This window comes from Streptomyces sp. NPDC048664, from assembly GCF_040650555.1.
Taxonomy (GTDB): Bacteria; Actinomycetota; Actinomycetes; order Streptomycetales; family Streptomycetaceae; genus Streptomyces.
Genome location: NZ_JBEZHK010000007.1, coordinates 115,344 through 171,422, shown reverse-complemented (window position 1 = coordinate 171,422; position 56,079 = coordinate 115,344). Strand labels below are relative to the sequence as shown.

General features: G+C 73.3%; 48 protein-coding genes (2 of these 48 running past the window's edge). 19 read left to right on the top strand and 29 right to left on the bottom strand.

From position 1 onward, the window contains the following. The 3 genes from AB0C59_RS10395 to AB0C59_RS10385 all read right to left on the bottom strand — a co-directional run. Positions 1–8,791: the start of a non-ribosomal peptide synthase/polyketide synthase gene (locus tag AB0C59_RS10395; RefSeq protein ID WP_363002688.1), read on the bottom strand. 9,896 nt of this gene lie to the left of the window's left edge; 8,791 of the gene's 18,687 nt are visible here — the first part of the coding sequence; it begins with the start codon at positions 8,789–8,791; the stop codon falls past the left edge of the window. Between the two features lie 280 nt (positions 8,792–9,071). Further along, positions 9,072–10,427, bottom strand: a complete 1,356-nt coding sequence (locus tag AB0C59_RS10390; protein ID WP_363002686.1) for a serine hydrolase domain-containing protein — start codon at positions 10,425–10,427, stop codon at positions 9,072–9,074. Positions 10,428–10,681: 254 nt separating this feature from the next. Further along, a complete protein-coding gene (locus tag AB0C59_RS10385) occupies positions 10,682–11,890 on the bottom strand; it encodes a cytochrome P450 (protein ID WP_363002684.1) in 1,209 nt (402 codons plus the stop codon). A gap of 1,382 nt (positions 11,891–13,272) precedes the next feature. Between AB0C59_RS10385 and AB0C59_RS10380 the strand changes: the two genes are divergently transcribed. From AB0C59_RS10380 to AB0C59_RS10370, 3 genes are all read left to right on the top strand, one after another. Further along, positions 13,273–14,661: a CoA transferase gene (locus AB0C59_RS10380; protein ID WP_363002682.1), complete on the top strand. Its 1,389-nt coding sequence runs from the start codon at positions 13,273–13,275 to the stop codon at positions 14,659–14,661. A gap of 101 nt (positions 14,662–14,762) precedes the next feature. After that, positions 14,763–15,044: a hypothetical protein gene (locus tag AB0C59_RS10375; RefSeq protein ID WP_363002680.1), complete on the top strand. Its 282-nt coding sequence runs from the start codon at positions 14,763–14,765 to the stop codon at positions 15,042–15,044. Positions 15,045–15,339: 295 nt separating this feature from the next. Beyond that, positions 15,340–16,035, top strand: a complete 696-nt coding sequence (locus AB0C59_RS10370) for a hypothetical protein (protein ID WP_363002678.1) — start codon at positions 15,340–15,342, stop codon at positions 16,033–16,035. A 61-nt stretch (positions 16,036–16,096) separates the two neighbouring features. Here AB0C59_RS10370 and AB0C59_RS10365 read toward each other — a convergent pair whose 3' ends face one another. Continuing rightward, positions 16,097–17,752 (bottom strand): arylsulfotransferase family protein, encoded by a 1,656-nt coding sequence (locus AB0C59_RS10365; protein WP_363002676.1) that lies wholly within the window; start codon positions 17,750–17,752, stop codon positions 16,097–16,099. Positions 17,753–18,099: 347 nt separating this feature from the next. Here AB0C59_RS10365 and AB0C59_RS10360 point away from each other — a divergent pair, with 347 nt between their 5' ends. Both AB0C59_RS10360 and AB0C59_RS10355 read left to right on the top strand, forming a co-directional pair. Next, entirely contained in the window at positions 18,100–19,605 is a 1,506-nt protein-coding gene (locus tag AB0C59_RS10360) for a cryptochrome/photolyase family protein (RefSeq protein WP_363002674.1), read from the top strand. A 121-nt stretch (positions 19,606–19,726) separates the two neighbouring features. After that, a complete protein-coding gene (locus AB0C59_RS10355; protein WP_363002672.1) occupies positions 19,727–20,377 on the top strand; it encodes a hypothetical protein in 651 nt (216 codons plus the stop codon). A gap of 31 nt (positions 20,378–20,408) precedes the next feature. Here AB0C59_RS10355 and AB0C59_RS10350 read toward each other — a convergent pair whose 3' ends face one another. The 3 genes from AB0C59_RS10350 to AB0C59_RS10340 all read right to left on the bottom strand — a co-directional run bounded on the left by AB0C59_RS10350 (position 20,409) and on the right by AB0C59_RS10340 (position 22,096). After that, on the bottom strand, positions 20,409–20,789 hold the full coding sequence (locus AB0C59_RS10350) for a peptidase inhibitor family I36 protein (RefSeq protein WP_363002670.1): 381 nt from the start codon (positions 20,787–20,789) through the stop codon (positions 20,409–20,411). A 279-nt stretch (positions 20,790–21,068) separates the two neighbouring features. Continuing rightward, the gene (locus AB0C59_RS10345; protein WP_363002668.1) at positions 21,069–21,566 is read right to left on the bottom strand and encodes a peptidylprolyl isomerase; all 498 of its coding nucleotides are present in this window, start codon (positions 21,564–21,566) and stop codon (positions 21,069–21,071) included. A gap of 137 nt (positions 21,567–21,703) precedes the next feature. Then, the gene (locus AB0C59_RS10340; RefSeq protein ID WP_363002666.1) at positions 21,704–22,096 is read right to left on the bottom strand and encodes a hypothetical protein; all 393 of its coding nucleotides are present in this window, start codon (positions 22,094–22,096) and stop codon (positions 21,704–21,706) included. Between the two features lie 259 nt (positions 22,097–22,355). Here AB0C59_RS10340 and AB0C59_RS10335 point away from each other — a divergent pair, with 259 nt between their 5' ends. Beyond that, positions 22,356–23,366, top strand: a complete 1,011-nt coding sequence (locus AB0C59_RS10335; RefSeq protein WP_363002664.1) for a hypothetical protein — start codon at positions 22,356–22,358, stop codon at positions 23,364–23,366. 71 nt (positions 23,367–23,437) lie between these two features. Beyond that, on the top strand, positions 23,438–23,884 hold the full coding sequence (locus AB0C59_RS10330) for a TIGR03618 family F420-dependent PPOX class oxidoreductase (RefSeq protein ID WP_363002662.1): 447 nt from the start codon (positions 23,438–23,440) through the stop codon (positions 23,882–23,884). A 32-nt stretch (positions 23,885–23,916) separates the two neighbouring features. Here the strand turns inward: AB0C59_RS10330 and AB0C59_RS10325 are convergent, their stop codons facing one another. Together AB0C59_RS10325 and AB0C59_RS10320 are read right to left on the bottom strand one after the other, a co-directional pair. Further along, a complete protein-coding gene (locus tag AB0C59_RS10325; protein WP_363002660.1) occupies positions 23,917–24,252 on the bottom strand; it encodes an Atu4866 domain-containing protein in 336 nt (111 codons plus the stop codon). 68 nt (positions 24,253–24,320) lie between these two features. Then, positions 24,321–25,757: a DUF1254 domain-containing protein gene (locus tag AB0C59_RS10320; protein WP_363002658.1), complete on the bottom strand. Its 1,437-nt coding sequence runs from the start codon at positions 25,755–25,757 to the stop codon at positions 24,321–24,323. A gap of 180 nt (positions 25,758–25,937) precedes the next feature. Between AB0C59_RS10320 and AB0C59_RS10315 the strand changes: the two genes are divergently transcribed. Continuing rightward, positions 25,938–27,122 carry a helix-turn-helix domain-containing protein gene (locus tag AB0C59_RS10315; RefSeq protein ID WP_363002656.1) on the top strand — a complete coding sequence of 395 codons (1,185 nt, stop codon included), beginning with the start codon at positions 25,938–25,940 and terminating at the stop codon, positions 27,120–27,122. A 60-nt stretch (positions 27,123–27,182) separates the two neighbouring features. Here the strand turns inward: AB0C59_RS10315 and AB0C59_RS10310 are convergent, their stop codons facing one another. After that, positions 27,183–27,689, bottom strand: a complete 507-nt coding sequence (locus AB0C59_RS10310; RefSeq protein ID WP_363002654.1) for a DUF6584 family protein — start codon at positions 27,687–27,689, stop codon at positions 27,183–27,185. Between the two features lie 155 nt (positions 27,690–27,844). On the opposite strand from AB0C59_RS10310, the gene AB0C59_RS10305 reads away from it, so the two are divergent. Next, entirely contained in the window at positions 27,845–29,149 is a 1,305-nt protein-coding gene (locus AB0C59_RS10305; RefSeq protein WP_363002652.1) for an FAD-dependent monooxygenase, read from the top strand. Positions 29,150–29,261: 112 nt separating this feature from the next. Here the strand turns inward: AB0C59_RS10305 and AB0C59_RS10300 are convergent, their stop codons facing one another. The 3 genes from AB0C59_RS10300 to AB0C59_RS10290 all read right to left on the bottom strand — a co-directional run bounded on the left by AB0C59_RS10300 (position 29,262) and on the right by AB0C59_RS10290 (position 32,710). Beyond that, the gene (locus AB0C59_RS10300) at positions 29,262–29,783 is read right to left on the bottom strand and encodes a transglycosylase SLT domain-containing protein (RefSeq protein ID WP_363002650.1); all 522 of its coding nucleotides are present in this window, start codon (positions 29,781–29,783) and stop codon (positions 29,262–29,264) included. A gap of 347 nt (positions 29,784–30,130) precedes the next feature. Continuing rightward, the gene (locus tag AB0C59_RS10295; RefSeq protein ID WP_363002648.1) at positions 30,131–30,958 is read right to left on the bottom strand and encodes an MOSC N-terminal beta barrel domain-containing protein; all 828 of its coding nucleotides are present in this window, start codon (positions 30,956–30,958) and stop codon (positions 30,131–30,133) included. A gap of 210 nt (positions 30,959–31,168) precedes the next feature. Further along, the gene (locus AB0C59_RS10290; RefSeq protein WP_363002853.1) at positions 31,169–32,710 is read right to left on the bottom strand and encodes an alpha/beta hydrolase; all 1,542 of its coding nucleotides are present in this window, start codon (positions 32,708–32,710) and stop codon (positions 31,169–31,171) included. Between the two features lie 338 nt (positions 32,711–33,048). Here AB0C59_RS10290 and AB0C59_RS10285 point away from each other — a divergent pair, with 338 nt between their 5' ends. Beyond that, positions 33,049–33,654: a lytic polysaccharide monooxygenase gene (locus AB0C59_RS10285; RefSeq protein ID WP_363002646.1), complete on the top strand. Its 606-nt coding sequence runs from the start codon at positions 33,049–33,051 to the stop codon at positions 33,652–33,654. A gap of 91 nt (positions 33,655–33,745) precedes the next feature. Here AB0C59_RS10285 and AB0C59_RS10280 read toward each other — a convergent pair whose 3' ends face one another. Continuing rightward, entirely contained in the window at positions 33,746–34,429 is a 684-nt protein-coding gene (locus tag AB0C59_RS10280) for an ABC transporter ATP-binding protein (protein ID WP_363002644.1), read from the bottom strand. Then, complete coding sequence (locus tag AB0C59_RS10275; RefSeq protein WP_363002642.1) at positions 34,426–35,514, bottom strand: ABC transporter permease; 1,089 nt, start codon at positions 35,512–35,514, stop codon at positions 34,426–34,428. The genes AB0C59_RS10280 and AB0C59_RS10275 overlap by 4 nt, the downstream gene beginning before the upstream one ends. Positions 35,515–35,685: 171 nt before the next feature. Here AB0C59_RS10275 and AB0C59_RS10270 point away from each other — a divergent pair, with 171 nt between their 5' ends. Then, on the top strand, positions 35,686–36,906 hold the full coding sequence (locus AB0C59_RS10270; RefSeq protein ID WP_363002640.1) for a sensor histidine kinase: 1,221 nt from the start codon (positions 35,686–35,688) through the stop codon (positions 36,904–36,906). Continuing rightward, positions 36,903–37,538, top strand: a complete 636-nt coding sequence (locus AB0C59_RS10265; protein WP_363002638.1) for a response regulator transcription factor — start codon at positions 36,903–36,905, stop codon at positions 37,536–37,538. The genes AB0C59_RS10270 and AB0C59_RS10265 overlap by 4 nt, the downstream gene beginning before the upstream one ends. 73 nt (positions 37,539–37,611) lie before the next feature. Here AB0C59_RS10265 and AB0C59_RS10260 read toward each other — a convergent pair whose 3' ends face one another. From AB0C59_RS10260 to AB0C59_RS10245, 4 genes are all read right to left on the bottom strand, one after another. Next, positions 37,612–38,553: a M56 family metallopeptidase gene (locus AB0C59_RS10260; protein ID WP_363002636.1), complete on the bottom strand. Its 942-nt coding sequence runs from the start codon at positions 38,551–38,553 to the stop codon at positions 37,612–37,614. Then, entirely contained in the window at positions 38,550–38,924 is a 375-nt protein-coding gene (locus tag AB0C59_RS10255; RefSeq protein WP_363002634.1) for a BlaI/MecI/CopY family transcriptional regulator, read from the bottom strand. The genes AB0C59_RS10260 and AB0C59_RS10255 overlap by 4 nt, the downstream gene beginning before the upstream one ends. A 150-nt stretch (positions 38,925–39,074) precedes the next feature. Continuing rightward, a complete protein-coding gene (locus AB0C59_RS10250; RefSeq protein ID WP_363002632.1) occupies positions 39,075–39,731 on the bottom strand; it encodes a helix-turn-helix domain-containing protein in 657 nt (218 codons plus the stop codon). A 93-nt stretch (positions 39,732–39,824) separates the two neighbouring features. Further along, complete coding sequence (locus AB0C59_RS10245; protein ID WP_363002630.1) at positions 39,825–41,030, bottom strand: cytochrome P450; 1,206 nt, start codon at positions 41,028–41,030, stop codon at positions 39,825–39,827. 169 nt (positions 41,031–41,199) lie between these two features. On the opposite strand from AB0C59_RS10245, the gene AB0C59_RS10240 reads away from it, so the two are divergent. Beyond that, entirely contained in the window at positions 41,200–41,682 is a 483-nt protein-coding gene (locus AB0C59_RS10240; RefSeq protein WP_363002628.1) for a MarR family transcriptional regulator, read from the top strand. After that, positions 41,679–42,137 (top strand): MarR family transcriptional regulator, encoded by a 459-nt coding sequence (locus AB0C59_RS10235; RefSeq protein WP_363002626.1) that lies wholly within the window; start codon positions 41,679–41,681, stop codon positions 42,135–42,137. The genes AB0C59_RS10240 and AB0C59_RS10235 overlap by 4 nt, the downstream gene beginning before the upstream one ends. 158 nt (positions 42,138–42,295) lie before the next feature. Here the strand turns inward: AB0C59_RS10235 and AB0C59_RS10230 are convergent, their stop codons facing one another. Then, positions 42,296–43,240, bottom strand: coding sequence for a zinc-binding dehydrogenase (locus AB0C59_RS10230; protein WP_363002624.1), 945 nt, complete (start codon positions 43,238–43,240; stop codon positions 42,296–42,298). A 158-nt stretch (positions 43,241–43,398) separates the two neighbouring features. On the opposite strand from AB0C59_RS10230, the gene AB0C59_RS10225 reads away from it, so the two are divergent. Further along, positions 43,399–43,998 carry a TetR/AcrR family transcriptional regulator gene (locus AB0C59_RS10225; RefSeq protein ID WP_363002622.1) on the top strand — a complete coding sequence of 200 codons (600 nt, stop codon included), beginning with the start codon at positions 43,399–43,401 and terminating at the stop codon, positions 43,996–43,998. 39 nt (positions 43,999–44,037) lie between these two features. On the opposite strand, the gene AB0C59_RS10220 is transcribed toward AB0C59_RS10225, so the two are convergent. Both AB0C59_RS10220 and AB0C59_RS10215 read right to left on the bottom strand, forming a co-directional pair. Beyond that, positions 44,038–45,456 (bottom strand): cellulase family glycosylhydrolase, encoded by a 1,419-nt coding sequence (locus AB0C59_RS10220; protein WP_363002620.1) that lies wholly within the window; start codon positions 45,454–45,456, stop codon positions 44,038–44,040. A gap of 89 nt (positions 45,457–45,545) precedes the next feature. Next, positions 45,546–46,145, bottom strand: coding sequence for a short chain dehydrogenase (locus AB0C59_RS10215; RefSeq protein ID WP_363002618.1), 600 nt, complete (start codon positions 46,143–46,145; stop codon positions 45,546–45,548). A gap of 118 nt (positions 46,146–46,263) precedes the next feature. On the opposite strand from AB0C59_RS10215, the gene AB0C59_RS10210 reads away from it, so the two are divergent. Next, positions 46,264–47,142 (top strand): LysR family transcriptional regulator, encoded by an 879-nt coding sequence (locus tag AB0C59_RS10210; RefSeq protein ID WP_363002616.1) that lies wholly within the window; start codon positions 46,264–46,266, stop codon positions 47,140–47,142. 45 nt (positions 47,143–47,187) lie between these two features. Here AB0C59_RS10210 and AB0C59_RS10205 read toward each other — a convergent pair whose 3' ends face one another. After that, on the bottom strand, positions 47,188–47,592 hold the full coding sequence (locus AB0C59_RS10205) for a VOC family protein (RefSeq protein ID WP_363002615.1): 405 nt from the start codon (positions 47,590–47,592) through the stop codon (positions 47,188–47,190). Positions 47,593–47,834: 242 nt separating this feature from the next. Here AB0C59_RS10205 and AB0C59_RS10200 point away from each other — a divergent pair, with 242 nt between their 5' ends. Beyond that, on the top strand, positions 47,835–48,905 hold the full coding sequence (locus AB0C59_RS10200; RefSeq protein WP_363002614.1) for a zinc-dependent alcohol dehydrogenase family protein: 1,071 nt from the start codon (positions 47,835–47,837) through the stop codon (positions 48,903–48,905). Positions 48,906–48,916: 11 nt separating this feature from the next. Here the strand turns inward: AB0C59_RS10200 and AB0C59_RS10195 are convergent, their stop codons facing one another. Continuing rightward, positions 48,917–49,366, bottom strand: coding sequence for a hypothetical protein (locus AB0C59_RS10195; protein ID WP_363002613.1), 450 nt, complete (start codon positions 49,364–49,366; stop codon positions 48,917–48,919). A 246-nt stretch (positions 49,367–49,612) separates the two neighbouring features. Between AB0C59_RS10195 and AB0C59_RS10190 the strand changes: the two genes are divergently transcribed. Continuing rightward, the gene (locus AB0C59_RS10190; protein ID WP_363002611.1) at positions 49,613–49,909 is read left to right on the top strand and encodes a sigma factor-like helix-turn-helix DNA-binding protein; all 297 of its coding nucleotides are present in this window, start codon (positions 49,613–49,615) and stop codon (positions 49,907–49,909) included. 13 nt (positions 49,910–49,922) lie between these two features. Next, positions 49,923–50,669, top strand: a complete 747-nt coding sequence (locus AB0C59_RS10185) for a peptidoglycan-binding domain-containing protein (RefSeq protein WP_363002609.1) — start codon at positions 49,923–49,925, stop codon at positions 50,667–50,669. A gap of 32 nt (positions 50,670–50,701) precedes the next feature. Here the strand turns inward: AB0C59_RS10185 and AB0C59_RS10180 are convergent, their stop codons facing one another. From AB0C59_RS10180 to AB0C59_RS10160, 5 genes are all read right to left on the bottom strand, one after another. Then, positions 50,702–51,055: a beta/gamma crystallin domain-containing protein gene (locus tag AB0C59_RS10180; RefSeq protein WP_363002607.1), complete on the bottom strand. Its 354-nt coding sequence runs from the start codon at positions 51,053–51,055 to the stop codon at positions 50,702–50,704. A 234-nt stretch (positions 51,056–51,289) separates the two neighbouring features. Beyond that, positions 51,290–53,287 carry a trypsin-like serine protease gene (locus tag AB0C59_RS10175; RefSeq protein WP_363002605.1) on the bottom strand — a complete coding sequence of 666 codons (1,998 nt, stop codon included), beginning with the start codon at positions 53,285–53,287 and terminating at the stop codon, positions 51,290–51,292. A gap of 267 nt (positions 53,288–53,554) precedes the next feature. After that, the gene (locus tag AB0C59_RS10170; protein WP_363002603.1) at positions 53,555–54,094 is read right to left on the bottom strand and encodes a DUF4232 domain-containing protein; all 540 of its coding nucleotides are present in this window, start codon (positions 54,092–54,094) and stop codon (positions 53,555–53,557) included. A gap of 496 nt (positions 54,095–54,590) precedes the next feature. Next, positions 54,591–55,589 carry an SDR family NAD(P)-dependent oxidoreductase gene (locus AB0C59_RS10165; protein WP_363002601.1) on the bottom strand — a complete coding sequence of 333 codons (999 nt, stop codon included), beginning with the start codon at positions 55,587–55,589 and terminating at the stop codon, positions 54,591–54,593. Between the two features lie 11 nt (positions 55,590–55,600). Continuing rightward, positions 55,601–56,079, bottom strand: partial view of a UDP-N-acetylglucosamine--N-acetylmuramyl-(pentapeptide) pyrophosphoryl-undecaprenol N-acetylglucosamine transferase gene (locus AB0C59_RS10160; protein WP_363002599.1) — the final stretch only. The gene runs 685 nt beyond the window's last position; the window shows 479 of its 1,164 coding nt (coding positions 686–1,164); the start codon falls outside the window, past its right edge; it ends in the stop codon at positions 55,601–55,603.

Sequence of the window (56,079 nt, the reverse complement as noted above, 5' to 3'; positions counted from 1 at the left end):
GGGTGTCGTCCAGCGGGCGGCCGATGGGCAGGGTGGCGGGCAGGGGGTCGCCGGAGCGGAAGGGGCGCCGGGTGGCGAAGGTGGTGGTCTCGGTCGGGCCGTAGCCGTCGACGACGGTGAGGTCGGGGCAGGCGTCCAGGACGGCGCGGACGGCCGCGCCGGGCACGGCCTCGCCGCCCGTCCACACCTCGCGGGCGCCGCGCAGGCAGGTGGGGTCCTCCTGGGCGAGCAGCCGGAACAGGCCCGCCGTCAGCCACAGGCAGCTCACGCTCCGGTCCGTGATCGCGTCGCGGACCGCGGCGGCGTCCAGGTCGGCCGGGGGGGCCAGGACGGCGGTGCCTCCGCGCAGCAGCGGCACCCACACCTCGTAGGTGGCGGCGTCGAAGGCGTGCGGGGAGTGCACGAGGACCCGGTCGTGGTGGGCGAAGGCCTGGTCCAGGGCGAGCGCGGCGACGTCCCGTTGGCGCACGGCGACGCCCTTGGGGACACCGGTCGAGCCCGAGGTGAACATCAGGTACTGGACCTGGTCGGGGTGCGGGCGCTCGGCGGGCTCCGGTGCCGCGGGGACGGCGGGGTCGGCGCCGGTCGTGTTGTCGAGGCGGAGGACGTCCTCGGCGGGCAGCAGGCCCCGGGCGGTGTCCTCCCAGGCGGCGTCGGTCAGCAGCAGGGTGACCCCGGCCTCGGCCAGCATCCGCTGGAGCCGTTCCCGGGGTGCCCTGCCGTCCAGCGGCACGTACACGCCACCGGTGCGCACGAGCGCGACCTGGGCGGTGATCAGCAGGGGCGAGCGGTCCATCAGGACCCCCACCGGGCGTTCCCCGCGCACCCCCAGGGCGGCCAGCCGGGCGGCCAGCTCCGCGGAGCGGGCGTCGAGTTCGCGGTAGGTGAGGTGCTGGTCGCCCGCGTCCAGGGCGACGGCGTCGGGGGTGCGCCGCACCTGGTCGGCGAAGAGTCCCGCGACCGTCGCCCCGGTGCGTGCGGTGGCCGTGTCGTTCCAGGTGCGCAGGACCTGCTCACGGCGCTCGGCCGTCAGCATCGGCAGGCGTGCCGGGGCCCGCTCGGGTGTGGCGGCCATGCCCGCCAGCAGCGTGGTCAGGTGTTCGGCGAGCCGGTGCACGGTGTCGGCGTCGAACAGCTCCGGGTCGTAGCCGAGGCGCAGGGTCAGTTCGGTGCCCGGATAGGCGACGAGGCCGAGCGGGTAGTTGGTGGTCTCGACGCCCCGCAGGTCGCGCAGACCGAGGCCGTGGGCGGCCGCGAGACCGTCGTCCACCGGATAGTTCTCGAAGACCACGATGCTGTCGAACAGGCCGACCCGCTCGGGGAGCGCGGTGAAGGCGTGCATCCGGTTCAGCGGCACCTGGTCGAAGCGGCGGTCCTCGCTCTGGTCGCGCTGGAGCCGGCGCAGCCAGTCGACGAGGGTGCCGTCGGCGGGCACGGCGACCCGGGTGGGCAGGGTGGTGATGAACAGGCCGGTCATGGCCTCGGCTCCGGGCAGTTCGGCCGGCCTGCCGGACACGGTGGTGCCGAACACCACCTCCTTCCGGCCCGACTGACGTGCCATCAGCAGGGCCCAGGCGCCTTGGACGAGGGTGTTCAGCGTGAGGCCCGCGCCGCGCGCGAGTTCCTCCAGCGCCCGGGTGGTCTCCTCGGGGACCGTGACCCGTACGGCGTCGGTCGACTCCGCCCGGTGGCTCTCGCGGGGCTCTCGGTCGAAGGGCAGCGCGGTGGCCTCGGCCAGTCCGGCGAGCCGGTGCCGCCAGTGCTGTTCGGCCTCGGCGAGGTCGCGGCCGCGCAGCCAGGCCACGTAGTCGCGCCAGGGGCGGCGTTCGGGAAGGGACTCGGCGGCCCGTCCGGTCGGCGCGGTGAGGCAGGCGAAGACGTCCGACAGCACCTGGAACAGGCTCCAGCCGTCCAGGAGCAGATGGTGGAAGGACCAGACGACCCGCACGGACGTGTCGGAGACCCGGGCGAGGACGAGGCGTTGGAGCGGTCCCCGCACCAGGTCGATGCCGCGGTCGCGGTCCTCGCGCAGCAGGCTCTCCAGCCGTGCGCGGGCCTCGTCGCCGCTCAGCGCGGACCAGTCGAGGTGGGTGACCGGCACGGGCGTGTCCCGCCCCACCACGAGCAGCGGTTCGGGCACGCCCTGCCACACCACCCGGCCGCGCAGCACCGCCGTGCGCTCGGTGACCCGCTGCCAGGCGGCGGCGAGCGCGTGCGGGTCGGACACGCCGTCCAGGACGAAGGTCAGCTGCTGGACGTAGACACCGCGGTCGTCCTGGGACAGGCCGTGGAAGAGCATGCCCGCCTGGGTGGGCGTGAGCGGCAGGACGTCCTCGACGGCTCCCGGGTCGTCCCCGGTGACACGGTCGACGGCCGGCTGGTCGAGCCGGGCCGTGGGGAAGTCGGACGGGGTGCGTCCGGCGGCACCGGGCCGGGCGGCGTGGCGGGCGAGGTCGGACAGCGCCTCGGCGTGGCGTTCGGCGAGCGCCGCGACCGTGGACTCGCGGTAGACCTGGTCGGAGTAGAACCAGGTGAACTCCAGCGCGTCGCCGTCCAGTCGGCCCACGACCTCCAGGGGGTGCGGGCGTTCGGCCCGCGGGTCGGCGTCCAGCTCCAGCTCGCGGAAGACGCCCCGGTACAGGCCCTCCTGCCCCACGTCCAGGCTGATCCGCCCCAGGTAGTTGAAGCTGACCTGCGCCGCCGGGGCGGCCCGCTCCGCGTCCGGGCGGGTCAGACGGCGCAGCGCGTCGTGGCCGATGCCGTGCCGGGGCACGGCCCGCAGCTGCTCCTTGACCTGCTTGAGCACGGCGTCCCAGCCGGCCCGGGGCGGGACGGCGAGGGCGAGGGGGTGCCGGGTGGTGAACCAGCCGAGGGTGCGGCTGAGGTCGAGGTCGGGGAACAGCTCCTCGCGGCCGTGTCCCTCGATGTCCACCACCACCCGTTCCTGTCCGCTCCAGTCGCACAGGGCCCGGCCGAGGGCGGCGAGCAGCACGTCGTTGGCCTGGGTGCGGTAGGTGTCGGGCAGGGTGCGCAGCAGGTGCGCGGTGTCCTCGCCGCTCAGGCGTACGGTGACCGCGCGGGCGTGAGCGTAGGTGTCGGCGCCGGTCAGGTCGGCGGGCAGGGGCGGCCCGGCCGGGGGGACGGCCTGGGCCCAGTAGGAGCGTTCGTCCTCGAAGCCGCCGTCGGCGGCGTGCGCGTTCAGGCGCCGTGCCCACTGCCGCAGCGGCGAGGACTTGGCGGGCAGGGCGGACGCGCCGTCGCGGCCGTCGCGGCGGGCCCGGTAGGCGCGGTCCAGGTCCTCCAGCAGCAGCCGCCAGGACACGCCGTCCACGACCAGGTGATGCACGGCGAGGTGCAGGACGCGGGGCCGGCCGGCTCCGCGGTCGTGCAGCACGGCCCGCAGCAGCGGTCCCCGGGCCAGGTCGAAGGGCCCGAAGTGGGGGGTGTCGGTGTCCGGTCCGGTGTGCCGGGCGAGGGTGACGCGCGCGGCCTCGTCGGCGATGTGCCAGCCGTCCCCGGTGCCAGGGTCGGTGAAGCGGGAGCGCAGGGCGTCGTGGTGGGCGACCAGGTCGTTCAGCGCGTCCTCGAGTGCCGCCGGGTCCGCGTCGGCGGGCAGCAGCACGGAGAGGGCCTGGGCGAAGTGGGCGGCCCGCTCGGCACCGGCTTCGAACAGCCAGTGCTGGATGGGTGTCAGGGGCGCCGGGCCGGTCGGCGAGACCGGGGCCCGGCCGGCCGGGCGGGCCCCGGCGGCGGCGTCCGCGCAGCGGGCGAGGGCGGCGACCGTCTGGTGCTGGTAGACGTCGCGGGAGGTGACGGTGAGGCCCTCCTGCCGGGCCCGTGCGACCACCTGGATGCTGAGGATCGAGTCGCCGCCGAGCGCGAAGAAGTTGTCGTCCACGCCGACCCGCCCCACCCGCAGCACCTCCGCCCAGACCGCGGCGAGGGCCCGCTCGGTGGGGGTGCGGGGCGCGACATGCCGTACGGCGTGCACGGCCGGTCCCGGCTGCGGCAGCCGGGCGCGGTCGAGCTTGCCGTTGGGGTTCAGCGGCAGTTCGTCCAGCACCAGCACCGTCGTGGGCACCATGTAGTCGGGCAGCGTGCGGCCGAGCACCCGGCGTACGGTCTCCGGATCCACCTGCTCCCCCGCGACCGGCACGACATAGCCGGTGAGGCGCCGGTGGCCGTCGGCCTCGGTGGCCATGGCCGCCGCCTCGGCGACGCCGGGGCAGCCGCGCAGCGCCTCCTCCACCTCGCCCAGCTCGATGCGGAAGCCGCGCACCTTGACCTGCTGGTCGAGGCGGCCGACGTACTCCAGCTCTCCGTCGGCGCTCCACCGCACCAGGTCCCCGGTGCGGTACATGCGCTCCCCGGGCGCGCCGAACGGGTCAGCGACGAAGCGGGCCGCGGTGAGCCCGGGGCGGCGCAGGTAGCCGCGGGCCAGGCCGCCGCCGCCGAGGTACAGCTCGCCCGCCACACCCGGGGGTTGCGGGCGCAGCCGGCCGTCCAGGACATAGGCGCGGGTGCGGGCTACCGGCCGGCCGATCGGCGGCGCCTGGTCCGGTGCCCCCTGCGCCGTGAACCAGGCGGTGGCGTAGACGGTGGCCTCGGTGGGGCCGTAGATGTTGGCGATCTCGCAGGACGGCATGGCCGCCCGCAGGTCCCCCAGGGTCTGCGCGGGCAGCGCCTCACCGGCCAGTACGACGGTGTCCGCGACCACCGGGGCCGTGCCCCCGGCGACCAGCCGGGACATCACGGACGGTACGCCGCTGAGCAGACCGGCCCGCCGCTGACCGGGGGTGTCGGCCAGCGCCGTCAGATCGGCCACCACCTCCACGCCGCCTCCGGCGAGCAGCGGGCACAGCAGCTCGAACACGGAGACGTCGAAGTTGAGGGAGGTGGAGGCGATCACCTGCTCGAGGCGGCGCTCCCCGAACCGGTCCCGCGCCCAAGCGGCCAGGGCGGCGACGGTGCGGTGGGTGACCACGACCCCCTTGGGGCGGCCGGTCGATCCGGAGGTGTAGATGACGTAGGCCGGGTGGTCCGGCAGCAGCGGCCGGATGCGGTCGGCGTCGGTCAGGTACGGGTCGTCCGCCGTGGCGCGGGTCGCGTCGGTGCTGGTCCGCCCGGACCCGGCGGGATCGGCGGCGGTGTCGGTTGCCGGCGGGGCGGCGCTGTCCGTGAAGGCCTCGCAGTCCTCGAGGATCAGCGGGTCGCAGTCCTCGGGCAGGGCGCCGGCGGTCTCCCGGGTGGCGACGACGAGGGTGGGTTCGGCGTCGGACAGCATGAGGCGGATGCGGTCGTCGGGGTAGGCGGGGTCGACGGGGAGGTAGCCGGCGCCCGCCTTGAGCACCGCCCACAGCACGACGGGCAGGTCGGCGGTGCGGGGCAGGCAGAGCGCGACCAGGGTCTCCGGGCCGGCGCCGCGGGCGACGAGCAGCCGGGCGAGCCGGCCCGCGCGCCGGTCGACCTCGGCGTAGTCCAGGCGGACGGGGCCGCAGGTCACGGCGGTGCGGTCGGGGGTGCGGGCGACCTGGGCCCGGAACAGCTCGGGCAGGGTGGTGTCCTGGGCCGGGTGCTCGGCGGACCGCGGCGGGTTCCAGGTGTCGACCAGGGTCTTCTGCTCGTCGTCGGAGAGCATGGGCAGCTCGGCCAGCGTCCGCCCGGGGCCGTCCGCCATGCCCTCCAGCAGGCGGTGCAGATGGCGGGACATGCGGGCGACGGTCCGCGCCTCGAAGAGGTCCGTGTTGAACTCGACGGTCAGCGCGCAGCCGCCGTCCGTGTCCGGGGTGAACTCCAGCACCAGGTCGAAGCGGGCGGCGGGGCGGGGCAGCGGGTGGTCCTCGAACCGCAGTCCCGCGGCGTGCGTCGCCGGGGCGGTCGCGGTCTGCTGGACGACCAGGGCCTGCACCAGCGGGGTGCGGCTGGGGTCGCGGGGCGGCGCCAGCTCCTCCACCACCCGGTCGAAGGAGACGGTGTCGTGGGCGAAGGCGTCCAGGACGGTGGCGCGCATGCTCTCCACGAACCGGTCGACGGTGGCCCGTTCGTCCACGTCGGTGCGCAGCACCACGGTGTTGGCGAAGAAGCCCGCCACGTCCTCCAGGTCCCGGCGGTCCCGTCCGTTGGTGATGGTGCCGAACGCGATGTCGTGCTGCCCGGAGTACCGGGAGAAGAGCAGGGCGCTGGCCCCGGCGAGCAGGGTGAACACGGTCGCGCCCCGCCCCGAGGCGAGGGTGCGCAGCCGGGTCACCAGGGCCGGGGGGAGGTGGTGGCGGTGGGCGGCGCCGGCGGTGGTGCGCATCGCGGGGCGCGGCCGGTCCGCGGGCAGCTCCAGGTTCTGCAGGCCCGTCAGATGCTTTCTCCAGTAGTCCAGGTGCTCGGCGTCGGCGTCCGCCGGCCGCTGCTCCTGCCAGAGGGCGAAGTCCGGGTACTGGACGGTGGGTGCGGTGAGGGTGGCCGGTTCGCCGGTGACCTCCGCGTGGTACAGCGCGGCCAGCTCCCGGGTGAGCAGGCCCACCGACCAGCCGTCGGTGACGATGTGGTGCTGGGCCAGCAGCAGGAGGTGTTCGTCGGCGGTGAGGCGGACGAGCAGGGCGCGGGTGAGCGGTCCGGTCGTGAGGTCGTGGGGGCGGCCGAGTTCCTCGGTCAGCAGCCGTTCGGCCTCGGCCGCGCGGCGCGCGGCGGGGGTGCGGGTGAGGTCGGCCGTGCGCAGCGGCAGGTCGGGGTCGGGGGCGACGCGCTGCGCGCCGTGCCCGTCGACGGTGGTGAACGTGGTGCGTAGCGCGTCGTGGCGGGCGGCGAGGCGGTGCAGGGCGCCGCGCAGGGCGTCGGTGTCGAGGGGGCCGTGCAGCCTCAGCGCGACACCGGTGTTGTACTCGGCGCCGCCGGCGCTCAGGTCGTCGAGGAACCACAGCCGCCGCTGGGCACTGGAGAGGGGCAGGGGGCCGGTGCGCGGGGCGGGCGGGATCGGCTCCTGGGGCTCGGCGGCGGACGGGGTGCCGAGCCGGGGGGCGAGGGCGGCGACGGTGCGCGCGGTGAGGAGGTCGCGGACACTCAGCCGCACCCCCAGCTCTTCCCGGATCCGCGACAGGACGCGGGCGGCGAGGATCGAGTCGCCGCCGAGGTCGAGGAAGTCGTCGGTCGCGCCCACCGCGTCGACCCCCAGGACATCCGCCCAGACGGCGGCCAGCGCCTGCTCCCGGGGCGTGCGCGGAGGGACCTGTTCCGGGACGGACATGCGCTCGGGGGTGGGCAGCGCGCGGTGGTCGATCTTGTGCTGGGCGGTGAGCGGCAGCCGGTCCAGGACGACGACCGCGGACGGCACCATGTGGGCCGGCAGTACGGCGGCCACGGCCGCGCGCAGGGCCACCGGGTCCAGGTCGGAGGCCTGGGCGGGTCCGGCGGGAGTGGCATAGCCGACGAGGCGCCGTCGGCCGGGCTCGTCCTCCCGCACCACGACCGCGGCCTCGCCGACGCCGTCGACGTCGCGCAGCGCGGCCTCGATCTCCCCCGGTTCGACCCGGAAGCCCCGGATCTTCACCTGGCGGTCGAGCCGTCCGAGGTAGTCCAGTTCGCCGTCGGGCCGCCGGCGCACCCGGTCGCCGGTGCGGTACAGCCGGGCGCCGGGCGGGCCGAAGGGGTCGGCGACGAAGCGGGCGGCGGTCAGCCCGGGGCGGCCGAGGTAGCCGCGGGCGACGGCGTCGCCGCCGACGTACAACTCGCCCGTCCCCTCGGGCGGCACGGGCCGCATCGCGGCGTCGAGGACGTGCACCCGGGTGTGCGGCAGCGCGTCGCCGATCGTCGGGGTGCCCCGGCCCGCGGTCAGCGGCCCCGTCCAGGTGGCGACGATCGTGGCCTCGGTGGGGCCATAGGAGTTGATCATGCGGCGGCCGGGTGCCCAGCGGTCGACGAGCCCGGCCGGGCAGGCCTCGGCGCCCACGATCAGCGTGCTCAGATGGCGCCCGGTGCCCCGTGCCGGTTCGGGCAGGGTCGCCAGCGCCGCCGGCGGGATCAGGGCGTGGGTGATGCGGTGGCGTTCCAGGACGTCGGCGAGTTCGTCGCCCAGCCAGGGGCCGTCCGGGGGGACCACGAGGGTGGCACCGGCCAGGACGGAGACGCACAGCTCCAGCACGGAGGCGTCGAAGCTGGGCGAGGAGAACTGCAGGACCCGCCCCCCGGGCCCCACGGCGTACCGGTCGGCGGCGGCGGTGACGAAGCCACCCAGACCGCGGTGCGTGACCGTCACCCCCTTGGGGACGCCCGTGGAGCCGGAGGTGTAGATCACGTACGCGGCCCGGCCGGGGTCGGCCGTCCGCTTCGCCTCGTCCGCCGCCCGGTTGGGGCCCTCGCCCGCGTCGTCGAGGAGCGCGCCGACCTGCCGGAGGTCGTCGAGGATCATCGCGGGCGCCGCGTCGGTGAGCATCAGCGTCCGCCGCTCGGCGGGGTAGGCGGGGTCCACCGGCAGGAACGCGGCGCCCGCCCGGGCCACGGCCAGCTCGGCCGCGATCAGTTCCATCGAGCGCGGCAGGACGAGCGCGACCACCCGGTCGGGGCCGGCGCCGGAGCGGAGCAGATGTCCGGCCAACCGGTCGGCCCTGTCCGCGAGTTCCCGGTAGGACCAGGTCCGTCGCCCGTCGGTCAGAGCGGGCGCCTCAGGGGTGCGGTCCACCCACGCGGCGAACAGGTCGTCGAGCGCCGGATACGCCTGCGGGGCCGCCGTGCCCTCCGGCAGCGCCGCGTCGTCGGCCTGCGGCCGGGAGGTGGCCGCTACGGGCTTGTCGTGCAGGTCCGTCATGGGGTCCAGTCCTTCGAAGAGCGGAGATCCGGCTGAGGTCGGGGGTGCGGCGCGTGCCGAGGTGGGGCGCGGCGCGGGCGGGGACGGCCCACCGGCGGGGCGGGCTCGGGCGGGGTGCGCGACAAGGCGGCGGGAGCGCTCGGCGTCCGGTCGGACGCCGCGGGCCGGACGGTCCGAGGGCCGGACCGGTCGCGGCGCCCGGGGCGGGGCGGCCGGTGCCGCCCGGTCCTGGGGAACGCCGTCGAGGCGGCCGGTCCGGTGCCGTGCGGCCCGGTGCGGCTCAGCCGTCGTCGGCGCGGCGCGCGGTGCGGCCGGACACCTGGAGCCGTTCGATCCTGCCGGTGGCGGGGTCGCGGTGGAAGCGGCCGCCGGGCTCCGGGCGGCCGGTGGCCGGATCGACCAGGTCGTAGGACAGGTCGGCGTAGCAGACCAGGGGCAGGTGCAGGTCACCGTCGATGGAGAGGGCCACCGTCCCGTCCGGTCCGGGCGCGACGCGGTACTGCGTGTCGCCGTTGCGGTAGGTGCCCGCGCAGTCGGCCGGGGCGACCGGGCGGCCCCGGTGCGCCGGCGGGGCCGCGGCGTCGGGCACCCGTATGCCCGCGATCCGGGCCAGCTCTCCGGTGAGGTCGCGCCACAGGGCGGTGGCTCCGCCGGAGTTGCCGGTGAAGGCGACGACCACCCCGCTCTCCGGTTCGGCCCGCAGATGGCAGGAGGTGCCCTGCGCGTTGCCGTCGTGACCGCACCACTGGCGCTCCCCCTGCTGGTACAGGGCGACCCCGAGTCCCCAGCCGTCCGCCAGGGCGCCGGGGCGGGCGGCGCTCTCCCCGCGCCGCATCTCCTTGGCGACGGCCGACGGGAGCACGTCGCGCCGGCCGGTCAGGGCGGCGCCGAACCGGCAGAGGTCGTCGGCGCCCGCCAGCAGCGATCCGGCCGGGGCTTCCAGCGGGGCGAGGTTCTGCCGGGCCGGACGCAGTCGGCCGGTGGCGGTGTTGACCGCGTGACCGGCGGCGAGCGGGCGGGCGGCGGCGGTGTCACCGAGAAACGCGGGCACGGTGTCGAGAGGTTCGAGGATGAGCGAGCGGACCGCCTCGTGCCAGGGCATGCCGGTGATGGCCTCGACCAGCCGGCCCGCGGCGACATAGCCCGCGTTGGAGTAGGAGAAGTCGGTGCCGGGCGTGAACAGCAGCTGGTTCGGGGTGCACAGGGAGGCGAGATAGCGGGCGCCGCGGGTCGCCGCGGCGGTGTCCGAGTCGGGGCCGGTGGGCAGCCCGCTCGTGTGACTGAGCAGGTGACGCGCCGTCACCTCGGGGACCGCGCGCAGTTCCGGCAGGTGGTCGGCGACGGGTTCGTCCAGGTCCAGGTCGCCGTCGTCGGCGAGGAGCAGGACGAGGGCGGCGGTGTACGGCTTGGTGAGCGAGCCGAGGGGGACGGCCGTGTCCGCCGTGAAGGGGGCGCCGGTGGCGGCGTCGGCGGTGCCGGTGCACAGGGAGAGGGTCTCCGAGCCGGTGTCCACGGTCAGTTGAGCGCCGGGCACCCGGTGCGCCCGGGCCAGCGCGTCGAGCCGGTCCTGGAGCTCCTGGTGCGATCGGGACGTGGCCCGGGTGGGGACGGGCATGGTGGGGACGGTGTAAGGCATGGGAAAGGGAACTCCGTTGCGTGGGATTCTCGCGTGCGGTGTGGCCGTCCGGCCGGGGCGAGCGGTGCCCGGACCGGGCGGCGCGAGTGCGAGCGCTGCGGCGGTGTGGTGGTGGTCGTGTCCGCGTCCGCACGCCGTCCGGCGGGCAGGGCGCGCGGTGGGTGAGGAAGGTCCTCGGACCGGACACCCGTGGGCGGTCCTCCGCGGCGCGGTGGGAGCGCGTGCCGGGCCGGGCGGGAGGGCGCGGACGCGGTCTAGGTTCTGCCGACCTCGACCGGCAGGTGGCGTACGCCGATGATGACCGCCGGGTTCTGGAAGACGACCTCGTCGTACGAGGGGATCACCAGCGAGCGAAAACGTTCATGCAGGGCGCGGAGCGCGATCCGGGCCTCGAGTCTGGCCAGCGGCGCGCCGAAGCAGAAGTGGATGCCGTGCCCGAAGGTCAGATGGGGGTTGGGGCGACGGGTCACGTCGAACACGTCGGGCGCCTCGAAGCGCGCCGGATCGCGGTTGGCGGCACCCAGGTGGGCCATCAGCAGGGTGTCGGCGGGGAGTTCGTGACCGCCCAGGACCACGGGCCGGGTGACGCGGCGCCCCAGCTCGGGGAAGGGGGGCAGCCGGCGCAGCACCTCCTCGACGGCGCCCGGCAGCAGCTCGGGGTCGGCCCGCAGCGCGGCGTCGACCTCGGGGTGCCGGTCGAGGGTGACGACGGCGTTGCCGAGCAGGGCGGTGGTGGTGATGTGCCCGGCGACCAGCAGCAGTGCCACGAATCCGACCATCTCCTGGTCGGCGAGGCGTGTGCCGTCGACCTCGGCGGCGATGAGTCTGCTGGTGAGGTCGTCGCCGGGGTCGGCCCGGCGCGCACGGATGTGCTCCAGCATGTAGCCGTTCATCTCGCGGACCGTGGGGGCGATGGCCTCCAGCGCCCGCTCCAGGTCCGCCATGTCGGGCGCCTCGCCGAGCTGGTCGCCGCCGAACAGGACGCTCGCCCACTCCTGGAAGAGCCGGTGCTCCTCGGCCGGGATGCCGAGCAGCTCGGCGATCACGATGATGGGCAGTGGATAGGCCAGGGTGTCGACGAGGTCGAAGCGGTCCTGGTCCGCGACGGAGTCCAGCAACCGGGCGCACACGGCCTCGATGCGGGGCTCGAGTCCCTGGACGACGCGCGGGGTGAAGGCCTGACTGACCAGGGTGCGCAGCTTGCGGTGCTCCGGCGGGTCCATGCCGACGAAGTTGCCCTGGGTGAAGGTCTCGAAGTCGGGCTGGGTGGGAGCGAGGGCGGACAGGTCGGAGGAGTACGTCGCCGGGTCGGCGAGCACCGCGGAGACCGTCTCGTGGTCCAGGACCTGCCAGACCCCCTGCTTGTCGTCCAGGCGTACCGGTCCGGCCTCGCGCAGGCTTCTCCACCGCTCGGATAAGTCGTCCAACAGGGTTGTCTCACCTGTCAGTTGATCGCTGGACATCAATTCTCCTCGATTGGAGCACGCGGGCATGGCACGGTGGCCCAGGCCGGCGGCAGGGGCGACGGGAACGGCGAGGCGGGAGCGGGAGCGGTGCGGGGGCAAGGGCCCCCTCCGCGCGACGGCGGCTGCGACCCGGACTCGCGTCACCGACCGGGCGACGGTCCCCACCGGGGCGGGCACCGGGAGGCACGGCGATCTCCCGGCGGCCCTCGCGGGCCGGTGACGCGTCAGGAACCCGTGTTCAGGGGCGGACGCTCAGCACGTCCGGTGCAGGAGGCCGGGGCACCCTCGCCGTCGGCGGCGCGTTGGTGGTGCGACGTACCTACCCGGCATGGTGGTCCCCCTCGACGACACCTACCGCGCGGCGGCCGCGCGGAGACTTCCCGGCACATGGACGGACTGCGGGTCCGGCACCCCAGTCCTCACGAAACGGAGCAAGAGGTTACGCCCTGCCGACCCTCTCCATCCCTGGATTGGCAGGATGCTGATCCCCCAACGCCTTCGTTTCAACGAAACTCGGCCACAGTCTTCGCATTCAGTGACCTCAAAGCAACCCCCCGAAGCTGAACGGAAAGTGCCTTGACGGTCTGTTTGCGTCATCGTGAAGCAACTTCAGTGCGACTCCCCGGAAGCGTGCTCTCCGGCCGGGCCGTCACCTCGCCAGGTGCCCCGGCTCCGCCCCGGCAAACCACGCGCGGTGGACCGGAAGCATGAGGGCGCGCGAGGCGCGGGCCCGGCCCGCCAGGACCGCCCGGCCGCACGGGCAGCGCCTTTCCCGGCCCGCAGTTGGCCGATCCCGGCCCAACCGGGCCGGGGGTGCCGGCCCTCCGGGAGCGGGCGGCCGATGCCGACCGGGAGGAGCGCGGCCAGAAGCGCACGGGGTGCCGAACGCGCGACGGACGGGACACCGGAGGCCCCTTGGACACGACCATGCACCACGCCAGAAGAATGATTTCGGCCATATGAAGATGATCGGATATTGGTTGCGTGAGGGGCGCACAGCACCAAGGGATGCACCCGCGCGCCACATTCATGGGGGCATGGATGTGATCAAGCGGGGTACCCGGATGGGTTACTCACTTCGAGGAGCCTGAGCCGCAGGTCAGAGCGCTGCCGCTCGCCACGCGCCGGGCCACCGCCACTGCGGGCGCGCGCTGCGCCGGCCGGTGAGGGAAAACCGGGCGGCGCCCCGGTGGCCGAGAAGAGGATCCACCAGGAAGGCTCAAGGGGGAACAGACAGGGCGGCCCGCAGGCGCCGGCGGGGTCGACATCCCGTCAGCTCCGTCGCGGTGCGGGCTCACCCCTTCCGCCCCACGACTCCCGCACAGCTACAGCACTCGACACCCTTACCGGATGGTGGCACTCAGTGCCATAGTGCGTCCATGGGTTCTCCGATCTCCGCAGCCACCGCACATGCGTGGGCGGCACTGGGTGCCGACCCCTCGCTGCTCGACCAGGTGTCCTACTCCGGCCCGTCCGGGGGACTACCGGCGCGACTGCCCGTCATGGAGCTGGCGCGGGCCACCGTCGCCGCGTGCTCCCTCGCCGCCGCCGAGCTCGCCTCCGTCCGCACGGGGCGGCCCGTTCCCCGGGTGCGGGTCGACGACGAGGCGGTCGCCGCGGCGTTCCTCAGCGACCGGCTGGTGCGGGTCGACGGGCGCGCGTGGTCGACCTTCGCGCCGCTGTCCAGGTTCTGGCGGGCGCGTGACGGGTGGGTTCGTACGCACGCCAACTACCCCCACCACCGGGCCCGGTTGCTCACCGCTCTCGAAGTGGCGGACGACACCGACGAATCCGCCGTGGCCGCCGTGGCCGGGGCGATCGCGGAGCGCACCGCGCTGGAGGTGGAGGAGGCCGTGTACGCGGCGGGCGGTCTGGCCGTCGCGGCACGCGGCCACCGGGAGTGGGCCGGGAGCGAGCAGGGAGCCCTGGTCGCCGGCCGGCCGCTGCTGGCGACGGCACGCGTCGGCGACGCCCCGAACCGGGTGCTCGGTGACGCCGCTCTGCCGTGCGCGGGCCTGCGGGTCCTGGATCTGACCCGGGTGCTCGCCGGGCCCGTCGCCACACGGACCCTGGCGCTGCTCGGCGCGGACGTGCTGCGCGTCGACCCCCCGCGGCTGCCGGAGAGTCAGGAGGCCCACAACGACACGGGGATGGGGAAGCGCTCGACCGCCCTGGACCTGGCCGACGGCGCCGACCGCCGGGTCTTCGAGGAACTGCTGGACGAGGCGGACGTGGTGGTCACCGGATACCGGCCGGGCGCCCTGGACCGGTTCGGGCTGACACCCGAGGCACTCGCCGGACGCCGTCCGGGCGTCGTCGTGGCCCGGCTGTCCGCGTGGGGCCGATACGGGCCGTGGCAGGAGCGGCGCGGCTTCGACAGCCTGGTCCAGGTGGCCACCGGCATCGCCGAGCTGGAGGGTTCACCGGACGCGCCCGGCGCGCTGCCCGCCCAGGCCCTGGACCACGGCACCGGCTATCTGCTGGCGGCGGGGGTCCTGCGGGCTCTCACCGAGCAGCACCGCACGGGCGGCACCCGGTCGGTCGACCTGGCCCTGGCGCGTACGGCGCACTGGTTGGTCCACGACCTGGTCCCCGCTCCGGGCCGGGATCCGGGATTCGACGCCGGGCGGCGGCTGGCCGAGACCAAGAGCCCCATGGGCCGGTTGCGCCACGCGCTGCCGCCGGTGTCGTACGAGACGGGCCCGGTGAACTGGGCACGCCCGCCCGGCCTGTGGGGCGCGGACGCCCCGGTCTGGGCCGGCCCCTGACGAGGACCCGAGCGCGCGGGCAGCCCTGCTCCACGTCCACTCCGGACGCGCCACAGGGATCGTCACCAAGCTGAGCGCCCTCACGCCCGAGGCAGTGGGCGGTGACGTCCAGGACCCGGGCGGTCCTGGGCGGTTCGCGCAGGAGCAGGCTGTCGCCGGGGGTGGCGGCGGTGACGCAGACCAGTTCGGTGCCGCCCGACGTGCGGCTGATCCACGCGGTGTCCTGGCGCCGGGCCGGTTTCACTGACCGCTGCGGCATCGGCGAGGACGGGGCCGTGCTCGTGCGGCCCGACGGCGTCGTGCAGCGGCGTGACGGTGACGTCAGCCCGGCCGCCGCCCGCTTCCTCGAATGGTGGAACCCGGCCTGTTACACAAGCCGTTGAGCGGGACGAGTGAACGGCGGAGCGGGCACGGGAGCAGGCACGACGGACCGCCGACGGCAACTGCGCTGCTCGGGTGCCTGTGCAGGTAGGACGCCCGGAAGCCCGTCCGCATCCGATCACGTCCATGGCCAACACAACCGAACATTGCGGAAATGTCCGTCTTGTGTAACGCGGCTCCGGTCGGTGATGTTTCTCGGCGGGCGTGCACCACAGTTGCGGTCCTCGGCAACGTCCGAGAACACGGAAGCACGCCGCCTCCCGAGGTGGGTGTGCACGCATGGGAGAGGAATGCTTCATGCTTGTCGCTCGCACCAGAACCACGGTCCGTCTGATCGCCACCTGTGTGGCGTCGGCCGCGCTCGTCGGGGCGGCCGCCCTGCCGGCTCTCGCCGACGGGCACGGTCAGGGCTCGGGAAGCCACAGCGGCACCTCGGGTGACATCGGCGGGCACGGCCAGGGCACCGGCGACCACGGCGGCACCCCCGGCGGCACGGGCGGACACGACCAGGGCGGCGGCCACAACGGCTCCGCCGGCGACAACGGCGGGCACGGCCAGGGCACCGGCGACCACGGCGGCACCGGCGGGCACGACCAGGGTGGCGGCGATCACCACGGCACCCCCGGTGGCACGGGCGGGCACGACCAGGGCGGCGGAGACCACGGCGGCACCCCCGGCGACAACGGCGGGCATGGCCAGGGCACCGGCGATCACCACGGCACCCCCGGTGGCACGGGCGGACACGGCCCGGGTACCGGTGGCCACGGCGGCTTCCCGGGGACGGGGGGCGTCGGCGGGCACGGTCAGGGTGCCGGACACCACGGTGGGCCCTTCGGCGGCCTGGGCGGACACGACGACGACTTCGACTTCCGCTTCGGCCGCTGGGACCACGGGCGGTACTACTACCGGAGCCACCACCGCGACCGCTTCGGCCACTGGCTGTGGCTCCTGGCTCCGCGCGGCGACTGGGACCGGTACCACCACCACCGCTGACCACGACGGCCGGCCCGTTTCGACGGGCCGGCCGACGGCATCGCACTGCGGAACGGCGCGGTCAGTCGCGCCGCTTCACCACCGCCGACGCCCTCAGGACCCTGCCCTTCGCGTCCAGCGCTCGTACCTGGAAGTACGGTCCCCGGGCACGCGTCACCACGGCGGTCTCGAACCCGTCGCGCGCGACATGCCGGACGGCGACCGACAGGGAGCCGGGGCGCGGACCGGCGAGCACCTGCCACGCCCTGGTCCCGGTGGAGCCGTTCCACGAGGCGAAGACGGTGGTGCGGTCGCCCTTGGCTCGTGCCGCGGCGCTCGGCGGGTAGTACGGAGTGCCCACCCATTCGTTCCGGTAGACGCGGTAGGAGATGTCGTTGCCCGGCATCCGCGCGTCGTAGAGCAGGTTCTTCGAGGCGTCGCCCTCGGTGTTGCCCGCGTTCCGGTATTCCGAGAGGTACGGGCTCTGGCCCCACCCGATGAACTTGTCGCCGTTCGGCAGGCTCTGGAGATTGCCCTGCGTGGGCGACTCCAGGGGCGGCTGGTGGTAGTAGGCCCTGGACACGGTCGCCTTCCGGTGACGGAGGTCGAGGTTCAGGATCAGGCCGTGGGACTTCTGCTCGGGGGTTCCGTCGGGCAGGTCGCAGCACCCGTCGTCGAACATGCTGATCCGGTCTCCCGGCCGGAAGCGCGCGTCGTGCTGCCAGTAGAAGTCCGCGTTCGGCCCGAAGGTGAAGTCGCTCTTCTTCCCGCCCAGTTGCCAGCGGATCCTGCCGGACTTCCTGGCGACGTCGTAGAGGGCCCACATGTTCCGGGCGGAGACCAGCAACTGCCCCTCGGGCCCCTCGTCCACCGAGTTCACGTGGAAGGCGTCCCACACGCCGTCGGACGAGGACGCGCTGGATACCGGCTCCTCCGAGTCCGCCGGGTCGAGGTGGTCCAGCGCGTTCCAGGAGAACACCAGCCGTCCCGTGGCGAGGTCGACCTCCTGGATCTCGCTGTTCAGGATGGCGCCGTCGGCGGGACCTCCGTACGGTGTCAGGTCCGCGGGAACCGGCCTGGACGCGATGAACAGGGCCGTTCCTCTGCGCGTCAGGGTGAACTCGTGTTCGTCCGGGTGGTAGCCGTGCCGCGCGAAGACGGTCCTGAGCAGCCGGTAGTGGCTGTCCACGATGTAGTAGCAGCCCCCTGGTTCCGGGGCGCCGGCGGGCAGGTTCGTGTAGTAGGGGGGAAGGGCGAGGGAACCCTGCCACCAGGTCAGCACGGGCTGCGTCCGGCGCGTGCGGGGATCACGGTAGCTCTGGACCCTCAGGTCGGCGTTCTGGAGGTTCACCGAGGGCAGGGGGCGGAACCAGACCGGGTCGCCGGCGTCGTCGTTGATCAGGGCACCCGTCTGTCCGACCATGCGGTCCGCGCTGAACGGTCCGACGAGGATGCCGCCCCGCGCCGTTCCCGGCCTGCGCGTGGTGACACGCACGCGCAGGGGGCGCAGTGCGGGAGCGGTGACGAAGCGCCAGACGCCCGGTCCCGACAGGACGGGCGACGGCGGGTTCTCCGAGGGAGGGTAGGGCGTGGTCGCGCAGGGGCGGGCGGTCGTCCCCCCATGACCCGCCGCGGGTGAGGGCGCGCAGGTGGCGAGGAGGCACCCCGATGCCATCGCGAAGGTGGTGACGGTACGGCAGGCCCGGTGGCGTACCCGGCGAGCGCGCGGTGGTCTCATGTCGAAGGGGCTTCCTTTCGCGGGGCGGCCGGGGCCGGGCGGACGGTTCGGCGGGGCCACCGTAGATCAGGCGGATGTCGACTCCGCGACGGCGGGCTCACGAGGATCCGGCACAGCCACCCGAATGACTCACGATGCCGGAGATGGCATCCGGTGAGCGCCGCGACCGGCGTGGCCTTCGGCTGCGAGGACGAGTGGCCGACCATCATGAGCGGGACGGGACCCGACGCGGCAGGGGTGCGCGGGCGCCGGGAAACCGCGGTCCTCGCGCCTCGCGGCTTGCGCCGGGACGACGAGGGCGACGGACAGCCGAGGACGACGGACGGACGGAGAGACGGCGCGGTCACATGGTCACTGCCCACTGGCTCTTCGGGGACCAGCTCGGACCCCATTTCCTCGCTCCCGGCGACGACGGGCCCGAGCGCGGGGCACCCGTGGTGATGATCGAGGCCCGTTCCGTCCTGCGCCGCCGGCGCTTCCACCGTGCCAAGGCCCATCTCGTCCTGTCCGCGATGCGCCACCGGGCCGCCGAACTGGGCGACCGCGTGCGCTACGTCCGCTGCGACACCTACCGGGAGGGACTGCGCGAGGCGGTCGGCGACGGTGCGGTGACGGTGCATCACCCCACCTCGTACGCCGCCCTGCGCCTGGTCCGGTCCCTGCCCGCGGTCCAGGTGCTCCCGGCCCGCGGCTTCCTCGTGCGGCAGGCGGACTTCCGTGCCTGGGCGGACGGCCTGGGCGGGCGGCGCCTGCGGCAGGAGGACTTCTACCGTCGGGTCCGGCGCGACCACGGGCTGCTGATGGACGGGGACTCCCCGGCGGGTGGCCGCTGGAACCACGACCACGACAACCGTGAGCCTCCCCCCGCGGGAGCGCGGTCCCTGGGCGCCCCGGCACCCTACCGGCCGCGGGAGGACGGCATCGACGACGAGGTGCGCCACGACCTGGACCGCTGGGAACGGGACGGACTGGTGGAGTTCGTCGGACGGGACGGCCCGCGCCGGTTCCCCGCCTCCCGGCGCGAGGCGCTGGCCGCGCTCCGCAGGTTCGTCGAGCACCGGCTCGCCGGCTTCGGCCCGCACGAGGACGCCATGCTGGCCGCCGATCCCGTGATGAGCCACAGTCTTCTGTCGTCCTCGCTCAACCTGGGGCTGCTGCATCCCGCCGAGTGCGTGGAACGCGCCGAGGACGCCTGGAGAACCGGGCAGGCGCCCGTCAACAGCGTGGAGGGCTTCGTCCGGCAGATCGCCGGCTGGCGCGAGTACGTGTGGCAGCTCTACTGGTACTTCGGCGAGGAGTACCGGTCCAGCAACGCGCTGCGGCACCGCACACCGCTGCCGGACTGGTTCCTCGACCTCGACGCGGACGCCGTGACCGCGCGGTGTCTGGCCACCACGCTGGCGCAGGTGCGCGACAGCGGCTGGACCCACCACATCCCCAGGCTGATGGTCCTCGGCGGCTACGCCCTCCAGCACGGCTGGGATCCGCGGGCGGTGACGGACTGGTTCCACCGCTGCTTCGTCGACGGCTACGACTGGGTGATGCTGCCCAATGTCATCGGGATGTCGCAGTACGCCGACGGCGGGCGGATGACCACCAAGCCGTACACCTCCGGCGGCGCCTACGTGCACCGCATGAGTGACCTGTGCGGCGGGTGCGTCTACGCGCCGACGGAGCGCGTGGGCGCGCGGGCCTGTCCGTACACCGCCGGGTACTGGGCCTTCCTGGACCGCCACCGCACCCGCTTCGAGGGCAACCATCGGATGACGCAGGCGGTCCGGGGCCTGGACCGCCTGGCCGACCTCGACGCGTTGCTGCGCCAGGAGCGGCAGCGGGGTCAGGACGCGCCCTGAACGCGGCCGAATCGACCGCTCTCGCGACGGACCCCGCGGGTCACAGCAGGGGAATTCCGTGTGAACAGTTGCGGCATGGACATGACTACATGTGCACGGGAACCCCACGGAAGGGCAGTCCATGAGGAAGAACTCCACTCGGAGGGTCACCGGCCGCGTGCTGCTGACGCTCGGCTGCGTGGCGGCGACGGTCCTGTCGGGCACCGCCGCGGGCGCCGCCGAGCGACTCCCCCGCACGGTCGCCGACACGCACACCGGCCCCGGCTTCGGCGCCGGTCGTGACGGCCGGTGCGTGGTCGTCTACTTCGACCTCGGCGAGACACTGATCCACACCGCCGAGGACAAGAGCATCGGATACATGCCGGGAGCGGCCGCGCATCTGCGTGCGCTCCGCGCCCGCCACATACCCGTCGGCCTGATCACCAACGTGCCGTCCTCCTGGGGCGCGACCGACGCGGAACGGGCCGCGGAGCTGAAGCGGGTGGTCGACAAGGACTGGAAGGACACGCGCCCCTTCGACTGGGCGGACTTCGGCGACCGGATCTTCACCCCGCGCACGGAGGCGGAACGCAAGCCCGCGCCCGTGCTGTGGCAGCGGGCCAAGGACGCCGCGGGCGGCTGCCGGGTCGTGTACCAGGCGGAGACCGACGACGAGATACGGGCCGGACGCGCCCTCGGGTACGTGACCTACCTGGTGGGGCGGCGCCACTGGCCCGCCTATATGCCCGTCCGGCTGATCACCGCACTCGCCCGCCTGCCGCGTGTGCCCTGACCGTCGCACCCCACGGCGCGGGTCGCGGCCCTCACTGCGGCTTGAAGGAGCGGATCTGGTAGGTGCCCTGCAGGTTCCCGCCCGCGCCCGCGGGAGTGGACCCGACGCGCGCGTGGTAGTTGGTCTGCGTGTAGTACTGAACGCGATGTCCGGTCCCGTTCCAGACCGAGCGGACGTTCTGCCCCCGCTGGATGAAGGAGCAGTTGTCGGCGGTGTTCGCCAGGTGTGACTGGAGCCACTGGCAGCGGGTCCCCCCGCCGTTCCAGCCACTGTAGAGGCAGAAATGTCCGGGGCTGCAGGAGTAGGCCGCGGCGTTCGTGGGGGTCGCGGGGGCCGCGGACGCGGCGGGTACGGCACCGAGGACGGCGGCGAAGGTTGCTGCTGCGACGGCGAGTGACTGGATACGCGGCATGACGGGGGTCTCCCTCTTCTCGCTTCTCGTTGGTGGCGCAAAGCGCCCACACCACCCTGAACCGAGCGGGGGGAGGAGCGCAGCCGGATCGCCGAGATGTCACCGGATCGGGGAGCCGTACGGTACGGCCGATCATCCGCGGGCGCGACGAGGCGCGAAGCCGCCGCTCGCACACCGAGCGGCGGCTTCGCGCCTCAGCCCTCACGGCCCGTCACCGGTGCCGCGCACACGCTTCACGCACGTGCGCTCGGTGCACCGGGACAGGGCGGCGGATCCGGGTCAGCCGCCGTCGACGACGCCGCTGGCCGCGATCTCGACCTTGGCCTTGGGGGCGCCGGACTGCGAGCCCAGGCCCTCGATCTGGTCGACCAGCTCCTGGCCCTCGACGACCTCGCCGAAGACGACGTGCTTGCCGTCGAGCCAGGGGGTGACGACGGTGGTGATGAAGAACTGCGAGCCGTTGGTGTTGCGGCCGGCGTTCGCCATCGACAGCAGGTACTTGCGGTCGTGCTTCAGGTCGAAGTTCTCATCGGCGAACTTCTCACCGTAGATGCTCTTGCCGCCCGTGCCGTCGTGCCGGGTGAAGTCACCGCCCTGCAGCATGAACTGGGGGATGACCCGGTGGAAGCCCGACCCCGCGTAGCCGTAGCCGTTCTGCCCGGTCGCCAGCTCACGGAAGTTGCGCGCGGTCTTCGGAACCACCTCGTCGAAGAGGTTGAAGACGATACGGCCGGCCGGGGCGCCATTGATATTGATGTCGAAGTAGACGTTGCTCATGGGGATCATCCTGTCACCCTCGACCCGACCGCACCCATCCGGCCACACAGGTGGGGTCGAAGATCCTTCGCGAGCGTCCTCGCGGAGCCGGCACACGGCCGTGGACGGTGGCGGCCGTCCACGGCCGCGTCGTCGGCTCAGCGGACGTGCACCGTCACCACGTCGGACGCGTGCAGACGCACGGGGCTGCGGTCGTGCCGGCTCGTGAGGCCGTACAGCACCGCGCGGAACTTCAGATCGCCGCGACGCGCGGACGTACCGTGCGCGGTGACCCGCGCATCGCCGTCGACCACGGCACTGCACTTCTCCTGGTGCCACCCCTCACCGAAGCCGTTCTCCTCCAGACACAGCTGGTGCAGGTATCCGGCGCTGTCGTCGCCACCCTGCGCCGCCACCGCGATGGACTCGCCGACATGCGCCGTGCGCGGCGCCGTGACGTCCACGGCGCCCTTGGCGAACACCGGACCGGCCGCCAGAGCGACCGAGGCCAGCCCCAGCGCGCCGACCACGACCGCACGACCGCCCCTCATCCTCACTCCCGACTTCCTCATGCTCGTCGACTCCCCTCCCGCGGATCCCCCGGGCGGCGGATCCGCTCCACGCAGGTGCCCGATGCACCCGGCTGTCCGGTCAGACGAGACGGCCACCCCACGCGTCCCCCTGCGCCCCGCACCGTTACACAACCACGACACAACGCACCAACCACGTCATAACTCCTCCAAGTGGCTCAAAAGGTCCGCTGGAGAGCTCTTAGAAACTTCTTAGGACCGCTCGCCAAGGTCACTTCCCATGATGTTCAAACGAGCTTCGGCTGTGATCGGTCTGATCCTCGCCACGACCCTGACCGAGGTCACCGGCGCCGGCGCGGCCACCGCCGCTCAGGGCACCGCGGCACCCGCTTCCTCGGGCCCCGTCAACTTCCTCTACGCGTCGATCGGGGACTTCGACAGCGACGTCAAGCCCCTGCTCGACCGCGCGGACATCGCCGGTGTGCAGCTGGTGGTGCCGTGGAAGGCCCTCGAACGGCAGGAGGAACAGTACGACTTCTCCGCGATCGACAGCGCCCTGGAGTACACCCGGGCCCGCGGCAAGAAGCTGTTCGTCCAGGTCCAGGACCGCTTCTTCACGCTGCCGGCCCGCCTCCCGGAGTACCTGCTCAAGGACCCGCGCTACAGCGGCGGCGCGGCGCCGACCACGAACGAGAGCGGGCTCGGTCCCGGCGAACCCGGTGCAGTGGCGGCCCAGTGGAACCCCGCGGTCAGGAACCGCTTCCACCATCTGCTGAAGGCACTGGCCGAGCGATTCGACGGCCGGCTCGCCGGGGTGAACCTCCCGGAGACCGCGACCGCGGTCGACGTGGACAAGGACCGGACCGGGTACAGCGACGACGCCTACTTCCGGGCGGAACTCGACAACATGGCCTATGGGGCACGGGTCTTCACCAAGACGCCGTTCGTCCAGTACGTCAACTTCTGGCCGGGCGAATGGAACAACGACCACGACTACATGGGGCGCGCCTTCGCCTTCGCCGAGAAGCACGGCGTCGGGCTGGGTGGCCCCGACATCCTGCCCAACCGCCCGGCGCAGATGCAGAACTCCTACCCCTTCTTCCACCGGTACCGGGGACGGCTCCCCCTTGTGGCGATGGCCGTGCAGGAGCCCGACTTCGAGTACACCGACCCCGACACGGGAAAGCCCTACACCCGAAAGGAGTTCACCGACTTCGGAAAGGGGTTCCTCGGGGCCGACTGCATCTTCTGGGCCACCAGCTCTCCTTGGCTCAAGCGGTCGGCGAAGTAGCGCCGTCCGACGCCGTGCAGGGCGTCACGGTGCCGGACCGGCCTGATGATCATGGTTGATAGCCTGCCGGGATGACCGCGACATTCGACGACGCCGTCCGCGCCCGACTGCAAGCCTCCAACATCTGGTACGTCGGTGCCGTCTTCGCCGACGGAGCCCCCCAGGTCAGCCCGATGTGGGTCGACCTGGAGGGTGAGGGGGAGCTGATGTTCAACACGTCGGTGGGCCGCGTGAAGGAGGAGAACCTCCGCCGCGACCCCCGTGTCTACCTCTCCCACGCCGACGCCGCCGATCCCTTCAACCGCGTCCAGATCAGTGGCGTGGTGAGCCGTTTCGTCGAGGGCGAGGAGGCCCACGAACGGATGGACCGGCTGGCCCGGAAGTACCTGGGCAGTGAGCGGTTCGAGTGGACCATGCCAGGGGAGCAGCGGGTCGCGGTGATCGTGCGCCCGGTGAAGGTACGGCACATCGTCGGGGTGGAGCGGTTCCGGCCCGGCGGCCCCGTCCCCGCTTCCTGACCGTCCACCGAAGGGCGCACGGCGCCCCGGGCTCACTTCAGGTGTCGGCCGAAGAACCGGGCCCCGTCCTCCACCTCGGGAGGCCGGCAGGAGTCGGAGCGCGTCGTCTCCCCCTCCCGGTGGAGCACCAGGTGCTCGTGGAAGAGGACCCCGTCGCGGACGTCGCCGGTGGCGGTGAAGCCGGTGTCGTCGAGGTAGTCGATGTGGTCGCCGGTGACGGTGCAGCAGCCGGTGTAGGCGCTGCGGCGGCCGCCGCGGGCCTCGTCGTAGCGGCCGTCGGGCAGGAGTTCCTGGCGGATGAAGCCGTCCGCGCTCACCCACATCCCGACGTACGGGTGCGGGTCGCGGGGTGTGCCGTTGCTGGTCATGGCCCCACGATCACCCCGGCCGCCGCCGCCATCCAGGCCGCCGTCCTGCCGGGCAGACCGCGCGGGCCTCACCTGCTCACGGTGATTCCGGGCGGGGTCCAACTGCCGTCGAGGGCGGCGGGCTTGGGCCGGTACATACGCAGGATCACGGAGAACCGGCCGGACGGTGCGGGCAGCCAGTTGCTCCGCTTGCCCGCCGGGGCGTCGTGCTGGAGGTAGATGTCCATGGAACCGTCGCGGTTGGGCTTCGGGGTGACGTCGTGCCCGATCTCGTAGCGCTTGATCGGGTTGGGGACCAGGAAGCCGGACGGGTCGTACATCGTGAGGGACCAGAAGGCGCTCACCGGTGGGGTGTGGCCCGGAGCGAAGTGGAGCACGTACCGGTGGGCTCCGGTCAGGGCCCTGCCCCGGCTGTCGGTGCGGGCGATCGGGTAGACGGCGTCCTGGGGGAGGTTGGCGCCGAGTCCCTGCCAGGCGGTGGTCGCGCGCAGCAGGTAGTCGGTTCCGTAGTGGCCCAGCTCGAGGGACTCGCGCCAGCCGTTCACGTCGGTGCCGGTGGTGGCGAGTGCGGACTTGATCCGCTTCTGGGCCGCGGGGACGGCCTGGCGCAGGGCCTGTGCCGTGGCGGGTCCCTTGGCGTCGATGTCGAACGGCCGGCCGGGGGTGACACCCAGGCGGGCCAGAGCGGCCACCATGGGTGCGTCCTTCTTCGCGGGAGCGTCGGTGGCCATGGCCGAGGCCAGCTGGGAGAAGAAGGTCTGCGCGTCCATGGCGGCGACGCGGGCGGCCGGCGGTGTGTCGGGCACGGTCGGGTCGACGTGGCCCGCGGGCGGGGGGCGGTGGTGGCCGTGGTCGCGGAGCGGTTCGAGTGTGTAGTGGCGCGCGAGGGCCTTGACGGCAGGCAGGTCGGAGGGGCCGTCGAACTGGGTTCGGCCGAGGATCCACGCCGTCTCGGTGGGCGCCTTGATGCGCTTGACTCCGGCCGGCAGCCGTCCGTGCCAGCCGGGTCCGGTGATGGCGAAGTCGCCGGCCGAGCTGCCGGTGGTGCGGGTTCCCGGGGAGGCGAAGACGTCGGTCCAGCCGCTGAGCATGGGCATCATGAAGTACCGGCCCTTGGTGTCCGGCACGTGAAGCAGGAGGGGACCGTTTTTCAGGTCCAGCCACGCCGAGGTGTACAGGGTGTCGACGTTGGGGGCGACCACGGTGTGGAACCGCGGGTCGGGAGTGGTGTCCGCCTTGGCGAACTGGTTCACCGGCGCCCGCAGGCGGCCCGGGTCGGGCTCGGCCACGTTGGTGGACAACTGCTCGGTGGCCCGTGCCAGGACCAGCGGGTAGCCGTAGACGTACGCCTTGACCGCGTCGGCGGCGGTCGCGGCGGAGGGCTCGGACGGGGTGTGCGCCGTGCTCGCCTGAGCGGTTGTCAAGGATGCGGCGGACAGCGCGAGCGCGGCCACCCCCGCGCTGACGGCGGTACCCCAGCGGCGGGGTCGACGCGTTGGGTTCATGGACGTTTGTTCCTCACAGGGCTGCGGTCGGGGGCGACGGCCGGACGGGGGTGGTGCGGGTGGACCGGGCGGCCGTCACCGTGCAGCACGAAGATCCGATCGTCATGACATCACTGTCGTCCCACCTCCGGGTCGGGACAATCGGCTCGCAGGACACCCCGGACGCCCTATCGTTGTGATGTGTCACAACCAAGCGCGTCGCCGTTCGAGGCCCTGGAACCCGCGGACGGGATCCGCGAGCAGACGCTCCGCATCGCCGCCCGTCTCGAACCCCGGATCAACCAACTGGCCAGGCTGATCGTGGAACGCCAGCGGGCCGAGGTCCCCGGATTCGACCGGCTCCCCGGCGACATGCAGGACCTGGAGATCGCCTCGGCCGCTCGGCACACGATCCGCGGCTTCCTCCGCGGCGCGCGGGGCGTCGTGGACACCGAGACCGAGGTGCTCCGCGAACGCGCCGCCCAGCGCGCCGCCGAGGGTGTCCATCTGACGGGGGTGCTCAGGGCGTACCACGTCGGCGTCGAGGTGCTGACGGACGCGCTGTGCGCCGCCGCCCGCCCCGGGGAGGAGGCCGCCCTGGTGTGGCTCACCCGCCGGCTGTTCACGACGGTCAACGCCCTGGTCGAACATGCCACCGAGGCGTACCTCCTGGGCATGGCGGACCAGCAGGCGGCAGGGCGGGAGTTGGCCTCGGCGCTGCTGCGCGGTGACGCGCCGCAGGAGGTGGCCGCCCGGTGCGGGCTCCCGCTCGAACCCGGCTACCTCGTGCTCAGTGTCCGTGCCCCGGAGCCCCGGGAACCGGTGGCCGCGCGACGACTGCTTCACCAGGTCCTGGGCCGACTCGCGCCCTGCGCGGACGGCCGGGCGCTCAGTCTGCCGAACGAGCAGGGCGGCCTCGTCCTGCTCCCCCTCGGCATATCCCACTCCGACCTCGTCCGGCAGTTGTCCACCGGTCAGCCCCTCCCCCTGATCGCGGGGGCCGCGCTCGCGGCCGGCCCGGGGGACGTTCCCGCGGCGGCCGAGCAGGCGGCCCGGATCGCCGCCGTCGCCCGCGCCCCGGGCGTGCACCGGCTCCATGACGTGCTGCTCGACTACCATCTGGCCGGTTCCGGGGACAGCGCCGCCGAACTGGTCGCGCTGCTGGCCCCCTTGGACGGCCACGTCGGGCTGCCCGAGACCGTCGCCGCGTTCCTCGACCACGACCTCGACCGGCGCCGCACGGCCGAAGCACTCAGGGTGCACCCCAACACCGTCGGCAACCGCCTTGCCCGGGCTGCCCAGTTGACCGGCCTGGACCCGCACACCACGCGCGGCGTACAGCTCTTCGGCGCCGCCCTCACCCTGCGCCTGCTCGCCGAGAGCTGAGGGCTGTCCCGCAATACCCCGGCGGGCGCGCGACGACGGCTACGCCGGCTCGCCGGTGGGTCAGTCGAAGAGGGCGACGAGTCCGTTCACCCAGACCGCGAGGAACGCGAGGACCGCGACCAGGCATCCGGCCCCGGCCAGGAAGTCGGCCAAGGGGCGTGACCTGCGGGCCGGCATCTCGCCGGAGGGCACCGCGTCCCAGTCGACGGGGTGCCCCATGGCCTCGGAGCAGTCCGCCCGTACCGCCGCCAGTCGCTCTCTGGCGAAGGCGGTTCGGGCACGTGACTCCGGCCCCTGCCAGGCGAGCGCCCGCATGCGCTGCGGAGCCGTGTGGTGTCTGGCTTCGAAGGCGGCGGTCTCGGCCGTGTCCCGGTCCTGTTCGAGGTACATCCAGCGGCCCGCTTCCGCGGGCTCTCCGTAGAGGCGGTACACCTCGGCCAGGCGCCGGCGCAGCATCAGGTCGTTCGGGAAGGACGACACCAGCCCGCGCAGGCGCTGGCGCGCGGCGGGGACCCGGCCGGCCGCCAGGTCCGCGTCGACTCGGGCAAGCGTGTCTTTCAGCGGCATGAGCGCATGATCGGACAAGACGGTGACCACCGTCGACCGGGTTTCGTCACTCAGCGGGGTTCGAGGCCGTCGCGCAGCAGGTCGAAGGCGTGTTCCGCGGCCCGGACCGCCCGCGGGTAGCGGTCCGCGGCGGACTCGCCGTCGACCAGGCACTGGTGGTTCATGTCGGCGAGTTCACGTTCCACCGCGATCACCTGAGTGGCGGTGAGGCGCGCGGTGAGGGCGTCGAAGCCCGCTTCCCGGAGCGCCCCGGCCAGCGAGTGCTGGACTGCCGGCCCTGGCGGACCCGCCACCCCCACCCCGTCGACCTTCCGCCGGCGCGACTGGAGGCCTTCCTCGAACAGCGCCTTGCCGACCGGGGCGTCCCCGTGCTGCGCGGGTACGAGGTGACGGCGGTCGAGCAGGACTCCGAGGGAGTCACCGTCGGGGACGTCCAGGGCCGTTATCTCGTCGCGTGCGACGGCGCGCACAGCACGGTCCGCGCCCTGCTGGACGTCCCGTTTCCCGGCAGGGCGGCCAGGATGTCCTCCGTCGCCGCCGACGTCACCCTCGCCTCCCGGTCCGCCGAGGTCCCGGCGGAGGCCGGGCACGTCAGCAGGTACACCCGGGCCGCGGGCGGCTACTTCACCGTCCTGGCCCCGCTCGGCGACGGCCTGTACCGGCTGATCTTCGGAAAGACCTCCGGGGACGGCCCGAGCCGCGAGGTGCCCGTCGCCGCCGACGAGATCCGCGCGGCGCTGCGGGCCGTGTACGGGAGCGAGACGGAGCTGGGCGAACTGCGTGCCGCGTCGCGGTTCAGCGACGCCGTCCGGCAGGTCGAGCACTACCGCGCGGGCAGGGTGTTCTTCGCCGGTGACGCGGCGCACATCCATATGCCCATCGGCGGCCAGGGCATCAACCTCGGCATCCAGGACGCCGTCAACCTGGGCTGGAAACTCGCCGCCACCGTCCGCGGTTGGGCACCGCCCGGCCTGCTGGACAGCTACCACTCCGAGCGGCACCCGGTCGCGGCACGGGTCCTGCGACACACCCGCGCTCAGGCAGTGCTGCTGAACACCGGACGAGACGAGGAGGTCGCCGCGGTCCGCGACGTCGTCACCGACCTGCTCCGCCTGCCGGACGCCAACCGGTCCATCGCGGGCATGACGTCGGGCCTCGACATCCGGTACCCCGGGCTCGACCCCCGCATGGCCGACCTCGACCTGACCACCCACGACGGCCCGACCCGGGTCAGCGAACTGATGCACTCCGGACGCGGGCTGCTGCTGTCCCTCGACGGGCGGCACAGGCCGATCGAGGGCTGGGCGGACCGCGTCGACCACGTCACGGCCGAGACCGGCGAGGTCAGTGAGGACGGCGACGCCGTACTGATCCGTCCCGACGGCTACATCGCCTGGTCCAGCACACACGACGCATCGGTCGAGACCGCTCTCGCCCGATGGTTCGGCCCCCGGGCATGACCTGAGCGGGACGGGGCGTCCGGGCGCCCGCCGTCCTGCCGTTCCCACGCGGAAGGGCGGCACCCGTGGGGGTGCCGCCCTGTGGTCGTGAGCGTGAAGAGGTCCGCGTGCCTCAGTACGCGCTGTTGACGTTGTCCATCGAGCCGTAGCGGTGCGCGGCGTAGTTGCAGGCGGCGGTGATGTTGGCGACCGGGTCGTAGATGTTCCACGAGGTGCCGGTCACGTGGTAGGTCCGGAAGGTCGGGTCGATGACCTGGAGCAGACCCTTGGAGGGGATGCCGTTCTGGGCGTTGACGTCCCAGTTGTTGATGGCCATCGGGTTGCCGGAGGACTCACGCATCACGTTGCGGTGGATACCGCTGTAGGAGCCCGGAATACCGTGCTGCTTCATGATGGCCAGGGACTGGCGGATCCAGCCGTCCAGGCTGTTGCCGGACGCCTTGGGCGCGGCCTGCTGGGCCGTGGCGGTCGTCGTGGGGGCCGTGGGGGCCTGGTGCGAGGGGGTCTGCGCCTGGCTCGGTGCGGCGCTGAGCACCATCGCGCAGCAGCCGGCCGCGGCCGCGGCGGCCACCGAGAGCTTGCGGGTCTTGGTCAGAGCACGAGCACGGGCACGGATGTCGGTGTTCTTCAGCATCGACTAAGAGACCTCTTCGTAGAACGCGGACGCCGCCCGTCTCCTCACCTCGCCGGCCTTTCCCAGCGATGAGCGCCGCGGTCCGAGGACCACGACGCCGAGCGACGAGAACGATTCTTAGCGACCGCGAAACCACCTGGCAAAGGTGTGACGTACTACCCCACACCCCCACACCAAACCCCGCCAAACAGGACAAACCGCATCAATCGCCTGCTCAGGAACCCCCCCACCCCCTCCTATACAGCCTCGTACGTGACCCACGCCCTGTGCCCGCCCTCACAACACCAGCGACCCGACATCACATCCAGTTGCTGACGCAAACGCTCTGTGGAGGGCTCGGAGCCGGGTCAGACCTCGCTCTCGCCCCAGGCCGTGACCGTCACCTCGTCGCCGACGCGGATCCGGCCGGGGCGCAGCACCGCGTACTTCACTCCGAGCGCCACCCCTCCCCCCGCCGCGCGCCGGTAGCCGGCCAGGGTGCGCAGTGGTTCCGGGCCGTCCCGGCGGCCCCTGCGCTGGTCGACCATGACGACGGCGCAGCGGATCGCGGGCTTGGCGTAGCCGAGGTCGGTGCCGGCGACGGTGAGGCGGTGCGCGCGGTCCTCCGTGTGGGGCTCGTCCCAGCCGTCGATGACCACGTTCGCCCGGAAGCGGTCCGCCGGCACGGCGGGGGCGCCGTTCTCGGCCAGCTTCTCGTCCAGCAGGTCGAGAGTCGCGCGGGACAGGACGTGCAGCGCGCAGCTGTCGGCGTAGCCGGAGGTGCCGGGTGTGCGGCCGTCGGTGATCCGGTCGTGTTCCGGTGGCACCCGGACCAGGCGGCTCGGCGCGCGCAGGATCCCGGAGAGCCACCGGGCGGCTTCCTCGCCCTGGTCGATGCCGTGGAAGGGCTGCCCGAAGAGGTCCACCGGGACGCGGGGGCCCCGGGTGTCGACGGGTACGTCGAGTGGCGGCAGGCCGTCGGCCCTCAGGGTGAGGAGTTCGCCGCCGGGGCTCACCGCGGGGTGCACGAGGGCCAGGCGAGGGTCGCGGCGCTGCGTGCGGAAGACGCCGTCCGCGCCGGTCACCATGAAGCTGCGGTCATGGGCGAGCCCGGCCGGGGTCAGCACGGCTTCGTCGAGGTGCGTACCGGCCGCCCCTTTGACGGGGAAACAGGTCAGCTTGGCCACATGAGGCATGCGGGGATCTCCTGAGCTCGGCTCACCCGCCCCGACCGGACGGGCGGGGCGGGCGGGACGGGCCTTCGCGAGGCCCGGATGAGGCAGTGGCGCGCGCGTCGGCGGACCTGCCCATGGAGAGTCTCCTCCATGGGCAGGTCCGGTGGTTCGCCGCCGGATCATCGCGCGCGCCGGGCGGCGGGCTTCGGCGTCACGAACGCGTGAGGCCGGTCAGAACCGGGGCGCTCCGGCGGAGTGGGGCGCCACGGGGGCGTCGCCCTGTCCGGCCCGGGAGTTCGTGCCGGGGGCCGCCTTGCACGTGACGTCGTGTGCGGGCAGCTTGCCGGTGGCCAGGTAGGAGTCGACCGTGCGGTCGGCGCACAGGCGCGGGTTTCCCGCGTAGACGCCGTGGCCCTCGCCGCCCTCGACGTACACCATGCGCGATCCCCTCAGGGCGCGGTGCATGCCGAGGCCGCTGGTCAGGGGGGTCTGGGGATCCCACTGGTTCTGCACGGTGAGCAGGCCCACGCGGCTGTCCACCTTGGTGACGGGCTCGGCCGGCTTGCCCCAGAACGCGCAGGGCGTGATGGCGGAGCCGAAGTCGCCGTAGAGCGGGTACCGGGCCTTGTCGCGGATCGCGTCGCGCCGGTACTGCTCGGGGTCGTGCGGCCAGGCCGCCGTGTCGCCGCAGATCACGCTCCACAGGACGGCGGAGTCGTTGTCGGCCGGCGGCTGCGCGGCGCGCGCGAAGGCGCCGGGCGCGGGACGCCCGTCGTGCGGTGCGGCGGACGGGTGCGCCACCGGGTGTCCGGCGGCCGACTTCTTCAGGTCCGCGACGGTCCGGGCCGCCTCCTTCGGGGTGAAGAACTGCGGGCGGAGCAGGGAGCGGATGTCGTCGCCGGTGAGTCTGGTGCCGGTGCCGTCGTCGACCGGGTGGCGGTCGGCCAGGGCGACCAGGTCCCAGAAGGCCTTCTTCACCTTCGCCGGGGTGTCGCCCAGCTTGTAGTCGTGGTCGTGCCGGGCGGTCCACTCGGCCCAGCGGGCGAACGCGGGCTCGGTGCCCTCGGCCCACACCTGGATCATGCCGCGCCACACCCGGGCCGGGTCGACCGCGCTGTCCAGCACGAACCGGTCGGTCCGCGCGGGGAACATCTGGGCGTAGACGGCGCCCAGGTAGGTGCCGTAGGAGTAGCCGAGGTAGGAGAGCTTCTTCGCGCCCACGACCGCACGAAGGACGTCCATGTCCCGCGCGGTGTTCCGGGTGGTGATGTACGGCAGCGTGGCGCCGTTCTTCGCGCGGCACTTCTCGGCGACGGTCCGGGCCCACGTGACGTCCTTGTCGAACGTCGCCGGGTGGTAGGGGTGTTCGGTGTTCCGTTCGGTGGTCGTCAGGCCGCAGGTGAGCGGGCTGCTGCGGCCCACGCCGCGCGGGTCGAACCCGACGAGGTCGTACCGGTCCCGGACGTCCTTGGGCAGCATGGGCTTCATGAGGGCCGGCATGTCGAGGCCCTCGCCGCCCGGACCGCCGGGGTTGAAGACGAGCGCGCCGCGCCGCTTGGCGGGGTCGCTCGTCCTGATGCGGGAGATGGCCAGCCGCAAGGTCTTGCCGTCGGGGCGGCTGTAGTCCAGCGGCACCTTGATCGTCGCGCACTGGAAGGTGGCGGGCAGGGAGGTGTCGCAGCGGTGCCAGGCGGGTCTCTGGGTCTCGAACGCGCGCGGCACGCCGGCCGCGTGCGCCGGGGCAGGGGCGAGGACGGGGACAAGGGTCGCCATGACCCCCGCCGCGGCCAGGGGTGCGATGGTTCCTATCCGCACGATGACGGTTCCTCTCGATCAACTGGCGTGACAGGAAGACCCTTTCGCGGACGATGCGTGGGCGGATCCGTCTGCGGGGCGGACTTGATGCGACTCGCGGCGTACGCGGAAAGAGACGTACGGAGGAGAACCCGGGCGGGCCGTATTCCGTCCGCGCCCCGGGCGGGCTCGACCCCACCACCCTCGACGTGCCCCGCCATCGACATGGACACCTTCAACGGCCGCCTCTATGCTGCGACTTGGTCTAGACCTGTACAGCTCACCGAGCCTCCCCCACGTTCTCCAGGAGCGGCAGCATGCGCACACGGACCAGACTCTCCGCGCTCGTACTGGGCCTTGCCACCACCGGAGCCCTCGTGCTCTCCACCGGTAGCGCCCACAGCCACGGCTACACCGACCTCCCCCTCAGCCGACAGAAGCTGTGCGCGATCGGCACCGTGGCGAACTGCGGCGGAATACAGTACGAGCCGCAGAGCGTCGAGGGCCCGAAGGGCTTCCCCGCGACGGGCCCTGCCGACGGGCAGATCTGCAACGGCGGCCTCAGCCGTTTCGCCCAGCTCAGCTCACCGACGACTCCGTCCGGCGCACCGTGGCCCACCACCAGGGTGACGGGCGGTCAGTCCTACACCTTCCGGTGGCAGTTCACCGCCTCGCACGCCACCACCGACTTCCGGTACTACCTCACCCGGCAGGGCTGGAACCAGAACCACCCCCTGTCCCGCTCGGACCTCGACACCACCCCGTTCCTGACCGTCCCCTACGACGGCCGGCGCCCGCCGAGCACCGTCAGCCACGCGGGTGTCCTGCCCACCGGCCTGTCCGGACACCACGTGGTCCTCGCGGTCTGGACGATCGCCGACACGGGCAACGCGTTCTACGCCTGCTCCGACGTCACCTTCTGAGCGGACGCGGCTCCCGGCGGGCGGCTTCCGGGGCGGGCCGGCGGATGGGCCGACGGTCGTCAAGGAGCGCCTCCGCTCGCCCTGCCGCGGCTCAGGTCGCCGCGGCAGGGACGGTGAGCCGTCCGTCCCGTACCTCGGCGACCCGGTCGACGGCCCTGAGGTGGGTGCGGTCGTGGGTGACCAGGACGGTGGCGGTGGCCCGCTGGTGGGTGAGGCGGGTGATCAGGTCGATGACGGCGGCGCCGCGTTCGTGGTCGAGGGCGCTGGTGGGTTCGTCGACCAGCAGGACGGTGGGGGCGTTCATCAGGGCGCGGGCGATGTTGACGCGCTGGCGCTGGCCGCCGGAGAGCTGGTGGGGCCGTCGGCCCGCCTGGTCCGCCAGGCCGACGGCGTCGAGGAGTTCCACGGCCCGGCGCCGGGCGTCGCGGGGCTTGCGTCCGTCGATCTGCGCCATGACCTGGAGCTGTTCGGCGGCCGTGAGGGAGGGCAGCAGGTTGGGCTGCTGGAAGACGATGCCGATCGTGTGACGGCGCAGCTCGGCGAGTTCGCCGCGGGTCATGCCGGTGGTGGGGACGCCGTCGACGGTGACGGTGCCGCGGTCCGGCGCGATCAGGGTCGCGGCGACGGCGAGCAGGCTGGACTTGCCGGAGCCGGAGGGGCCGACCACGGCGGTCAGGGTGCCTCCGGGGACCTCCAGGTCGACCCGGTCCAGAGCGGTCAGCCGGGTGTCGCCGTCGGGATAGGTGAGGGTGACGTCGGTCAGCGTGAGGCTCATCGTGCGCTCCCCAGGGCGGTCAGCGGGTCGACGGAGGTGATGCGGCGGATGGACAGGGCGGCCCCGAGAACGCCGAGGATGATCATCACGGCGGCCGGGACCAGGACGGTGGCGGGCGTGAGGAGGAAGGGCACGGCCGAGCCGGCGACGAGCGCTCCCAGGGCGGCGGCGGTGCCGGTGCCGATCAGCGTGCCGCCGGCCAGCAGGACGACGGCCTGGCCGAGCGCGTCCTTGAGCAGGCCGGCGGTGGAGGCGCCGAGCGCCTTGAGGACGGCGACGTCGCCGCTGCGCTGGATGGTCCACACGGTGAAGAAGGCGCCGACGACGAGAGCGGAGATGGCGAACAGGAAGCCGCGCATCAGTTGGAGGGAGCCGTTCTCGGAGGCGTAGGAGCCGATGGCGGACAGCGACTCCCCGAGGGTGACCGTCCTCGTGCCGGCCTGCCGGTCGACGGCGGCCGTGTCCGCCCCCGAGGCGGTGGTCAGGGCGATGACGGTGGCGGTCGGGCCCTGCCCTCCCCCGGTGGACCGTGCGGCGTTCCGCCAGACGTCCAGGCTGGTCCAGATCACCGGGGTGTGGCTGAAGGAGGCGTCCCCCTCGACCGCGGCCACCCTCAGCCGCTGCCCGGCCAGGGTGAGCGAGTCGCCGGCCCGCGTGCCGAGGCCGTCGGCGGCCGCGGTGGACAGCACCACCGCGCTGTCACTGATCCTGCCGCCGTCCGGGGCGAGGGCCGAGCCGGGCTCGACACCGAAGGCGGAGACCGCGGTGCTCCTGTCCCCGGCCGTCGCCCTGGTCGTGGTGATCCCCAGAGGTTCGGCGCTTTCGACGCCGGGCGCCCGGGACCACTGCCGCCACTGCCGCCGGGTGACGGTGGAGTCGGAGTAGGAGAGTTCCTGGCCGTCGCCGGGAGCCTGGAACGCGATGCGGTCGGCGGGCAGTCCCGTGATCGCGGACGTGTTCTGCCGGCCCAGTCCGGCCGTCAGTCCGGACAGCAGTCCGACCAGCAGGGTGATCAGGACGACGACGGCTCCCATCAGGGCGAAGCGCCCCTTGGCGAACCTCAGGTCTCTCCAGGCGACGAACACGGCCTTGGCCCGTCCTTTCAGGGGTCGAAGCGGGTGTGGCCCAAGGGTCGCCGTCGGGCCCCCGTGCGCGCGTCCGGCGCAGGGCGGCACTCCGCGGGCCGCAAGGCGGCACGCGGCTTGTACCTTTCGATGGAGGCCCCGGGCGGAACGTTTCTTTAGCCTGGAGGGACTGTGAAGACCACCGCCCCCGCCCTGACCCCGACCACCCGCACCCTGGCCTGGTGCCTGCATCTCCTGGTCGTCGCCCTGCTCGCCCTGGCCGCCGGCCGGGCCGTCGCCGGGGACCGCCCGCACGCCGCACCGATCACCGTCACGGCCGCGGGCTGCGCCCTGGTCTACGCGGCCGGGCCCTGGCTGCCCCGGGTGCACCGCTCGCGGCGCGCCGCGGCACTGTGGCTGGCCGCCGTGGGCGCCGTCTGGCTGGTGCTGCTGGCGCAGACCCCCGACGCGGTGTGGGTGGCGTTCCCGTTGTACTTCCTGCAGCTCCACCTGCTGTCCCGGCGCGCCGGCCTGGCCGCGGTGGCGGCCACCGCGGCGGCGGCCGTCACCGGCTTCGCCGCGCACCAGGGCTCCTTCAGCGCGGCCATGGCGATCGGACCGGCCCTGGGCGCCGCCGTGGCGGTCGCGGTGGTGTGGGGGTACCAGGCCCTGTACCGGGAGAGCGAGCAGCGCAGGCGCCTGATCGAGGAGCTCACGGCCACCCGCGCCGACCTGGCCGCCGCGCAGCACTCCGCCGGTGTGCTGGCCGAACGCGAACGGCTGGCCCGCGAGATCCACGACACCCTGGCCCAGGGGCTCTCCAGCATCCAGCTGCTGCTGCGCGCCGCCGAACGAGCCCTGCCGGACGCGCCGGGGAACGCCGTCCGCCATGTCGTCCAGGCACGGCAGGCCGCGGTGGACAGCCTCGCCGAGGCCCGCCGGTTCGTCGCCGCGCTCGCTCCGCCCGCGCTGGAGGACACCACCCTGGTCGGCGCCCTGGAGCGCCTGTGCGCCACCACCGGTGCCCGCCACGGGATCACCGCGCGCCTCCACCTCACGGGCGCCCCTCGGCCGCTGCCGACCGCGCACGAGGTCGTCCTGCTGCGCGTCGCCCAGTCCGCCCTCGCCAACACCGTCCGCCACGCCGGTGCCGCAACCGCCGACGTCACCCTCAGCCACCTCGGCGACCACGTCGCCGTGTCCGTCGCCGACGACGGACACGGTTTCGACCCCGACCTGCTTCCTGTCCCGGACCCGGAGGTCGGCGGGTTCGGACTGGGCGCCATGCGGGCCCGCGTGCACGCGCTCGGCGGCACCCTCACCGTCGCGTCCGCCCCCGGCCACGGCACCACCCTGACCGCCCGACTTCCCCTCGACCCCACCCCCGCTCCCGCACCCGAGGCCCGCCCGTGACCGACACCCCCATCCGCCTGCTCCTGGCCGACGACCACCCCGTCGTACGGGCCGGGCTCCGCGCCGTCCTGGAGACCGAGGACGGGATCGCCGTGGTGGCCGAGGCCGCCACCGCCGAGGACGCCGTCGTCCGCGCCGCCGGAGGCGACATCGACGTCGTGCTCATGGACCTCCAGTTCGGCAGGGGGATGAACGGCGCCGAGGCGACCGCCGCCATCACCGCCCGCCCCGGCGCACCCCGCGTGCTGATCGTCACCACCTACGACACCGACGCCGACACCTTGCCCGCCATCGAGGCGGGCGCCACCGGCTACCTCCTCAAGGACGCGCCGCCCGAGGACCTGGCCGCCGCCGTGCGCACGGCGGCGGCGGGCCGCACCACCCTGGCGCCCACCGTCGCCGACCGGTTGATGAACCGGCTGCGCACCCCTGGCACCGCCCTGACCCGGCGCGAGACCGAGGTCCTCGCGCTGGTCGCCGAGGGCCTGTCCAACCAGGCCGTCGGCGACCGCCTCCACCTGACCGAGGGCACGGTCAAGTCCCACCTGGCCCGCGTCTACGCCAAGCTCGACGTCGACTCCCGCACCGCCGCCGTCGCCACCGCCACCGGCCTCGGCCTGATCCGCCGCTGACCGGCCGGCACCCGCGCCCCCTGCCGCCCGGTGGAGGCCGACCGTCGGTCCGGCCCCGGGCGAGGGGGTGGTGTCACTCGGAGGACTGCTCGCCCTGTGCGACTTCGACGCCGCGATGCAGCCAGACGGCTCCGGCGAGGGACGACGCGCCCGCCGTGGCGCACAGGAGGGCCATGGCGATCACGGCCGGGGCCACACGCCGTACGGGAGCCTGGGCGAGCAGTGCTCTGACCCGTGCGGGTACGGGACCGGTGGCCGCTCCGGCGGCGACGGCCGGCAGCCGGTCCCCGGCTCGGTGGGCGTTCGCGGCCAGGGCCGCGTGTCCGACGGCTCGGGCGGTCAGCCGACGGTCTCCGCACACCCGGGCCGCGACCTCGTCGGCGGCGCGCTCGGCGGCGAAGGAGACATCGGGGACGACGGCGGCCAGGGCCGGATGGCACCAGCCGGCGAGCTGCGCGACCGCCAGGAACAGGTGGTGGCGACAGACCAGGTGGGCGCGTTCGTGGCCGAGGAGCGCCCGGCGTTCCTGCGGGTCGAGCGCCCGGAGCATGCCCGCGGTCACCACGACCCTGCCCGCCGACCCCAGGCCGCCGGGCAGGGCGAAGGCGTCCGGCCGGTCGTCGTCGAGCACGCACATGCCCCCCGCCTCCGGCAGTTCGGCGACGCGTCGGTGGGTGGCCCGCAGCCGCACCGCTTCCGCCGCCACGCCCCGTGCCCCGGCGATCACGGTCACGACGAGGGCGCCGGCCGCGAGCACGGAGACCCCGGAGACGAGGACGGCCGGACCCGCCTGGAGGGGGTGGAGCAGGTGCGCGAAGGCGGCGAGGAGGGGAAGGCGGAGGGCGAGCGGAAGCAGCAGGGCGCCGAGGCAGGCGAGCACCCCCAGGGCCAGCGCGGCCGCGGCGCCGGTGATCGCGCACAGGGCGACGTCCGGGCGCACCCGCTCCGCGGTCCGCCGCGCCAGTGGTGGCAGCAGCCACGGCAGCAGCAGAGGGATCAGAAGGAGGGCGATCACGGGCGGTCCCCGTCCAGCAGGCGCCGCAGTTCCGCCTCGTCGCGCGGGTCGAGCCCCTCGACGAACCGGGCCAGCGTGAGGCCGCGGTCACCGCCGCCCTGGTCGAGCTCGCGGTGCATGCGTCTGGCGGTCAGTCCGTGTGCGTCCTGCACGGCGAAGTAGACGAATCCGCGTCGGCCGGGCTCGCGACCCACCATCCCCTTGTCGCACAGCCGCCCCAGCAGGGTCGCCACCGTGGTGCGCGCCAGGCCCTGCGGGATCGCCGCCCTGACCTGGGCGGCCGACTGCGGCGCCTCGGCCGCCCACAGCGCCGCGAGCACATGGGCCTCCAGTTCGCCCGCGGGCCTGCGCTCACCCTCGGTGTCCGTCACGCGACCGTCTCCGTTCCCCGCCCGGATCCGGGGCGGGCTGACTACTGCCTTGTAGTCAGCATAGGCGGTCACCCGCGACGCACCCGTTGACGGATCGGCCTGCAGACCCGCGGTTGGCCCGATCCGGTCGCGGCCCCCGGGCCGGATCCCTCACTGCCCGCGGTGCGGGCCGAGCTCTACGAGGACGTCGCCGAGCTGGGTGGAGGTCAGGGACGGCGCGGGCAGGGACGGTACGGCAGGGTGGGCGCGGAATCCGTCGAGAAGCAGGGCCAGCGGGCGGGTCCAGGCGTCTGGGGCGACGGTGCCGAGCGCGGGCACGACCCGGCCCAGCGCCGCGAGGGCGAGAAGGACGTCCTCGGTGGTGAGGCTCGGGCGGACGGTGCCCTGCGCCTGGCCGCGGCGGAGCAGGTCCGTGATGGTGTCCCGGTTGTGGGCGTGGACGGCCTCCAGAGAGGTCACGCCTTCCAGGCTCGTGGTCATGAGGTCGTTGGTGCCGCGGTCCGCGGCGAGCGCCGCGAACACGGTGTGCAGGTACCGCGTCAGCCCTGTCCAGGCGTCCTCGGTGCCGCGTGCTCGTGTGCCGGCGGCCATGGTCTCGGTGAGAGCGTCCCGGAAGACCTCGTCCACGAGCGCGGCGCGGGAGGGGAAGTGGCGGTAGAGGGTCGCGTTGCCCACGCCCGCGCGCCGGGCGATGACGTCGAGAGGTGCGTCCAGCCCCTGTTCGGCGAAGACCTCGCGGGCCGTCCGCGTCAGCAGCTTCCGGTTGCGCAACGCGTCGCGGCGCCCCGTCGGCGCGTGGCCGTCCATCGTGTCCCCTTCTTCGGCGTCCCGCCCCCCGTACCGGAGAGCGCTCCCCGGTACGGATGCTACCGCCGAGCGGGTGGGCGGGGCCGTTCCTACCTACCAGCGCACCGGCAGCTCGCACAGACCCCGCATGAGGCTGGTACGCCAGCGCGGTGCGCCGTCGCCGTCGAAGGCCAGGCCGGGGAGGCGGTCCAGCAGGACGCGCAGGGCCACGGTCGCCTCCAGGCGGGCCAGGGGGGCACCCAGGCAGTGGTGCACGCCGTGCCCGAAGGCCAGGTGGGCGCGGGTAGCGGTGGGATCGCGGCGGATGTCGAACCGTTCGGGGGCGGGGAAGCGCGCGGGGTCGCGGTTGGCGGCGGCGAGGGAGAGCACGACACGCGCACCCGCCGGTATCTGGGTGCCGCCGAGGGTGACCGGTTCGGCGGTGTAGCGGTAGGTGCCCGCCGGCACGGGCGGTTCGAAGCGGAGCGTCTCCTCCACGGCGCCCCGCAGCAGCTCGGGATCGGCACGGAGGACGGCGAGTTGCTCGGGGTGGCCGAGCAGCAGGTGAACGGCGTTGGCGATGAGGTTGACCGTGGTCTCGTGCCCCGCGACGAGCAGCAGGAAGGCCATGCCGAGCAGTTCCTGCGGGGTGAGCCGGTCGGCACCGTCCCCGTCGTGGTCGCGGACCAGGGCGTGCAGCAGGTCGCTCTCCGGCGCGTTACGCGACCGTCGTTTCTCTTCCACCAGTGTCGCGAGGTACGCGGCCATCTCCCCCATGGCGCGTGAGGAACTCTCCGCGTCGTCGAGGGCGACGAGGCGCGTGGACCACGCCCGGAACGCGGCCCGGTCCACGCCCGGCACGCCGAGCAGCTCACAGATGATGGCGAGCGGGAGCGGATGGGCGTACGAGGCCACGAGGTCGGTACGGCCGTCGGCGACCACAGCGTCCAGGAGCGCGCCGGCCGCCTCCTGGACCCGGGGCCGCAGCGCCTGGACCCGACGGGCGGTGAACGCGCGAGCGACCAGCGTCCGCAGGCGGGTGTGGTCGGGCGGATCGACCTGGAGCATGTTCCGGCCCACCGCGTACAGCCCGTCGTCCTCGAAGTCGGCGGAGTGCCGCACGTCGTTGCGCAGCCTGGGGTCGGCGAACGCGGCGCGCACCTCCTCGTGTCCGACCACCAGCCACGACTCGTCCCCGGTGGGGAATCGCACGTGGTGGACCGGCCCTCGGGAGCGCAGTGCGGCGAAGGCGGAGTAGGGGTCGGCAATGAAGTCGTCGGTGAGGTCGGCGAGCTGGACGGTGGAGTGCTGTGCGCGCATCGGCGGCTCCCGGACAGAAACGGGGACCATCCCCCGTTCGGATGTCCGGTGACACTAGCACGAAATGGGGACAACTCCCCGTTTCCATTTCCCGGCTCCGACCGCTCCCGGTGCGCTCACTGCGGGGAAACAGTAGCCATGTACATAGTAGCCATGTACGCTATCTGCCATGAGTCCAGCAACCGAGAACGCCACGGCGGGATTTCTCGTCTGGCGCCTGTCGATGAAATGGCGGGTGGCCGTCGACCGGGCGGTCGCGCCCTTGGGCCTGACCCACGCCCAGTACGCGCTGATGGCTTCGCTCCACGGTCTGCGGCGGTCCGGACTGCGGCCCAGTCAGCGCCAACTGGCCGATCACACCGGGCTGGAGTCGCTCTACGTCTCCAAGCTCGCCCGCGCCCTGGAGGACGCGGGTCTCGTGGACCGCAGCCGGGACCCGGACGACCCCCGCGCCATGCGACTCACGCTCACCGAGCGGGGGGTCGACGTGACGGGGCGCGCCATCGACGTGGTCCAAGGGCTGTTGGACCGACTGCTGGCACCCCTGGGAGGCCAGGACGGCCCGCGCGCGAGGGAGTTCACCCGCGAGCTGTCGACCCTGCTCGACGTGTCCCTCGATCCGCATCCGACGAACCTGAAGGAGCAGTCATGACCAGCACCGGACAACCCCCTGTCGACGGCCGGGTCGTGGCCCTGGCCCACTACGCGGCGCGCGCCCTTCTGGAGGGCGCGCTGGCCCGCCACGGCGTCACGTTCGAGCAGAGCGTCGCGCTGCGGGTCGTCGCGGTCGCGGGCGGCTCCCTCTCCCGCGAGAAACTCGTCGCGGGCGTCGTCGGGTCGTTGAAGGCCGACGAGTCGGCCGTGCGCGACGTGATCGAGGAGCTGGCGGCCGCGCGGCTGGTGGAGGAGGACCCGGCCGAGGCGTCCCGGGTCAGGCTCACCGGCTCCGGACGGGAGGCGCACGCGAACACAGCGGCCGAGGGCGTCGAGATCGCCGCCCGGCTGTACGCCGGCATCCCGGCCGAGGAACTGGCGGTCACGGGGCGGGTGTTGAGGTTGGTCACGGAGCGGGCGAACGCCGCGGCGGCCGACGTACAGGCCCACTGAGGGCCGTCCCGCGCTCGCCTGCGGGCGCGCGGCGTCGGGTGCGGCACCTCGCCGCGTCGTCGGATCGCCCGGGCGGGCCCGGCGCGCGGACACCCCCGCCGTGCGATGCGCCGCTTCCGACGCCGCGCGCCGACCCGCCGGCGACGGCGGGAGGGCCCTCAGGGTCGCGTGAGGACGACCTTGCCGACCGCCTTGAGTCGACCGCTCTCGAAGTCGCGCAGCACCTCGATGGCGTCCCGCATCGCGAAGGTCGCCCCGACGTCGGCGAGCAGGCGCTTCGCCCCGACGGCCGCGATGGCCCGGTCCAGGCCGTCGGCGTCGGCGATCGCGAACGCGGGCCTGGCCCGCCGCTTGGTCGCCAGATCCCACAGGTGCCCCGGACCCGGCGTCATCGTGTGGAACCGGCCGTTCGCGGTGAGCGCCGCCTCGACGTCGCCATAGGTGTACGTGGCCGACAGGTCGACGACGGCGTCGTAGCGCCTGCCGCTCCCGGCGAGGGACTGCGTCCGGTAGTCGAGGACCGCGTCCAGGCCGAACGAACCGAGCGTGTCGGCCGCCGCACCCCCGGCCACCGCGGTCACGAGCGCGCCGGCGTCACGGGCGAACTGAACGGCGTAGAGGCCGATCCCTCCGCCCGCTCCGAGCACGGCGACCCGGTGGTCCGCCCTGCCGTCGCGCGGCGTGAGGTACTTGGCGGCCACCTTCGCCGCCGTGGCGGCACCCATCGGCAGGGTGCTCGCCGCGGCGAAGTCCATGCCGTCCGGGATCCGGCGCACCTTGTCCGCCCCGACCTTGACCAGGTCCGCGAAGCTCCGGGACCGGGGGGCGGTCAGCCCCGTCACCGCGTCGCCCGTCACGAACGCCGAGACGTCCCGGCCGACGGCGCGGACCACACCGGCGAAGTCGAGCCCCATGCCCCTCGGAGAGGGCTCGAACATGTTCGCCACGCCCAGCTCGCCGGTGCGCATCTTGATGTCCGTCGGGTTGATCGAGGCGGCCCTGACCTCCACGACGATCTCCTTCGGCCCGGGTGCGGGCTCGTCGACCTCGGCCCATTCGAGCACGTCGGGTCCGCCGCGGCGCCGGTACTGCAGTCGCTTCATGCCTGGGTTCCTCTCTGAGCCGCCGAGCCGCCGGCGTCCGGGCCGCCGCGGAGCGGACGGGACGGAGCAGGACTCGAATCATGCAGTTCGTATGATTACTGATCCTGTGTATCACACACTGCGTATGATTTACAGGGGAGCGTGTATAGGATCACCGCATGTCGAACCACCGGCGCCGCCCGACCCCGACCAATCCGCGGGTACAGCGCACCCGCGCCCGTGTGCTGTCGGTGGCCCGTGCCCTGCTGCCCGAGGTCGGCCCGGCCGGTCTGACCTACGCCCTGCTGGCCGAGCGCGCCGCCGTCACCCGGCAGACCCTCTACCGCCACTGGCCCAGCCGGGCGAACCTGCTGTCGGATCTTCTGCTGGAGGGCCCCGAGGTGGGCTACCCCGAGCCCGGAGGCGAGGTGCGGACCGTCGCGACGGCCTGGCTGGTCAGCCTCCGCGCGGGACTCGGTGACCGGCCCACCCGCGCCGCGGTCCACGCCGTCATCGCGCAGACCGACCACGACCCGGACAGCGCTCAGGCGCTGACGAGGATCGTCGAGGACCGGCACGCGGCCTTCAACATCCTGCTGGAACCCTCCGGCCGCCAGGTCACGGCCGACGAGTACGCGCTGCTCACCTCACCCGTGCTCTTCCGCCTGCTCATCGAGGGGATCGAGGTCACCGACGGGTTCATCGACGCGGTCGTCACCCAGTGGCTCCGCGGGACCGCGGACTCCGGCCCGCCCCTCGACCCTTCCGCCCTCCCCTGACGGATTCCACCTTCCCCTGACGGACCCGAGACCGGGGTGTCAGCCCCGTTCGACGGTCACGTCCACGCGCGACCCCGGCCTCGCGTACACCCGGTCGCCCCGCCGCTCACCACCCGACACCTCGATGCGCCACCCCCGCCCACCCGACGGCAAGGACAACCGCGTGGCACCCGCACGGGCGTCGTACGACAGCCGGTACACCCCGGCGACGGGGTCCCACGCCTCACCGCGCACCGCCCCGGCGACCGCCGGGGCGTACGGCGCCGCCGTCTGTTCCTTGTTCGCGCGGAACCGGCCCGCCTCGTCCACCGCGCAGTAGCCGCCGCCGTAGCACCACACGTAGCCCGCCCAGCCGGAGCTGTAGCGGGCGAGCGAGGACAGCGCGTCGCGGTAGAACCGGCCCATGTTCGGCAGGGAGCTGTCGGGCGGGCCCCACTCCCCCACCACCACCGGGATCCGGTGGGCGCGCGGGTACGCCGTGACGGCCGCCTCGTACGCCTCGATCCAGCCGGCCGCAGGATCGTAGTCCCTGCCCGCCTCCATCGCGGCGTTGTAGAAGTGCGGCGCGTAGACGACCCTGCGGTCCTCGATCGTGCCGAGGCCGGTGGGCACGCCCTCGCCCACGATCGGGGTCGGCTCCACGAACAGCCAGGCGCGCCGGTCGACCGAACGGACCGCGCGGGCAAGCCGGTTGTACATCGGCGTGAGCTGTTCCCGTTCGACGCGCCGGGCGGCGGACGGCAGGTCCTCGCCCTGGGCCATCTCCCCCATCGGCTCGTTGATCAGGTCGTACCCGAGCACGGCGGGATGGTCCGCGAAGCGCGCGGCCAGCACCCGCCACATACGGGCCTGCGCCCGCCGCAGGTCCTGGTCCTCGTACAGATGCGTGAACGCCCGCTGCACGGCGGGCTCGTAGTACTCGGCGAACCAGTCGTCCGGATGCGGGGTGAAGGAGAGGCCGTCGGTCCGCGTCGCCCACCCGGGGATGCCGCGATGGCCGAAGGCCGGCCCGAACACGTCCTGGTGGGCGTCGATCACGACCTTGATGCCACAGGCCTCGGCCCAGTCGAGGATCCGTTCGATCCTGCGCAGGTACGCCTCGCTGTAGTGGCCCCTCCTCGGCTCCAGGTCGTCCCAGAACACCAGCAGCCGGGCGAAGTCGAAGCCCTGGGCGCGCATGTCCCGCAGATGGCGTTCGGTGATCGCGGACAGGGCCTGGTCGCCCCGGTGGCTCTTGTCCTCGATGTTCCAGCCGTGGAGCGTGAGCACGCGGCCGTGGTCGTCGGTGAGCCGCGGCACGCCCGGTGGAGCCGGAGCGACGGGCGCGCCCGCGGCCATGGCGGGCGCGCCGGAGGCCGCCGCGGGCATGCCCGCGGCGAGTAAGAGCGAGCAGACAGCGGCGGCGAGAAGGCGGTGCACGGCGACCTCCGGCATGGCGCGTACGGCAGTGCCGCACATCCCATCACCGAATCTGACGGCCCATCAAGAGTGACGTGTCGGTCGAACTTCTCGCCCCGCACCGCCTGGCCCGGAGGAAGGCGCACCCGCTAGCGCACGCGGTAGATCTGCCCCGTCTGCGCACCCTCGATCGAGCGGACGTACGCCGTCGCCACACGGGACACCGGGACCGCCTCCATCCCCAGGAAGAAGGGACCGTAGGCGGGCAGGGACTCCTCGACCACGGTGGGGCTCACCGCGTTGATCCGCTGGGGCGGCAGCTCGATCGCGGCGGCCCGCACGAACGCCTCCACGGCGCCGTTCGCCGCCGACGCGGCGGCACCGGCCGCGATCGGCTCCTCGGACAGCACCCCACTGACCAGGGTGAACGACCCGGTCCCGGCGACATGCGACGCGCCCTGGCGCACCAGCTCCAGCTGGCTGAGCGCCTTGCCGCGGAAGGTCGCGGCGAAGTCGTCGGCCGTCAGGTCCCCGAGCGGCTTGAACACGGCGTCGCCCGCGGTGACCGCGACCGCGTCCAACGGGCCCGCCTGCGCGTACAGCCCGGCCACCGCCTCCGGGTCGGTGACATCGGCGATCAGGTCCCCGCCGGTGCGGCCCACACCGATCACCTCGTGCCCTCGCCCGCTCAGCGCCGCGCGCACCGCGCCGCCCAGCGTGCCTCCCGCACCGACCAGAAGAATCCTCATGGCCACCGTCCCTCGTCTCTCGGACTCCAGTACCGGGATCTCCCCGGCATCAGTGACGTTACGGATCACACCCCCGAGCCCGCCAATGCCATTTGGGCAGGGACTATGCTCTGCGGGCATGGATGATGTGGACCTGCGGCACCTCAGGGCTCTGGACGCGGTGGCCGAGGCGGGCACCATCACCGCCGCCGCGGGCCTCCTGCACATCACGCAGCCGGCTCTGTCCCGCACGCTCGCCCAGCTGGAGGCCCGCGTCGGCGTCCGACTCGTCGAGCGCTCTTCCCGCAGCCTGGCCCTCACCTCGGCCGGGGCCACCCTGCGCGGACACGCGCGAGCGATCCTCGCCCATCTGGACGCGGCTCTCGCGGACACCCGTGCTCTGTCCCGCCCGCTGCGGCTCGGCTACACCTGCGCGGTCCTCGGGCAGCAGACCGTCCCGCTGCTCCGCTCATGGCGCCGTACGCACCCGCACACCCGGCTGGAGGTGATCCGGCAGGACAACACGACGGCGGGCCTGGCCACCGGGGACACCGACGTGGCGGTGCTCCGCGCGGCACCCGCGGACCCGCTCATCCGCACCGAGGCCCTCTACACGGAGGACCGGGTCGCGGCCCTGCCCGACGACCACCCCCTCGCCGGCCGGGACCGCGTGCTGCTGGCCGACCTCACCGCCGGCCCGAGCCTTCCACTGGCCGTGTGGCCGGGCGCGGGCACCGCGTCACCGGACCTGTGGCCGCCGGAGCAGCGCCCGGCCCACACGGTCGAGGTGGGCAACGTCGACGAATGGCTGAACCTCATCGCCACCGGAGGCGCGTTCGGACTGGGCGCCGCGGGCACGGCCGAGAGCCACCGCCATCCCGGGGTGCGCTTCGTGCCGGTCGCCGACGCACCCGCCGCCACGGTCTATCTCGCCCACCCCGCCCACCCTCGCCATCCTCGGACCGAGGACTTCCTCGCGGCGGTCCGGGAGACCGTCGTGGGGGTGCCGTCACCGTGATCGCGGGACGGCTCCCGGGCGCCCGCCCCGGGAGGGCGGAGGGGATCAGGAGTTGCTCCAGCCCCGGGTGCTGAGGACCAGCCGGTAGCCGTCCGGGTCCTCGACGCCGGCACCCCAGACGTCCCAGTAGGGGTTTCGAGCCCGCACGCGCCGGCCGCCATGGGCTTCCAGGCGTGCGAGCAGGGCGTCCGGCACCTCCTCGTCGAGGTAGACGACGAGCAGGTCCTCCTCCGTGGGCCGCGGCTCGACCGCGGCGTCGTGGACGAGTTCGAGGTGCCAGGAGGCGTCCGGCCAGCCGACCATCAACAGGTCGTGCGCGTCCGGTCGGCCCGCGCTCTGCGCTCGGAACAGCACGCTCAGCCCGAGTCCGCCGACCCAGAAGCGCTCCGCCGCCGCGAGGTCTCGCGACGGCCGGGCGATGCGGATGTGGCTCTGGCCGCCGGCGGGCATGCGGGGCTCCTCCTCGTCGGTCACGTTCTGGCGGGGGCAGCGTATGCGGGCGGCGACCTGTGCGGCATCGGCCCACAGCCCCGGGATCGACCGGTCGCGAGTCCTACGCCCGCCGCCGTACGGTCGGCGCGTCAGCCGCTCCCGGGCCGCGTCGGTGCGCGTAGTCTCGGGCCGAACGAGCCACCCGGTGGCGCCGGTCCGGAACGCCTGCCGCGCCGGACGTCTCAGACGGGAGGTCCGCCGTGCCCCGCTCCATGCGCGCGCTCGTCGCCGGACGGGTCGGCGAGCCCGCCGACGTCCTGCGGCTGGAGTCACGGCCCGTACCCGCACCGGCGGCCGGTCAGGCGTTGGTCCGCGTGCGGGCGACCCCGATCCACGCCAGTGATCTGCATGTGCTGCGCGGCCGCTACGGCTTCTCCCCCGCGTTTCCCGCTGTGGGGGGCCATATGGAGTGCGTGGGCCGCGTCGAGGCTCTGGGACCGGACACCGCCGGGGTGGAGGTCGGCGAGCGGGTGGTGGTCGCCGCGGTCCCCGCGGTGCCCGGGCCCGAGGTGGCCGGCACCTGGCAGGAGCACCTGGTCGCCGACGTGGGCAGGCTCCTGCCGGTCCCCGACCGGTTGAGCGACTCCAGCGCCTGCCAACTCGCCGTCAACCCCCTGACCGCGCTGCTCCTCGTGACGCGCGCACTGGACGTCCGGCCGGGCGAGTGGCTGATGCAGACGGCCGCGGGCTCCACCGTCGGGCGGCTCGTCGTCCAGCTGTCCAGGCATCTGGGGGTGCGCACCATCAATGTCGTACGGCGACGCGACGCCGTCGAGGAGATCACGGCGCTCGGCGGTGACGAGGTCGTGTGCACGGCGGACGAGGACCTGGTCCGGCGCGTGGCCGAGATCGCCGGGCCGGACGGCGTGCGCAAGGCCGTCGATTGCGTCGCGGGCCCGGTGGGGGCGCAGGTGTCCCAGGCGCTGGCTCCGGGGGGAGAACTCGTGGTCTACGGCGCGCTGTCCACCCACCGGCAGACCGACCCGGCGGCGCTGACGATCCCGTTGCCGGCGCACTCGGTCATCTACGGGACCAAGACGGTCCGTGGCTTCTGGCTGAACCGCTGGTTCGCCACCACCTCACCCGAGGACGTGTTGCGCGCGCTGTCCGAGGTTCGCGCTCTCGTCCTGGACGGGGTGCTGAGCATTCCCGAGGGCCGCCCGTTCCCGTTGGAGCGCTTCGCCGAGGCGATCTCGCTCGCCGAACAGCCCGCGCGTGGCGCCAAGCCACTGCTCGTCCTCGAGGACGGCCGCGAAGGGAACGACCGGTAGGGGGCCCGGCCTCACGCCTCCCGGCCGGGGCCGCCGCCGGCCCTGCTCAGCAAGGCGGCAACGCTGTGGGCGGTCTTCTCGCCCGCCCGCTGCTTGATCAGCCCTTCCTTGGCGGCGGCGCGCAGCCTGACCTTCGCGCCGTTCTCGCCCCCCTGGGACACCACGGCCGTGACCACCACGGGGTTCATGCCGGCCGCGCCGCCGCCCATGACGACGCGCACGGTCTCCGCGGCGGTGTCGGGGCCGAGTTCCGTGGCCTCCACCGCGTGCCCCAGCTGATGGAGCTGCTGGGAGACGTACCTCACGGCGTCGCCGAACGGCAGGGGGACGACGAGGTCGATCTCGTGGACGTTCTTCCTCATCCCCATGGCCACCAGCCGGACCAGCCGGCCACCGCCCCCGAACCCCGCGCCAAGACGGGCGAGTTCATCCGCGAGTATCCGGTCCTCACTCCGCTCCACACGTCCCCCTCGTCCCGATCGGCTCGCGACCGTCCGTCACAGGCCGCCGACGGACACCATTCTGGCGCATCCAGGGCGAAAACGTGCCCGGAGAAAGGGAAGGGCCGACCACAACCTCAAGTGATCCTTAAGCACTCCCTAAGTCGGCTCCCCAACCGGGCGTTACCCAGGGTAATCACATGGTGCGCACGTAGCATCGGCGAACGAGGGCGATCGCTCCCCCACACGAAGCAAGAGAGTGGTGACATGCTCCTAAGGGCGCAGGAATCGATTCCCGACCGAGCATCGCTCGCGGCCGTCGCGGAAGCCCTCGCCGGCCTACCGCCCACCTACCGCGAGGCCATCGTCGAGTCCTACACGGCGGGACGTACCACCCGGCAGACCGCGCAGGCCCTCGGCCTGCCGCACGCCACGGTGACCTCGCGGATCTACCACGGCCTGCGGCACCTCAGAAGGGCCCTGGACGAGCGGGATCGCCTCAACGGACCTACCAGATCGACGAGTCGTCCGGCCCATGGCAGGCGGCCACCCGCACGTACCTGAAGGCGATGTCGCAATGAACGCACCCACGCCCACGCGTGATGTCCTCTCAGAGCCCTACACCCACTTCGTCCGACCGACCGTGCAGGACCGGATCGAGTACGTGCCGCAGGCCCGGCTCTTCGACGAGCAGCAGGTGACGCCCGGTTCGACGCCTCCGGATCGGCCGGTGGTGGTACGGCCCCGGCACCGTCACGGACGCAGGCGGCATCGCCGCGGTCGCACGGTGCGGCGCGGGTCGCTCCTCTCGCACGCGGACGCCGTGGGTGTCGGTCTGCTGGCCGTGGTCGCGTTGACCGTGGCGCTGGGCAACGGCTGCCTGGACTCGCGGACGGCCGTCACGGGCATGTCGCCCATCGCGGCCGATCCCGCGACACCGGCAGCGCCCGTTTCCGACCCACCGTCGACTCCCGCCGCCGGTGTCGCGCCGAAGTCCCCCGCCCCCGGACCGAGCGGAGAGCCGGCCCGGGAACCCCGGTCCGCGCGGGGCCCGCTCCCGCCGCCCCACCGTGCGTCCCCTCAGCCCCGTTGCCCCGACTCGCTCAGCCGTGGGGACGTCGGCCCGGACGTCGAGTCCCTCCAGCACTTCCTGTTCCGCCAGGGATTCACCTATGTGTCGGCGACGGGGGTCTTCGACCAGGCCACTGCCGAGGGCGTCCTCCAGTACCAGCGCGACCGCGGCATCACGGGCGATCCTCAGGGGGTGTTCGGACCGGCGCCCCGGGCGTCGTCGGGGGCCTGCTCCCCAGCCCCCGCCCGATGACGAAGACGTCGGCCGGCGGACAGGGGGCGCGGTCACAGGATCTGAACGGCGACGACCTTCGGCGGGTGGTTCGGGAAGGTCATGTCGTGCCAGCGCTCGATCTTCACCGAGTCGCCGTTGGCGTCGTAGTAGATCAGGTCGTTGTTGCCCGTGGAGATCCGGTCGACCCACCACCCGCCGAAGTCGGTCTTCCCGGCGTTCGCATAGCAGTCGACGCTCTGACGGCCGTCGAGATGCGACCAGATCTTCAGGAAGTTCTCCCCGCCGACACACTGCACGTGGTCGATGGCGAAGGCGTTGCCGCCCGGCATGCCGAGGGCGATGGTGGCCGCAGCGGCGAGCGTCACGGCCATGGAACGCGCGACTCTCGTTCTCTTCGAGATCACAGACTCTCCTCTACGCACAGGTCGGTGCACAGCCCGGCCCGGTCGGTGACGTCACGTCCCCCGTCGGCGCAGGTGTCAGGGACACCACCGGAGGAGGCGGAAGGCCAACGTAACGATCTTCGTTCCCGGACCCACCGCAACACCCCGAACACGAACGGCTGAGCTGGTACATCACCCGATCGTGAACGCTCATTCGATCCGTCCCCGCTGCCGAGGCAGCGGGGACGGATCGGCTCATTCGGCCTGGACCAGCGTCTCCTCGCTGCCGAGGTGGGCGGCGACCGTGTCCTTGTACAGGGTGGTCTCACCGTCGGACCAGCGGATGACGAGGTCGTCGGTCCGGTGGTTGCCCGTGAAGTCGCCGGTCGTCATGACCGTGTCGTGCGTCCAGAGCTCGTTGCGGTCCAGGATGCGCTGCTCGGGGCCGAGGCCCGACACGGTGGTCCCGACGTAGTTGTCGAGTTCACCGTCGGTCCAGCGCACCATGAGGTCCCACTTCTCGCTCCCCGAGAACTCACCGCTGGTGAGCAGGGTGGCGTCCCGCCAGGTGTCGTTCTTGCTCTTGAGCTTGTGCTCCTGCCCGAAGGTGCCCGCGCCGACGTTCGTGTACAGGGTCACCTCGCCGTCGATCCAACGGACGACCAGGTCGGTGACGTAGTGCGAGGCGTTGAAGCGGCCCGCGGCGATCTGCGTCGCGTCCTTCCACAGCTCGTTCGGTCCGATCATCCGGGTCCCCGCCCAGCCGAGGCCCTTGGTGCCGATGTCTCCGTAGAGCGTGACCTCGCCGTCGCTCCACCGGACCATCAGGTCGAAGCGGTCGGACCCGGTGAAGTCGCCCGCGGTGATCGTCCTGGCGTTCGTCCAGGTGGAGTTCTTGGCCAGCAGCTGCCGCTCGCCCGTGAAGTGGCCCTGTCCGTCGCTGTCGTAGAGCGTGACCTCGCCGTCCGACCACACCACCACCATGTCGCTGCGGCCCTTGCCCTCGAAGTCGCCCGAGGCCATCAGGTCGGCGTGCTTCCAGGTCGCGCCGGAGCCCATGGAGTAGGGCAGCGGCGGCTGGTCGTAGGCGCCGTAGTCGGGGTTCTTGCCCTGCTGGGCGTCGGCGTAGAGGCGGAAGAAGCGGTCACCGTGCAGCGGGCTGTAGGTGATCTCGTTGTACCGGGGGTCCGTGCCGGGCACGTCGGGGCCGCCCTGCAGGAACCCGCCCACGTTGCCGATGATCGTGCCGGTGTCGCCGGAGGCGTCGAACGAGGAGAAGAACGGGCCGCCGGAGACTCCGCCCCACATCCCCGCGCAGAGGATCTGCATCTGGTAGTAGCCCGGCAGAGCGGTCGTGGAGATGTTCGGGCAGCGCACCGCCTGGTCCGGCGGATTGTGCGCGACCGACGGGTAGCCGATGACGGTCACCTTGTTGGTGTAGCCGGGCGTCCGGGCCAGGGTGTTGGCGCCCACCTTGTCCTGGACGTCGTCGTTGCCGTTCGGCTTCAGGCTCGCGAAGGCGTAGTCCAGGTCGGACGTCTTGGCCCTGTCCCAGGTGGCCTTCTTGTCGCGGAACCAGGTGTCGATCGCCCAGACCCCGTAAGGCTGCGCGGCCGCGGACCTGGTGTGGTCGTACATGGGCACGAACATGGACTTCGAGCCGACGCAGTGCCCGGCGGTGAGGATCAGGTTGTGCTTCTCGCTGCGCACCACGCTGGCCGTGCAGCGGTGCCCCTTGAGGCCCGCGTCCTGGCTGAAGATCGTGCCGACGGACTTGATGCCCTGGAAGTGCTGGGCGGTGGTACCGCTGAAGGAGGCCCGCGGTGCCGCGGCCGCCCGCAGCGGGGCCGGCGCGGCGGTGCGGCCCGACGGGTCGGTGGCCGCGTCCATGCGCTCGGGGGTCCAGAACCGGATGGCGGCCTCGGCGGTCCAGTCGGCATCGGCGGGAGGTACCGGGGCGTCCGGGGTCGAGGGTTCCGCGGACGGGGCCGCCGGGTCCGTGGGCTCGGGGGCCTGCGCGGTCGGGCCCGTGGGAGGGGGGGCGGTCGGGTCCGCGGGCGCCGGGGCGACCGGCGCCTTCGGCGTGGGGGCGGCGCTCGGCGAGGACGCCGACGCGGTCGGCACGGGGGTGCCGGGGACAGGCGTGGCGGTGGCGGCCTGAGCCGCGGCGGCATTGCCCAGCAACAGCACGGCGCTCAGTACCGCGACAGCTCCGAGGCGTCTGCGGCCGCGGGGCGGTTGAGGTTCCTGCATTCAGGTTTCTCCAAGAGGCAGGCCGGGTGGCACGAGGATCCGAAGGGCGGGCACCCGCTGTTGGTACAGCAGATGAGACACCACCACGGAGTCCGGCGCGTGTACGTCCGCCGACGACCTGCTCCGCGCCTCTCGCGCGCAGCAGCAACCCCCGATGCATTCCCCCGTGCCGCCGTACGGCGGCTTTCGAACGACCGTGGTCAGCGGTCGCGGCTTTCATGATCGCACGAGGCGCGAGCGAAAGCACACCGTGTGTCCTGCTTCGCGTCAGTGCAGTCGGGGTGCGCCCAGCAGCATGTGGAGGTCGCAGACCTGGGCGCGCCGCCGGTGCCCCTGGGCATCCGTCAGCCGCACCCGGGAGCCGTAGTCGTGGGCCGCCGGGTTCGGGGGCCGTACGTCGACCCGCGGATCGTACTCGGCCATGACCTCGCAGGAGCCGGACGGCGAGCCGACCGCGTCGTAGAAGACCGGGATCTCGACGCTGTGCCCCGGTTCGAGCACCAGATGCACCGGCGCGGACCTCTTCGGCCTGGAGTCGGCCGACGGGCCCTTGCCGACGTACACGTGGAGTTCCGGGTAGCCGTCGAAGGCGCAGGGCTTGGCGCCCTTGTGCGCCGCGCTGAGCGTCGCCGTCGGCGTGTTGTGCGGCGTACCCGGGAGAACGGTCATCCTCCAGCTCAGCTGGGGCGTCCCGCACGCCGGGACCCGGGACTGCGCGGTGGTGTGGCTCTGGCTCTGGCCGCAGGCGGCGGTGCCCAGCAGCATCACCAGTCCGGCCGTCCAGACCGCCGCTGTCCGCCGTGACATGACATCTCCCCCTCGGTGACGCCCCCGCACGGAGCCGGATGCCGCCGCGCGTGCCTCGCCTCAGAGTGAGATGCGGGCAAGCGCACCGGGGTTCCCGATCGGGCGGAGAACGATCATGCCCGGACCCGGTCGTCCCGATCCGGTGAGTCCCCGGGCCTCGCGGTGCCTCGGTGGGTGGGGCGGCCTCGGCGGAATCGGCCTTGGCGGTGGTGGGCCCAGGCGAGCAGGGCCAGCACACCCGTCAGCAGGCGCGGCGTCGGCGCCGTACTTGGCCACGGCGGACACGGTGCCCAGCGGCTCGACCGCGAAGGAGAGTCCCGCGTCGACCACCAGTCCCCCGACCGACCAGGGCCGGCGCCGGCACGTCCACGGCCACGCCCGGCCACCGGCCGCCCACACCGCCGGCGCGGGCACCCTCGGAGTCGTGTCGACGGCGGCGGTGGCCGCGGGGCTTGGAGACCGGCGGTCGGGCGGCGGGTTCGGCGGGGCGGCGGCGTCAGACCGCGTACCGGCCCGGGGCGAACAGGTGCGGGTTGGCCGCGATCCACTCGGAGGTGCGGCGCAGTCCTTCGTCCAGGCCGACCTCGGGCTTCCAGGAGGCCCAGGTGCGGGCGCGGGAGTTGTCCGACAGCAGCCGGTGGACCTCGCTGCCGGTGGGGCGGAGCCGGGTCTCGTCCACGACGATGTCGGCCTCGCGCCCGCTGGCCGCGACGAGACGTCGGGCCAGGTCACCGACGGCGATCTCCTCGCCGGTGCCGAGGTTGACGACCTCGCCGAGCGCCCGGTCGCACTGGGCCACGGCGAGGAAGCCGCGGGCGGTGTCGGTGACGTAGGTGAAGTCGCGGGTCGGGGTGAGCGAGCCGAGCCGTATCTCGCGGGCGCCGGAGTGCAGCTGGGCGAGGATCGTCGGGATCACGGCGCGCGCGGACTGGCGGGGGCCGTAGGTGTTGAAGGGGCGTACGACGGTCACGGGCAGTTCGAAGGCGTGGTGGTGGGAGAGCACCATCATGTCGGCGCCGATCTTGGAGGCGGAGTACGGCGACTGCGGTTGCAGCGGGTGGTCCTCGCCGATCGGCACGGTCAGGGCGGTGCCGTAGACCTCGCTGGTGGAGGTGTGCACGAGGCGGCGTACCCGGTGGCGGCGGCAGGCCTCGGCGATGTTCTCGGTGCCGTTGACGTTGACGGCGACGTAGGCGCCCGGGGCGTCGTAGCTGTAGGGGATGCCGATGAGGGCGGCGAGGTGGAAGACGGTGTCGCAGCCGGCGACGGCGTCCATCACCCTGCCCGGGTCGCGCACGTCGCCCGCGATCGTCTCGACGCGCGGATCGCCGAGGAGGTGGGCGAGGTTGCCCTTCTCGGCGTAGGGCTTGTAGTGGACGAACGCGCGGACCGTGGCGCCCTGGCGCAGCAGCAGGTCCACGAGGGTGGAGCCGATGAAGCCCTCCGCGCCGGTGACGAGGACGGTACGGCCGTGGAAGAAGTCGGATGTGTGCATGGCGGGGTTCCTCAACTGTGGACGGTGGTCAGGGTTGCGGTGCGGCCGGCGAGCCTCAGGACCCGCAGGGCCAGTCGGTCGGCCGCGTCGCGGTGGTGTGCGCCGATCCCGGCCGACGCGGCGGCTTCGCCCATGGCGCGCAGCCGGACGGGGTCGGCGAGGAGGGAGCCGGCGACGTTCTCGAGGGAGAGGGGGGTGGTGTCCTGGTCGCGCAGCAGGACGCCGGCGCCGACGTCGGTGAGGGTGCGGGCGTTGTGGGTCTGGTGGTCGCCGGGGGCGTGCGGGTAGGGGACGAGGACGGCGGGCAGGCCGATGGTGGCCAGTTCCGCGACGGTCGCCGAGCCGGCACGGCACACCACGAGGTCGGCGGCCGCGTACGTCTGGTCGATGCGGTCCAGGTAGGCGACCGCCTGCGCGATCCGGTCGGCGCCGGTCAGGCGCAGCCGGGCGCGGGCGGTGTCCAGGGCGGCGGGACCGGTCTTGATCAGCA

Excerpts from the sequence above, each read along its gene's own strand:
- AB0C59_RS10335 (WP_363002664.1), top strand. The coding sequence starts at position 22,356 with ATGATGTTCAAACGAGCTTCGGCTGTGATCGGTCTGATCCTCGCCACG.
- AB0C59_RS10330 (WP_363002662.1), top strand. The coding sequence starts at position 23,438 with ATGACCGCGACATTCGACGACGCCGTCCGCGCCCGACTGCAAGCCTCC.
- AB0C59_RS10170 (WP_363002603.1), bottom strand. The coding sequence starts at position 54,094 with ATGTCACGGCGGACAGCGGCGGTCTGGACGGCCGGACTGGTGATGCTG.
- AB0C59_RS10215 (WP_363002618.1), bottom strand. The coding sequence starts at position 46,145 with ATGAGGATTCTTCTGGTCGGTGCGGGAGGCACGCTGGGCGGCGCGGTG.
- AB0C59_RS10380 (WP_363002682.1), top strand. The coding sequence starts at position 13,273 with ATGGGTTCTCCGATCTCCGCAGCCACCGCACATGCGTGGGCGGCACTG.
- AB0C59_RS10235 (WP_363002626.1), top strand. The coding sequence starts at position 41,679 with ATGACCAGCACCGGACAACCCCCTGTCGACGGCCGGGTCGTGGCCCTG.
- AB0C59_RS10230 (WP_363002624.1), bottom strand. The coding sequence starts at position 43,240 with ATGAAGCGACTGCAGTACCGGCGCCGCGGCGGACCCGACGTGCTCGAA.
- AB0C59_RS10205 (WP_363002615.1), bottom strand. The coding sequence starts at position 47,592 with ATGCCCGCCGGCGGCCAGAGCCACATCCGCATCGCCCGGCCGTCGCGA.
- AB0C59_RS10285 (WP_363002646.1), top strand. The coding sequence starts at position 33,049 with ATGCGCACACGGACCAGACTCTCCGCGCTCGTACTGGGCCTTGCCACC.
- AB0C59_RS10220 (WP_363002620.1), bottom strand. The coding sequence starts at position 45,456 with ATGTGCGGCACTGCCGTACGCGCCATGCCGGAGGTCGCCGTGCACCGC.
- AB0C59_RS10310 (WP_363002654.1), bottom strand. The coding sequence starts at position 27,689 with ATGCCGCTGAAAGACACGCTTGCCCGAGTCGACGCGGACCTGGCGGCC.
- AB0C59_RS10245 (WP_363002630.1), bottom strand. The coding sequence starts at position 41,030 with ATGCGCGCACAGCACTCCACCGTCCAGCTCGCCGACCTCACCGACGAC.
- AB0C59_RS10365 (WP_363002676.1), bottom strand. The coding sequence starts at position 17,752 with ATGAGACCACCGCGCGCTCGCCGGGTACGCCACCGGGCCTGCCGTACC.
- AB0C59_RS10210 (WP_363002616.1), top strand. The coding sequence starts at position 46,264 with ATGGATGATGTGGACCTGCGGCACCTCAGGGCTCTGGACGCGGTGGCC.
- AB0C59_RS10175 (WP_363002605.1), bottom strand. The coding sequence starts at position 53,287 with ATGCAGGAACCTCAACCGCCCCGCGGCCGCAGACGCCTCGGAGCTGTC.
- AB0C59_RS10165 (WP_363002601.1), bottom strand. The coding sequence starts at position 55,589 with ATGCACACATCCGACTTCTTCCACGGCCGTACCGTCCTCGTCACCGGC.
- AB0C59_RS10280 (WP_363002644.1), bottom strand. The coding sequence starts at position 34,429 with ATGAGCCTCACGCTGACCGACGTCACCCTCACCTATCCCGACGGCGAC.
- AB0C59_RS10390 (WP_363002686.1), bottom strand. The coding sequence starts at position 10,427 with ATGCCTTACACCGTCCCCACCATGCCCGTCCCCACCCGGGCCACGTCC.
- AB0C59_RS10350 (WP_363002670.1), bottom strand. The coding sequence starts at position 20,789 with ATGCCGCGTATCCAGTCACTCGCCGTCGCAGCAGCAACCTTCGCCGCC.
- AB0C59_RS10385 (WP_363002684.1), bottom strand. The coding sequence starts at position 11,890 with ATGTCCAGCGATCAACTGACAGGTGAGACAACCCTGTTGGACGACTTA.
- AB0C59_RS10370 (WP_363002678.1), top strand. The coding sequence starts at position 15,340 with ATGCTTGTCGCTCGCACCAGAACCACGGTCCGTCTGATCGCCACCTGT.
- AB0C59_RS10360 (WP_363002674.1), top strand. The coding sequence starts at position 18,100 with ATGGTCACTGCCCACTGGCTCTTCGGGGACCAGCTCGGACCCCATTTC.
- AB0C59_RS10185 (WP_363002609.1), top strand. The coding sequence starts at position 49,923 with ATGAACGCACCCACGCCCACGCGTGATGTCCTCTCAGAGCCCTACACC.
- AB0C59_RS10290 (WP_363002853.1), bottom strand. The coding sequence starts at position 32,710 with ATGGCGACCCTTGTCCCCGTCCTCGCCCCTGCCCCGGCGCACGCGGCC.
- AB0C59_RS10355 (WP_363002672.1), top strand. The coding sequence starts at position 19,727 with ATGAGGAAGAACTCCACTCGGAGGGTCACCGGCCGCGTGCTGCTGACG.
- AB0C59_RS10325 (WP_363002660.1), bottom strand. The coding sequence starts at position 24,252 with ATGACCAGCAACGGCACACCCCGCGACCCGCACCCGTACGTCGGGATG.
- AB0C59_RS10340 (WP_363002666.1), bottom strand. The coding sequence starts at position 22,096 with ATGAGGGGCGGTCGTGCGGTCGTGGTCGGCGCGCTGGGGCTGGCCTCG.
- AB0C59_RS10345 (WP_363002668.1), bottom strand. The coding sequence starts at position 21,566 with ATGAGCAACGTCTACTTCGACATCAATATCAATGGCGCCCCGGCCGGC.
- AB0C59_RS10320 (WP_363002658.1), bottom strand. The coding sequence starts at position 25,757 with ATGAACCCAACGCGTCGACCCCGCCGCTGGGGTACCGCCGTCAGCGCG.
- AB0C59_RS10225 (WP_363002622.1), top strand. The coding sequence starts at position 43,399 with ATGTCGAACCACCGGCGCCGCCCGACCCCGACCAATCCGCGGGTACAG.
- AB0C59_RS10190 (WP_363002611.1), top strand. The coding sequence starts at position 49,613 with ATGCTCCTAAGGGCGCAGGAATCGATTCCCGACCGAGCATCGCTCGCG.
- AB0C59_RS10295 (WP_363002648.1), bottom strand. The coding sequence starts at position 30,958 with ATGCCTCATGTGGCCAAGCTGACCTGTTTCCCCGTCAAAGGGGCGGCC.
- AB0C59_RS10300 (WP_363002650.1), bottom strand. The coding sequence starts at position 29,783 with ATGCTGAAGAACACCGACATCCGTGCCCGTGCTCGTGCTCTGACCAAG.
- AB0C59_RS10240 (WP_363002628.1), top strand. The coding sequence starts at position 41,200 with ATGAGTCCAGCAACCGAGAACGCCACGGCGGGATTTCTCGTCTGGCGC.
- AB0C59_RS10250 (WP_363002632.1), bottom strand. The coding sequence starts at position 39,731 with ATGGACGGCCACGCGCCGACGGGGCGCCGCGACGCGTTGCGCAACCGG.